We start from the raw sequence: 57,671 nt of genomic DNA on the forward strand, positions 1-57,671 counted from the left end.
GACCTGCACGAGCACGGCTTCGTCGTCGAGGAGGTACGCGACGCACCCGACCGGCCGGGTAAGGAGTTCGTGTTCGTGGCGCGGCGCGATACCGCGGGGCCCGTCACTCCTCAAGGACCTGCGCACCACGCATGGCCGGTCGAAGGCACTCCCTAGACCGGTCGCCCGTTCTCCGGTGCCGGTGGTGCGACACACTCGTGACCGCCCGCGCCCCGGTCGAGGATGTCCTCGTACACCCCGACCTTGTAGCCGATCAGGTCCAGGCAGCGGGTGAGCTGCCCGATCTGGGCGGTCACCCGCTCCCGGTGCTGGCGCAGGAGGGCGAGCCGCTCCTCCTCGTTGCCGTCTCCCCGCCTGACCATGTCCGTGTACTGGCGGATCGCGGGCAGGGGCATGCCGGAGGCGCGGAGCACGACGCAGAGGGTCACCCACTCCACGTCGTCCTCGCCGTAGACGCGGCGCCCGCCGGAGTCACGCCGTACGGGGTTGGCCAGGATGCCCTCGCGCTCGTAGAAGCGCAGCGCGTGAACGCTCAACCCCGTGCGCTCGGCGACCTGCCCGATGCTCAGACCCGTTGTGCCCATGCCGCCCAGGATACGGACTTGACCTAGAGCCGACTCTAGCTCCTACGCTGCGGGACGTCGCGACATCACGTCCGGAACGACCAGCAAGGGAGTACGGCCCATGCGTTACCGCGTCCTCGGCGGCACCGGCATCGAGGTGAGCGTCCACTGCCTCGGAGCCATGATGTTCGGCGCCGTCGGCAACCCCGACCACGACGACTGCGTCCGCATCATCCACACCGCCCTCGACCGGGGCGTCAACTTCGTCGACACCGCGGACATGTACTCCGCCGGTGAGTCGGAGGAGATCGTGGGAAAGGCGCTCAAGGGGCGTCGCGACGACGTCGTGCTCGCCACCAAGGTGCACTTCAGGATGGGGGAGGGCCCCAACCGGAGCGGCAACTCGCGGCGCTGGATCCTCAAGGAGGTCGAGGAGAGCCTCCGGCGCCTGGGGACCGACTGGATCGACCTCTACCAGATCCACCGCCCCGACCACTCGACCGACATCGAGGAGACGCTCTCCGTGCTGAGCGACCTCGTCCGTCAGGGGAAGATCCGCGCCTTCGGCTGCTCGACCTTCCCCGCCGAGGAGATCGTCGAGGCGCACAACGTCGCCGAGCGCCGCGGACTCCAGCGCTTCAGGACCGAGCAGCCGCCCTACTCGCTGGTCGCCCGGGGAATCGAGGCCGCCGTGCTCCCGGTCTGCCAGCGGTACGGGATGGGGGTGCTGACCTGGAGCCCGCTCGCCTCGGGGTTCCTCACCGGCAGGTACCGGAAGGGGCGGCCCATCGACCTGTCCACCGGCCGCGCCGCGCTCACACCGGCGCGTTTCGATCCCTCGATTCCCGAGAACGCCGCCAAGCTCGACGTCGTCGAGAAACTCGTCGAACTCGCGACGGACATCGGCTGCTCGCTCCCCGAGCTCGCGGTGGCCTTCGCCGCGGCGCATCCCGGCGTCACCTCGGTGATCACCGGGCCGCGGACCATGGACCAGCTGGAGGGGCTGCTGAAGGGTGCCTCGCTCATCCTCGACGACGCGGCCCTCGACCGGATCGACGAGATCGTGCCGCCCGGCACCAACCTGTACCACCCCGACGGCGCCTGGCGTCCGCCCTCGCTCACCGACACCGCGCGGCGGCGGCGCCCGCTCGCGGAACGCGCCGCAGGCTAGCCCCGATCTCCCGCGACGTCCGTCGTGGGCGCCGGTAGGGGGCGGCGCCGTGATCGACGAACGCCGGAAGCGGACGCGCACCTCCCGGATATGTCCGGGAGGTGCCCGGGGTGTGCCGCTATTGACACGGCAATGGCGGGGTAGCAAGCTGAACCGATATGTACAAATCGATTTGCGATACCGATGTGCCCTTTCCGCCGCAGGTGGTGACGCATGAGTGACGTTCCCGGGCGGGTCCTGGTGACCGGGGCCGCGGGCAGGCTGGGGCGTCTGATGCTCGACCTGCTCGCGCACCAGGGCGTGGCCGTCACCGCCCTCGACCTCCGGGACCCGGGCGGGCCGGTGGCGGGCCGGGTGATCGTCGGGGACGTGGGAGACCCGGCGACGGTGCGCGACGCGCTCGACGGCGTGGACGCCGTCGCGCACTTCGCCGCGATCCCGGCCCCGGTTCTCGGCACACCGGAGGAGGTCTTCTGCGGCAACACCCGGGCGACCTTCGTGGTCCTGGAGGAGGCGGGCCAGGCGGGGGTGCGCCGGGCCGCCATCGCGAGCAGTTACTCCGTGCTCGGCTTCCCCTGGGCCTCGCGCCTGCTGCACCCGGCCTACCTGCCGATCGACGAGGCGCTGCCCCTGCAGGTCGAGGACCCGTACGGACTGTCGAAGCAGGCGGACGAGGCGACCGGCGCGATGATGGCGCGCCGCTACGGCATGACGGTCGTCGCGCTGCGCTTCCCCCTGCTCGGCGGGCCGGGGGACAAACTCGACAAGCGCGCGGAGGAGTACGCGGAGGATCCCGGCTCCGGCGCCGCCGAGCTGTGGACCTACCTTGACGGCAGGGACGCCGCCCTCGCCACCTGGCAGGCGCTCACCCGGCCGATCGAGGGTTACCGCGCGATCTTCGTGACGGCCGAGGACACGCTGGCCCCGCAGCCCACCGAGGAGTTGCTCGACCGCTTCCACCCCGGAGTCGAGCGGCGGGCGCCGCTGCCGGGCAGGGCCGTCCCGATCGACCTGGGAGAGGCCCGCCGCCTGCTCGGCCTCACCGTCCGGTATCCCTTCCCCGTGCCGGACGCGGCGGACGTGCCAGAGACCGCGTGACCCCTCTTCCCGTACCGGAGGCCGTATGACATCCCTTCCCATACCCGAGACCCAGGCCCCCTGGCCCGCCAGGGACGCGCTCCGCGTCACGGGGGTGCGGCCGATCGTCACCGCCCCCGAGGGCGTGCCCCTCGTGGTCGTCCGCGTCGACACCAGCGATCCCGGCCTGTACGGCCTGGGCTGCGCGACCTTCACCCAGCGCTTCCACGCCGTGGCCGCCGCGGTGGAACACCACGTCGGCCCCCTCCTGATCGGCCGCCACCCCGCCGACATCGAGGACATCACCAGGATGGTGCACTTCTCCTCCTACTGGAGGAGCGGCCCGGTCCTGAACAGCGCGCTCTCGGGAGTGGACCAGGCGCTCTGGGACATCGCGGGCAAGCGCGCGGGCATGCCCGTGTACGAGCTCCTCGGCGGGCGGGTGCGCGCCGCGGCCGACACCTACCTGCACGCGGGCGCGGCCACCGTGGAGGAGACGATCGAGGAGGCCCAGGCGATCCTGGCGTCCGGATACCGCCACGTGCGGCTCCAGTCGGGGGCGCCGGGGCTCGGCCACTACGGCTCGCCGGGCTCGCCGGGCGGCTATCCCGGCTCCCCGTACCCCGACGGGTGGGACGTGCAGCGCTACCTGCGCGACACCCCGAAGCTGTTCGAGCGGGCCCGCAGGGAGCTGGGGGAGGAGCCGGGCCTGATGCACGACGTGCACTCGCGGCTCACTCCCAAGCAGGCGATCGCCCTCGCGCGGGCGCTCGAACCGTACCGGCTCTTCTTCCTGGAGGATCCGATCGCGCCGGAGTTCTACGACCGCCTGCCCGAGGTCCGCGAGGCCGCCCCGATGCCCATCGCGGCGGGCGAGCAGCTCGGCTCCGTCGCCGACGCGGCCAGGATCGTCCGCGAGGGCGGCGTCGACCTGCTGCGGCTGCACGTCTCGTCGGTGGGCGGGCTCACCCCCGCCCGCAAGCTGGTCGCGCTCTGCGAACTGACCGGCGTGGGCACCGCCTGGCACGCGCCCGCGGACGTCTCACCGGTGGGCGCCGCCGCCAACGTGGCGCTCGACGTGACCACCCCCGCCTTCCAGATCCAGGAGGGGCACCTCTATCCGGAGGCCGTCCACGAGGTCTTCCCCGGCACGATCGGCCCCGTCAACGGATACCTCTACCCGAACGACGCGCCCGGCTGGGGGATCGACCTGGACGAGACGCTGGCGGCCAAGTATCCGCCGCTGGAGCACCTCCACGAGCGCTGGTCGGCCCGGGTGCGGCGGCCCGACGGCGGCATCGAGCCGCCCTGAGAAACTTATAGTGGGTGTAAGGAGTGTGTCGATGTAAGATCTGCCCATGGTCCCGGCACCCTCCGAGGAGCGACCCCCCACGCGGCGTGAGCGGAGGAAAGGGGAGATGCGGCGTGCCATCGCGGGCACGGCCCGCCGCCTGTTCGCCGAGCGCGGCTTCGAGAGCGTGACGGTGGCCGAGATCGCGGCGGTGGCCGACGTCTCGGCCAAGACCGTCTTCAACCACTTCCCGGTCAAGGAGCAGATCTTCTTCGAGGCCGACCCGCTCGGGTGGCCCGCCCCCGAGCGGGCCCTGCGGGAGCGCGTGGCGGGGGAGGGGCCCGTCGACGCGATCCGCCGCGTCATGTCCCGGCCCGCGGCGGACGCCGGGGAGGGCGTGGCGAGCGCCGGGTCGGTCGCCGTCCACGCGCGGGTCTACCGCGACAGCCCGGCGCTGCGCTCGTACTCCCGGGAGATGTTCGCGGAACAGGAGCGCGCGCTGCGCGAGGCGATCGAGTCCGGTGCCGGTGCGGCCGGTACGGAGGAACCCGGCGCGGGAGGAGGGCTCGGGGCCGGGGTGGTGGCCGCGCTCGTCCTGGCGGCCGTCCGCGAGGTCTGGGAGTCCACCCTGCTCAGGATCGCCGCCGGTGCCGCCGTCGAGGACGCGGCGGCCCTCGGGCGCCGAGAGCTGGGCGCGGCCCTCGACCTCCTCTCCCACGACCGGCCGGACCACGCCTCACCGGACCGCGACCGGCCCGACCGTGACCGGCCCGAACGCGACTCGCCGGACCGCGACCGGACGGGCTGCGATCGGCCCGGCCGGGGCTCGCCGGATCGTGGCTCATCCGATGCCCCGCCCGACCAGGCCCCGCCCGGCCAGATCCCGCCTGATCAGATCCCGTCCGACCACGCCCTGTCCGCCCACGGCTCGCTGGGGGAGGCGGGGAGACCGGGGGGACGAACTCCGGCGGGAGGCGGGGAGAGCGGCGCCGGAGGGCGGGACGTCCCCGTGCCGATCCGCGGCGATCGCCCCAGCATCACCAGGGTCGCGCAGCTCGCGGGGGTGAGCGCGACGACGGTGTCGCACGCGCTGAACGGCCGCAGGCCGGTGGCCCAGGAGACGCGGCGGCGGGTGCTGGAGGCGATCGACCAGCTGGGATACCGGCCCAACGTCCTCGCCCGGGGACTGCGCACGAGCAGGAGCCAGACGATCGGGTTGATCATCCCGGACATCACCAACCCCTTCTACCCGGCGCTGGCGCGCGGGCTCCAGGACGTGCTGGGACCGGCGGGCTACGACGAGATCATCAGCAACACCGACGGCGACCGGAAGATGGAACGCACCGCCATCGAGCAGATGATCGCCCGGCAGGTGGACGGCCTCGCCTTCGCGGTCTTCCACACGCACGCCGAGGACCTGCTGCCCGTCATCGGGGCGGGCATCCCCGTCGTGCGGCTCGGGGGCCGCCTGGTCCAGGCGGGTGTCGACGTCGTGCACAGCGACGACGAGGGCGGGGCCGCCGAGGCCACCCGCTACCTGCTGGAACGCGGCTACCGCAGGATCGGCTTCGTCTGCGGCCCGTACGCGGAGGGGCCCGCGGCCGAACGCGTCGCGGGCTACCGTTCCGCGCTGCTGGCCGCCGGAGCGGACGCCGATCCCCGGCTCGTGGCGCACACGCACTTCAGCCGGGCGGGCGGCTCCTCGGGCACCGCCCGGCTGCTCGACCTGCCGGACCCCCCGGACGCCGTGCTGTGCGCCAACGACATCATGGCCATCGGCGCGCTCGACAGGGCCGAGGAACGGGGGCTGCACGTGCCCTCGGACCTGGCCGTCATGGGGTTCGACGACATCGAGGCGGCGAGCCTCGTCTCGCCGGGGCTGACCACCATGGCCAACCCGGCCAGGGAGATCGGCCAGGCCTGTGCCCGCCGCCTGCTGGAGCGGCTGCGGGGCGGGACGGCGGAGCCCTCCGCCGAGACGGTCATCCCGGCCCGGCTGGTCCGCCGCCGGTCGGCCTGAGCAGGCCGTCGTGCCGACCTGAGCAGGCCGCCGTACCGGCGGACACCTTCGCCGCGCGTGCCGCCGGGGCGCGTTCACGTGCTCACCGGACCCGCGCCGGGGTGTGGCGGCGTTGTCCTCGTCCGGACCGCCCCGGTTTCACCGTGCCCCGCTGTATCCCGCTACACCCGGCTGTATCCCTCCTTATCCCCCTCCGCTCCAGAGTGACCCTTGACACGCGCTGTGTTGCGTGTAAGTTTCGGAACCAATCTTAACGATTTGCGCGGACGTCGCCCCGTGATCCGGATCTCCGCCGGGGCACGGGCGAGAGCCCGGACTCATCACCCGCGACCCCCCGAGGAAGTGACGATGCCGATGCCAACCGGCCCATCCCGATCACCCCACCGCGCCCGCAGGGTGCCGGAGCCCGACAGACGCGGGAGTTCAGGACCGTCGTGCACGGCCCGCGCCGCACGTACCACACCGGTGGGGAAGGAAGCGACATGAGAGCAGGCAAGCGGGTCCTCGCCGCCGGTCTGGCGCTCGCGGTGGGACTCACCGCGGCCGCCTGCGCGGGCGGGGGACAGAGCGGTGAGCAGGGCGGCGGGCAGGCGGCCGGGCAGACGCTGAAGATGTGGACGTTCAAGCGGACCCACGCCGACGCCCTGACCAAGGCGGCCGAGCAGTTCAAGACCGAGACGGGCATCGCGGTCACCATCGAGGCGGTCACCCCCGACGACGTGTTCGTCAGCAAGGTGCAGAGCGCCGCGCAGACCGGCGACCTGCCGGACGTGCTGGAGATGCACGCGGGCGGCGAGGACCTCGAGATGGGCTCATCGGGGCTCCTGGTCGACCTGGCCGCCGACGTCTCCGACGCCTGGAAGCAGCGGCTGTTGCCGACCACCCGCGAGGCCGGGCTGATGACCCAGCAGCGGATCGACCTCGCGGCCAACGACTCGCCGTACAAGCAGGTCAAGGCGGGCACCCTGTTCAGCGTGCCGTTCACGGCCGGTGCGTTCGGCATCGTCTACGCGAACAAGGAGAAGCTGAAGGCCGCCGGGCTCGACCCCGACACGCCGCCGAAGACGTGGGAGGACTTCCTCGCCGCGCTCAAGGCGACCACGGACAAGGACCCGAAGCAGGGCGGTCTCTCCCTGGGGCTGAAGGTCACCCAGACCGGCTACAACTGGGCCTACCAGCCGCTGGCCTTCTCCTACCTGGGCAAGGAGAAATTCCAGGCGCTGTTCGCCAAGGGCGCCGCGCAGGGTTTCGCCTCGCCCGACGGGGTCAAGACGCTGGACCTGTACAGCAAGCTCACCCCGTACTGGATGCCCGGTACGACGTCGCTCGGCATCGACGAGGCGGACATCGCCTTCGCGCAGGGCAAGTCCGCCTTCAACGTCGGCGGCACCTTCACCCTGGCGTTCCTCGCGCAGAACGGGATGACCCCCGACAAGGTGCTCGCCTTCCCGATCCCGCCGTCGACCGAGGGGGTGAACAAGGAGATCGTGATGTCGCCGCTGGCGCTCACCTCCCTCGGCGTCACCGCCACCAGCAAGAACCGGGAGGCGGCGGTCAAGTGGCTGGACTTCGTGACCTCGCCCAAGGGTGCGGGCGTCGTCGCCAAGACCTCGCTCGACCTGCCCGCGACCGACCTGGGCGCGGAGGCGGAGACCCTGCTCGGGCCCGACCTCGCGTCGCTGCAGAAGTACTTCACCGGCGCCCCGGAGGCCAGCTACGACGCCGGTGACACCACCTTCTTCCCCTCCGACTACGACCAGGTCAAGCCCGGGAACCTGATGGTCAGGCTGACGCCGCTCAAGGAGGTCACCCCGCAGCAGGCCGGGCCGGAGATGGACAAGATCATGGGCTCCATGTGGAAGTCCACCCAGTGAGCACCCTCACCACCGAGGATCGTGCCGGGCGGCTCCCCGCGGAGTCGCCCGGTCGCGGCCCCGGTCGCGGCCGGGGCCGCTGGGGGCGGTGGCTGACCGGGTGGGCCTTCGTCCTGCCCGCGGTGGCGCTGTTCCTGCTGATGGGGGTCTACACCATCGGCACCGGTCTGGCGCTGAGCTTCGCCAAGTGGAACGGGCTCACCCCCGAGTGGATATGGGTCGGCTTCCAGAACTACCTCGACCTGCTGTACGCCGACCCGGTGCTCGCCCCCGAGCTGCGCCGGGCCGCCTGGAACACCTTCCAGGTCATGGTGGCCGTCCCGGCGCTCACGGTGGCCATCTCGCTCCCGCTCGCGGTCGCGCTGAACTCCGTCCGGCGGCTGCGCGGGGTGCTCCGCTCGGTGTACTTCCTGCCCTACGTCACCACCGGCATCGCGGTCTACTACGCCTGGCGCTACGTGCTGGAACCCGACGGGGCGATCAACGTGCTCCTGGGGTCCGTCGGCCTGGGCAGCCTGTCGCAGCCGCAGGGCTTCCTCGGCAATCCGGACACCGCGCTTCCCACGCTGATCCTGGTCCTGGTCTGGTCGAGCGTTCCCGTCGCCACCCTGCTCTACCTCAGCGGGCTGCAGGCCATCGACCCCAACGTGATCGAGGCCGCCCACATCGACGGGGCCGCGCCGCGCCAGGTGCTGCGCCGCATCGTCTGGCCGCTGCTGACGCCCCTCACCGCGGCCATCGTGCTGCTCGGGGTGCGGGACGCGCTGCACGGCTTCCAGATCTTCCTGATCATGACGAACGGCGGGCCCGGCGGGCACACCGACGTGCTCGGCCTGCAGGTCTACCGGCTCTCGTTCATGAAGGAACTCGCCCAGACCCTGGGGCTGGCCAGCGCGCTGGGCTGGATGCTCTTCGCCGGGGCCCTGCTGCTCACCCTGGTCAACGCGCGGCTGCTCAGGAGGATTCGATGATCGGGTCGCGCGTCGTGCGGACCATCGCCCGCACCGCCCTGGTGGCGTACGCGCTCATCAGCCTGTACCCCTTCCTGTGGATGCTGTCGGGTGCCTTCAAGACCAGGGAGGAGATCCTGCGGAGCGGCAGCCTCATCCCGGAGAACCCCACCTTCGACACCCTGCTGTCCACGTGGAGCCGTCTGCACTTCTTCGAGTACTTCCTCAACAGCCTCCAGGTCACCGCGCTGACCGTCGCCGGGGTCCTGGTGGTCTACAGCCTCGCCTCGTACGCCTTCGCGGTGCTGGACTTCCCCGGCAGGAAGGTGCTCTTCTGGTTCTTCGTCTCACTACTGTTCGTCCCGGGCATCACGGTGCTGCTCCCCGTGGTGATCCTGGAGAAGGACCTCGGCATCCTGGGCTCGCACCTGGGACTGGTCCTGCCGTTCGTCAACGGCACCGCCCCGTTGACGGTGCTGCTGCTCACCAACGGGTTCAGCTCGATCCCCCGGGAGTTGCGCGAGGCCGCCCGCGCGGACGGGGCGCGAGAGTTCCGGATCTTCTGGTCGGTCTACCTGCCGCTCGCCCGTCCCACCCTCATCACGGTCGCGGTGCTGACCGCGGTGCCGACCTGGAACGAGTACGTCCTCACGCGGGTGTCCCTCAACGATCCCTCCCTCTACACCCTGCCGATCGGCCTGGAGACCCTGCTGTCGTCCGACGTCCCGCACTACAACGAGGTCATGGCCGCGTCCCTGATCATCGTCATCCCGGTCATCGCGCTCTTCCTCCTGCTGCAGCGCTACTTCGTCAACGGCCTCGTGGGAGCCGTCAAGGGCTGATCCCCCGGGCGGGGCGGCCCGCCTCCGGCGGGGTGGGGCGGGCCGCCCGGCCGCCCGGGGAGCTCAGCGACCTCGGCCGCACGCCCGGCGCGCCCTGGCTGGGCCGCCCGGGGATTTCAGAGCCGGGTGAGGCGTACGGCGTCGGCGACGACGAGTCCGGTGCCGGAGGTCCACCGGCTCACGCCGACGGCGTTGTACGTCCCGGCCCTCAGGGCGAATGTCCCGATACTTCGCCAGGCGCCGCCACCGGCGCGCTGGTCGACGTACACCGTCCTGCTCCCGGCGGAGGTGGCGACGATGTACGGGGCGGAGCCGTTGTGGCCGGGGGCTGCCGGGTACCAGACCTCGACCTGGTAGGTGGCGGCGGAGGGGACGGCGAACCGGTACCAGGCGACGTCGCTCGCGGTCACCGGCCTGGCCTGGCGGTGGTCGGGGCCGTGGCGCCCGGCGGCGGCGGTGGAGGCGGTCCAGTTCGCGCTCGCGGTGAACGCGCCGGAGGTGGAGTTGTCGACGGTCGCCGACCAGGGGGCGGTGTTCCCGGTGACGTAGCGCATGTACTTGGCCCAGTCCCAGTGGGAGCCCGGGTCGGTGTGCGTGGCGCCGGGGACCTGGTTGTGCCCGATGATGTGCGCGCGGTCCTTGGGGATGCCGTATTTGTCGCAGAGGGCGCGGGTGAGGGCCGCCGAGGCGCGGTACATCGCGTCGGTGAACCAGGAGGCGTTGCTGACGAACCCCTCGTGTTCGATCCCGATCGACCTGGTGTTGTAGGACCGGTTCCCGGCGTGCCAGGCGACGTCCTTGTCACGGACCATCTGGGTGACGTCGCCGTCGGAGGAGCGGACGACGTAGTGCGCGGAGACCTTCGCGGCGGGGTTCTGGAACCAGGAGATCGTGCCCGCGTACGCCCCCTGGGTGACGTGGACGACGATCCGGTCGATCTTGGAGCTTCCCGGCCTGCTCGCGGTGGCCCGGTTGCCGGAGTGGGCGGCCACCCAGCTCGCGGCCGGGTAGTCCGGGCTCGGGGCCTTGGCGGCCAGTTCCCTTACGCCCTCGTAGACGCCGCGGTCCGCCTGCAGTTCCACGGCCGCGACGGTGACGACCTCGCCGCCCGCGACGGTGGCCCGGACGCCCCTGCCGAGGAGGTCGTAGACGGTGTCGGCGTACAGCCTGGCCGTCTCGGAGCTGGAGGCGTTGCCGTATTTGGCCACGGCCGGGTACCACCGCCCGGCGTCCTTCCTGGCGGCGGCGTCGAGGCCGAGCGCGTCGGCGTGGGAGCGCAGCACCGCGGCGCCGCCGAGGATGTTGGCCGCGTCGTCGGTCCTCAGCGTCGCCGAGGGCGTGCCGGTGAGCTCGGCCGCGCGTTCCAGGGCGCGCACGGCGGGGTTGCTGACCAGGTGCATGACCCCGTACCCGCCGCTCGCGCTCGGCTCGCCGTCGTGCCCGTCGAGGTGCGTCTCCGCGTACGCGAGCGCCACGAGCAGGTCGCGCGGCACGTCGTACGCGGCGGAGGCGCGAGCGAAGGCGTCCGCCAGGGGGCCCGCCGACCGGGCGCCCGCCACCTGGACGGGCGCGAGGAGCAGGACGGCGAGAACGGCGGACAGGATCGCGGCTGACCGGCGGTACGAGCGCGGCCGGGCGTTCTGCACGGAGCCTCCTCGGGGAATCGGGGGTCCGGGTCCCGTCCGGACACCGGCTGATTCGGCACCGTAAAGCAGAAACACGACAAGTGTAAATAATTAACACTTCTTTGTTTGTTTCCGGCAAATCCCTTCTTTAATCTGATAGGCCGATATATGCGCAGGTAGGTGGGGGTGTCAGCGGACCGACAGCCGGTTCGCCTCGTCCTTGGAGACGGTGTACGAGGCCCCGCAGAAGGTGCACTGCATCTCGTGTCTCGTCCGTACCGGGAACAGCGGGACGAAGAACAGGCTGAACTTGGTGACCCGCCGTGACAGCACCTGCGCCGCCGCGTTGCCGCAGTTGCGGCAGACCAGGGTCACCACGCCGAGCCGATGGGCCACCGTACGCAAACCGAAGATGAGCATTACCCACACCTACCCGATACGGGCCCGCTACCCCTTGTCCGCGCCCTCGTTGGCGCCGCGGATGAAGTAGCGCTGGAAGATCACGAAGATGATCGCGACCGGGATGGTCGCGAGCACCGCCGCGCCGAGCTTGAGCGGATACTGGCTGCCGAGCCCGAGGGAGCCGCTGACCAGGTCGGCCAGGCCGCGCGGCAGGGTGAAGAGGCTGGGATCCTGGACGGCCACCAGGGTGTGCGGGAACTCGTTCCAGCTGCTCTGGAAGGAGATGATCGTCAGGGTGATGACTGCGGGGCGCCCCATCGGCAGCACCACCGACCAGAAGACGCGGAAACGGCCCGCCCCGTCGATCCGCGCCGCCTCCTCCACGCTCACCGGGATCGACTCGAAGAACTGCTTCATGATGAACACCCCGGCCGCGTCCGCGATGATCGGCAGGATCAGCGCGGTGTAGCTGTCGTAGATGCCGAGCTGGTTCAGCACCAGGAACTTCGGGATGAACAGCACCACCCCCGGGACCGCGATGATCGCGACGATCGCGGTGAAGAGCGCCTTGCGCCCCCGGAAGCGCAGCCGGGCGAGCGCGTATCCGGCCAGCGAGTCGAGGAACACCCGGCCGACGGTGATGACGACGGTGACCAGCAGCGAGTTGCCCAGCCACAGCGGCATGCCGGTGTCGGCGAACACGCGCTCGAAACCGGCCATCGTCACCGGGTCGGGGATCGGCGAGAGCGGGTTGGCCGCGGCGTCGGGCTCGGTCTTGAACGAGTTGGCGACCTGGATGACGAACGGGTAGAGGAAGACCAGCGAGAAGAAGACCAGGACGGCGTACCCGCCGAAGCTGGAGAGCAGTGAGCCGATCCCCCCGCCCGCCCCCTCCGGACGGGCGGGGGCGGAACGGGTCTTGACCGCGGACATCATGCCCTCCTCTGGCGCGGCGCGCGGCGTTTCGCGCTCCCGCCGTCCTTGGCGTCCCGGTCGCGCATGACCCACCGCTGGAACGCCGCCAGCACCACGATGAGCACGAACAGGACGAACGAGATGGCGGCGCCGGAGCCGTAGTCCAGCTCCTTGAAGGCCGTCTGGTACGACAGGAAGGCCGGGGTCAGGGTGGTCTTCGCGGGTTTGCCCTGGCTCATCACGTACACCTGGTCGAAGACCTGCCAGGTGGCGATGAGGCCGAGGGTGAGGACGAGGAACAGGGTCGGCTTGAGCATCGGCAGCGTCACGTAGCGCAGGCGCTGGCGGGAGGTGGCGCCGTCGAGCATGCTCGCCTCCTCCAGGGTGACCGGGATGTCCTGGAGCGCGGCGAGGAACATCAGCATGAACGTGCCCGAGGTGGTCCAGACGACCAGGATGATGATCGTGCACATCGCCACGCTGGGACCCGACAGCCAGTCCCACCACGACAGCCCGAACGGGCCGCCGCCGGTCAGCGCCTCGGGGGGCGCCTCGGGATCGACCAGGCCGACGGAGCCCAGCAGCAGGTGCAGCACGCCCCGCGCGTCGGAGAACCACGGGGGCCCGTCGACGCCGACCATGGCGAGCAGCCTGTTGACCGCGCCGGAGTTGCTGAAGATGAACAGGAACAGGACGCTGATCGCCACCGAGCTGGTCACCGAGGGGAAGAAGAAGGCGGTGCGGAAGAAGGTCTTGCCCTTCAGCATCCGGCGGTTGACGATCAGCGCCAGGCCGAGTGCCAGGATCGTCTGGGCGGGCACCACGACCAGCACGTAGTAGAAGTTGTTGCGCAGGCTCGTCATGAAGTTCAGGCGGCTCAGGTTGTCCTGGGTGAACAGCTCGGTGTAGTTGTCCACGCCGACGAACGGCACCTGCGCGCGGAACGGGCTGCCCTGCCCGTTCCAGTCGGTGAGGCTCACCCACAGCGCCATCAGGATCGGCAGCAGCATGAACAGGGTGAGGATCACCACCACCGGCGCCACGAAGAGCCAGCCCGCGATGTTCTCCCTGGCCCTGTCGCCAAGGCGGCGCGCGGGGCGCCGCGCCGCGGTCGTCGTTTCGGCCACGTCAGTCTCCCTTACGTCCGGTACGCGGCCCCTGGAACGTTTCAGGGGCCGCGTACCGGCCTGACTCAGTTGCCGAGCGCGGCCTGGGTGTTCTTCTGCAGGTTCGCCAGGATTTTCTTGGGGTCACCCGCGGGCAACTGCTGGATCGCGGTGTCGAAGTCGGCCAGCACGCTGTCCATCTTGGGGGCGTTGACCGGCCCCTGGGCGTACTCGGCGCTGTCGACGAACGGCGCGTCCTCGGGGAAGGCCTGGGTGAAGGCGTCCTTGGCCGACTGGCGCGAGGGCATCACGCCGAACGCCTTGGCGAAGGCCATCTGCTGGTCGGCCTTGGTCATCGCCTCGACGAAGGCGATCGCCTGCTCCTTGTGCTTGCTCTTGGCGGCGATGCCCCAGCAGGTGGTGAAGGACAGGGTGCCCTTGCCCTTGGGACCGGCCGGCAGCTCGTGGGCGCTGTACTTGACGTCCGGGTAGTCGGCCTTCATCGCGCCCTTGATCCAGTTGCCCTCGATGGTCATCACGGCCTTGGCCTTGCCGAAGGCCTCACCACCCCAGCCCGCGTCCACCTGCTTGGGGAACTGGGCGAGCTTCTCCTTCAGCAGGCCCTGCACGTAGCTCAGGCCCGCGACGTTCTCCGGGGTGTCGGCGGTCGCCTGCTTGCCGTCGGGGCTCACGATCCAGCCACCGGCCTCCACCATGAACGCGCCGACCCGGTCGCGGGTGTCGCCGATGACCAGCGGGGTGACGTCCGGCACCTTCTCCTTGAGCGTCTTGGAGACCGCGGTGAGCTGCTCCCAGGTGGTCGGCACGTCGGCGTCGGTGAGCCCGGCCTTCTTCCACAGGTCGTCGTTGACGATCAGCGCCAGCGTGGAGAAGTCCTTGGGCACGCAGTAGAAGGTGCCGTCGTGGGTGAACGTCTCGCGCAGGCCGGGGTAGAAGTCGGCGGCGTCGGAGATCTTGTCCGCGTACGGCTCCAGCGCCCCGACGCTCGCGTAGTCGGCGAAGCGCGCGGCGTCGACGTAGAACACGTCCGGCGGGTTGCTTCCGGCGAAGGCCTGGCCGAGCTGCTGGGTCAGGTCCTGGGCGGGGGTGATCGTCGCGGTGCTGCCCGAGGACGCCGACCACGTCTGGGCGGCGGCGCGCAGCGCGTTCGTCTCCGCGTCGCCGGAGGAGCCGATGAGCACCTGAAGGCTGGCGGGCCCGCTGCTCTGCGGGGCGCTGCTCTGACCGGCGGAGTCGTCGAAACCGCTGCCGCAGGCGGCCGAGGTCGCCAGGGTGCCCGCGGCGAGCGCGGCGAGTGCCGCCGTACGGAGGCCGTGCTGCTTGATCGGCTGTTTCATCGTGCTTTTCCAATCTTCCTGGGGGGTGATCTGAAGGAGAGGTCAGGTGGTCATGCGGTCATGACGGGTGCCGGGTCATGACGACTGCCGGAGGACCAGGGACGGCCGGAGCAGCAGGTGCGTGCGAGACCCGTCGGCCCCGGGGTCGTCTGGAGCGCCGGGGTCACCGGGGGAGGGCGGGTCGAACAGCCGGGTGAGCAGGCCGACGCAGCCGGCCGCGGCCTCGGCCAGTGGCTGGCTGACGCTGCTGAGCCCCACCGCCTTCGCCACCGGGGTGTCGTCGAAACCGATCACGCTGACCGGGAGGCCCTCCTCACCCCCGGCCTGTCCCGCGATCGTGAGACGTCCCTCGGCCGTCAGGCGTCCCGAGGCGGTCAGCTGTCCCGAGGCCGTCAGGGAGCGGACGGCGTGCAGCGCGCCGAGGGCGAGCGAGTCGCTGGCGCAGACCAGCGCGGTGATCGGCCGCTCGGCGCGCAGCAGTTCGCGGGCCGCCTTCTCGCCGTCGGCCACCCCGTCGTCGGTGGCCTGGTTCAGGCCGTCCGGGTCGATCCCCTCGGCGACGAGGGTCCTGGCCCAGCCGGACCTGCGGTCGTCGCCCACGCCGGAGCCGGTCGGCCAGCCGAGGAACCCGATCCGCCGGTGACCCGCGTCGAGCAGGTGGCGGGTGGCCGCCGCGGTGCCCGCCGCACCGTCCACGTCGACCCAGGCGTGCCCCGGATCGCCGGTCGCCTGCCCGCCCGCGTTTCCCCAGGGCCGCCCGAACGTGACGAACGGCAGCCGCCGCTCGCGCAGCCACGCGGGGCGGCCGTCGCCGTAGTAGGTGCTGGCGAGCACGAAGGCGTCCGGCTCGTGGCTCCCGACCAGCTCTTCGAAGGTGTCGATCTCCGCACGCTCGTCGCCCGCCGCGTAGAGCAGGATCCGGTATCCGGCCTGGGCGGCCGAGGCGGTCAGCCCGTGCAGGAACCGGTCCAGGACCGAGCCGTTGATCCCGTCCCGGTCCGGCTGGATACGCGTGGCGATCAGCCGCGAGCGGCCGGTCCGCATCTGCCGCGCGGCCTGGCTGGCCCGGTAGCCGAGTGCCCCGATGGCCTCCCGCACCCGGTCGCGGGTCTCCTCGCGGACCAGCTCGGGGCTGTTGAGCACGTTCGACACCGTCTGGCGCGACACCCCGGCACGGCGTGCGACGTCAGTGATCGTCACCTTCGTGGCCATTTGCACCTTTCTGAGGGTTTGAACGTTCAAAGGGGCATGGTGCATGATTGGATCGTTCAAGTAAACGGAGCGTAATGGTTGGATCGTTCAAGTAAAGAGAGTGTTTCGCAATGTGCACCCCCCGGCCGTCGTCTGTCAAGGCGTCACCGGCTCGACACGATCTCAGGGAGTCAGTCGTGCTCGACGACGCCTCATCCCCCACCCCCCAGGCGGTCACGGTGGCCGCTTCCACCGCGGCTCACCGCCTGCAGCCCCTGCTGCACGACCTCGTCAGCACCGTGCGGGCGCCGACCGTCGCGCTGAGCGGCGGCGACGGGCAGATCCGCCCGGCCGGTGTGCAGGGCGTGTTCCACGCGGACTCCCGCGCCCTGTCGCAGGCCACCCTGACGATCGACGGCCGGGAGCCCGAGGCCGTCGGCCACGCCCCGCAGGGGCCGGGCGCCACCCGGTTCGTCACACTGGCCCGCTGGCTGGGTGATCCCGTCCCCGATCCCACTGTACGGATCGAACGGTTCCGGCAGGTGACACCGGGGGGCATGGAGGAGCGTGTCGAGATCGTCTCCAGCGCGAGCGTCCCCGTCGCCGCCGTCGTGAGCCTGGAGCTGGGCTGCGACTTCGCCCCCATCGAGGTGGTGAAGTCCGGAGGCGACACCGTCGAGGCCGCCGCCGAGCGCACCGCGCCCGGTGAGATCTCCTGGACCTCCGGCGGCGTCCGGGTCGTGGTGACCGGCACGGGGGCGCGGGCCGAGTTCGCTGAGTACGCGCGCACGGGTTTCCTGCGCTGGCCGGTCGAACTCGCGCCCCGAGGCCGGGTCACCCTGTCCTGGAGGGTCGAGGTGCGCGACCCCCAGGCCGTGGTGACCGCGCCCGACCGCCCCGCCGAGTGGGCCGAAGGGGAGGGGGCACCCCGGGTCGTCGCCGCCGACCACCGGCTGAGCAGGCTCTTCGAGCAGTCCATGGACGACCTGCGCTCGCTGCGGCTGGCCGAGACCGCCACCCCCGGCGACACCTTCCTCGGCGCGGGAGTGCCCTGGTTCCTCACCCTCTTCGGCCGCGACAGCATCTGGGCCGCCCGCATGCTGCTGCCGCTCGGCACGGAGCTGGCGATGGGCACCCTCAGGACGCTCGCCCGCAGGCAGGGAACCAGGATCGACCCCGGCTCCGGCGAGGCCCCCGGGAAGATCATGCACGAGCTGCGCCGGCACGAGTTCGCGGTCGAGGGCAACGGCCTGCACCTGCCCGCCGCCTACTACGGCACGATCGACGCCACCCCGCTGTGGATCAGCCTGCTGCACGACGCCTGGCGCTGGGGCGCCCCCGCCACGGAGATCGCCGCGCTGCTGCCCCACCTGGAGGCCGCCCTCGGCTGGCTCGGCGGGCACGCCGACCCCGACGGGGACGGTTTCATCGAGTACGTCGACACCAGCGGTAAGGGCCTGGCCAACCAGGGCTGGAAGGACTCCGGCGACGCGCTGCGCTTCCACGACGGCCGCCAGGCCCAGCCGCCGATCGCCCTGGTCGAGGTGCAGGGCTACGCCCACCAGGCGGCCCGGCAGGGGGCCGACCTGCTGGAGGCGTTCGGCCGCCCCGGCGCGGCCCGCTGGCGCGAGCACGCCTCGGCGCTGGCCGAGCGCTTCCGGGCCCGCTTCTGGGTGGACGGGCCCAGAGGGAGGTTCCCCGCCCTGGCCCTGGACCGGGACAAGCGCCCGGTCGACGCGCTGACCAGCAACATCGGGCACCTGCTCGGCACCGGCCTGCTCACCGAGGCCGAGGAGGCCGGGATCGCCGACCTCCTCGTCTCCCCGGAGATGGCCGGCGGCTTCGGCCTGCGGACGATGTCGGCGGACGCGGGCGGCTTCAGCCCGCTGTCCTACCACTGCGGGTCGATCTGGGCGCACGACACGGCGATTGTGGTCGCCGGGCTGGCCCGCGCCGGATTCGCCACCCACGCGGCGACGCTCGCCGAGGGACTGCTCGTGGCCGGTGAGACGTTCGGCTACCGGCTGCCGGAGCTGTTCGGCGGCGACGACCGCTCGGCGCTCGGGCGCCCGGTGCCCTACCCCGCCGCCTGCCGCCCGCAGGCGTGGTCCGCCGCCGCCGCGGTGACCGTCGTGCACGCGGCCCTCGGCCTCTACCCCGACGTGCCCGAGGGCCGGATGCTGCTGCGCCCGCTCGCCGGAGCCCCCCTGGGCGCGGTCTCCGCACACGGCCTGCGGGTCGCCGGGACGGAGGTGAGCGCGTCCGTCGACCGGGAGGGCGAGGCCGTCGTGACCGGCCTGCCCGGGGGGATCTCCACCGAGCGGGCCCGTACATCCCGTCCGTGAATCGGCGGGCGACGGGTGGGTGAGGGGACGCTCGGGCCGGGGGAGGTCTCCGGGAGCGGGTGACCGCCGACACCACGGCGCGCGCCGCCGATGGGCGAGCGGGACGCTTTACCCCAGGTGGCGGCCGAACCAGTCCAGGAGGCGCCGGTACGCCCCGGCGGCGGCACCGGCGTCGTACCGAGGGCCGGTGTCGTTGAAGAAGGCGTGGTTGACGCCGGGAAACGTGACGATCTCGTGCTCCAGGCCCGCCCGCTCCAGGGCGGTCCTGGCCTCGTCGCGGGTGGCGTTGACCCGCTCGTCCAGCTCTGCGTAGATCGCGAGGACGGCGGCTCTCGACCCGGAGAGGTCGGCGTCGTCGGGGAGCGGGCCGTAGAACGGGACGGCCGCCGACAGGCGCGGCTCGTCGGAGGAGAGCAGCAGCCAGGTCATGGCGCCGCCGAAGCAGAAACCGGTGACGCCGAGCCCCTTGCCGGGGGCGCCCCGCTCCAGCTCGCCCAGGGCGGCCTTCATGTCCGAGACGAAGCGCTCGGGGGAGAGGCGTCCCAGTGTCGCGTTGGCCTGCGCCGGGTCCTCGAAGGAGGCGGTCCCGCCCTCCCGGGAGAGCAGGTCGACGGCGAGCGCGCAGTAGCCCTCGGCCGCCAGGCGCCCGGCCACCGAGCGGATGTGGTCGGTGAGCCCTCGGTTCTCGTGGATGACCAGCACCGCGCCCCGGGGGTCCGAGGGCGCCGCCCAGGCGCCCCGCAGGGTGACACCGCTCTCGGCGCCGGAAAAGATGATCTCCTCGGTCGGCAGGGGTACCGGACCCGAGGGCGGGGCCCCGTCCGATGACGCACCGGATGCCGCCGTACCGGAGGCCGCGCCGGACGTCGCCGAGGCGGACGGCGTACCGGGGCCCGGACCGGCTGTGTTTCCTCGGTTGTTCCCCCGGCCGGTTCCCCGGGCCGCGAGCAGCGCGCCGGCGGCGGGTGCCGTCAGCCCGAGGAGGGTCAGGCGATGCAGCGCCTCGCGCCGGGGGATGAGCCCCTCGGCGTGGTCGACCGCGACCTCCTCCGCGAGATACCGGTGAAAAGACGTCACCAGCACACGGTAGGACCGGCCGGTGAAAGCCACGGCAAAGCCGGGCCACACGCCGTCACCCGATGGCGCTCGCGGGTGATTGGAGCAGGTGGGAAGGGGTAGGGCCGGGGTGTGACACGGGGGAGGGGGATCTCCCGCTGGCCGGTGATCCGGCAGCTCATGGGAGAGGACGCCAGGGGCGACGCCGCGCGGTCGGCGCGCACCGACGCCCTGCGGCCCCGCACCGAGGAGGCCGACAGCGTCGCGCGGTCGATCTGCCCGTACTGCGCGGTCGGCTGCGGCCAGTTGGTCTACGTCAAGGACGGCCGGGTCACCCAGATCGAGGGCGACCCCGACTCGCCCATCTCGCGCGGGCGCCTCTGCCCCAAGGGGTCGGCGAGCAAGCAACTCGTCACCCACCCCGGCCGGCAGACGCGCGTCCTGTACCGGCGCCCGCACGGCACCGATTGGGAGCCGCTCGACCTGGAGACGGCGATGGACATGATCGCCGACCGGGTGGTGCGGACCCGGCGGGAGACCTGGCAGCAGGAATACGAGGGCAAGACGGTCCGGCGCACCATGGGCATCGCGAGCCTGGGCGGGGCGACGCTGGACAACGAAGAGAACTACCTGATGAAGAAGCTCTACACCGCCCTCGGCGCGATCCAGGTGGAGAACCAGGCCCGTATTTGACACTCCTCCACCGTCCCCGGTCTGGGGACCAGCTTTGGGCGTGGCGGCGCCACGGACTTCCAGCAGGACCTGGCCGAGTCCGACTGCATCGTCATCCAGGGCTCCAACATGGCCGAATGCCACCCGGTGGGATTCCAGTGGGTGGTGGAGGCCAGGGCGCGCGGCGCCAAGGTGTTCCACATCGACCCGCGCTTCACCCGCACCAGCGCGATCGCCGACCGCCACCTGCCGATCCGCGCCGGAAGCGACATCGTCCTGCTCGGCGCGCTCATCAACCACGTGCTCGCCAACGAGCTGGACTTCCGCGAGTACGTGCTCGCCTACACCAACGCCTCAGCGATCGTCTCCGAGGACTTCAGGGACACCGAGGACCTGGACGGGCTGTTCTCCGGCTTCGACCCGGAGCGGCGCGCGTACGACCCGTCGAGCTGGGCGTACGAGGGAACGGAGCACGCGGCGTACGAGGAGACGGAGCGTGCGGAGGGCGAGGGAACGGAGCGTGCGGCGGGGGAGGAGAGGGGGCGCGCGGCGGGCGAGCAGCTGGAGGGCGGGCCCCGGCACGCCGAGGCGGCGGGCCCCGAGCAGTACGGCTCCGGTGGCGCCGCCGCGCCGTCGAGGCCGCCCACCGACCCGACGCTGCGCCACCCGCGCTGCGTCTACCAGATCCTGCGGCGGCACTTCGCCCGCTACACCCCGGATATGGTGGCGGAACTGTGCGGCATCCCCCCGGAGGACTTCGCCGAACTGGCCGAGGCGATCACCGCGAACTCGGGCAGGGAACGCACCACCGCCTGGGCGTACGCGGTCGGCTGGACCCAGCACACCGTGGGCGCGCAGTACATCCGCACGGCCTCGATCCTGCAGCTGCTGCTGGGCAACATCGGCCGCCCCGGCGGCGGCATCCTCGCGCTGCGCGGCCACGCCAGCATCCAGGGCTCCACCGACATCCCCACCCTGTTCAACCTCCTGCCGGGATACCTGCCGATGCCGCACGCCCACCGGCACGAGGGACTGGACGACTACCTGGCCAAGGCGGGGGCCGACACCGGCTTCTGGGGCAGGAAGCGCTGCTACATGGTGAGCCTGCTCAAGGCGTGGTGGGGCGACGCCGCCACCGAGGAGAACGACTTCCGCTTCGACCACCTGCCCCGCCTGACCGGCGACCACGGCCACTTCACCACCGTGATGGGGCAGATCGACGGCACCGTCAAGGGCTACTTCGTGGTGGGGGAGAACCCGGCGGTCGGCTCCTCGGGCGGCCGGGCGCAGCGCCTGGGCCTGGCCAACCTCGACTGGCTGGTGGTGCGTGACCTGACGCTGGTGGAGACGGCCACGTTCTGGAAGGACGGCCCCGAGCTGGAGACCGGGGAGACGCGCACCGAGGACATCGCCACCGAGGTGTTCTTCCTGCCCGCCGCGAGCCACGTGGAGAAGGACGGCACCTTCACCAACACCCAGCGGCTGCTGCAGTGGCGGGAGAAGGCGCTGGAGCCGCCGGGCGACTGCCGCAGCGACCTGGCGTTCTACTACCACCTGGGCAAGCGGATCAGGGAGCGGATGACCGGCGACGAGATCGACCGGCCGGTCCGCGAGCTGACCTGGGACTACCCCGAGGAGGGCGAGTACGCCGACCCGTCGGCGCAGGCTGTGCTGCGCGAGATCAACGGCACCGGCCCCGACGGGCGGGCCCTGTCGGCGTACACCGAGCTCGAATCCGACGGCTCCACCCGGTGCGGCTGCTGGATCTACTGCGGGGTGTACGCCGACGAGGTCAACCAGGCGGCCCGGCGCAGGCCCGGGGGTGAGCAGAGCAGGGTCGCGCCCGAGTGGGGCTGGGCCTGGCCCGCGAACCGGCGCATCCTCTACAACCGGGCCTCCGCCGACCCCGAGGGCCGCCCGTGGAGCGAGCGCAAGGCCTACGTGTGGTGGGACGAGGAGAAAAGGGAGTGGACCGGTCTCGACGTGCCGGACTTCGAGAGGGACAAACCGCCCGGCTACCTGCCGCCGGAGGGCGCCCTGGCCGAGGCCGCGCTGGCCGGGACCGACCCGTTCATCATGCAGCCCGACGGCAAGGGCTGGCTGTTCGCCCCGGCGGGCCTGGCGGACGGGCCGCTGCCCACCCACTACGAGCCGCACGAGTCGCCGGTGCGCAACCCGCTGTACGGGCGGCAGGCCAACCCGGCGCGCCGGATCTACCGGCGCCCCGAGAGCCCCTACAACCCGCCGGGCTCACCGCGCTTCCCGTACGTGCTCACGACCTACCGGCTCACCGAGCACCACACCGCCGGAGGCATGAGCCGCCCGCTGGCCTACCTCGCCGAGCTGCAGCCGGAGCTGTTCTGCGAGGTGTCCACGGAGCTCGCCGCCGAGCTGGGACTCGTCAACGGGGGCTGGGCGACGATCGTGACGTCCCGCACCGCGATCGAGGCCCGCGTCCTGGTGACCGGGCGCGTCCGCCCGCTGCGCCTGCAGGGCGGGACGATCCACCAGGTCGGCCTTCCCTACCACTGGGGCTGGGGCAGCGGCGGCCTGGTGACCGGCGACGTCGTCAACGACCTGATGCCCCTCGTGCTCGACCCGAACGTCTACATTCAGGAGAGCAAGGCCATGACCTGCGACCTGCGCCCCGGCAGACGCCCCACGGGCAGGGCACTGCTCGACCTGATCGAGGAGTACCGCGATGGCTGAGCGGTTCGCGCGTATGTACGCGTCGGGGAGCACCGTGGAATTCATCTCGGTCAAGCAGCGGTCCGGGCTGCTCAAGGACGCGCGAGATCCTGTGCGCCGTGGACGAATCGCGGGCCCTCATCGAGCAGGCGCGCGACTTTCCGCAATCTCGTGAAATCCCCTAGCCCTCTGTGCCAGGCCCTCGCCACGCTGAGGTCATGACCTCCGTGGCCGCCGGTGCCCGTGAGATCACCGCCGACACCGCCCGGTTCCACGAGCGGAGCCCGCGAGGGGTGGTCTCGCACCTCGTCGCGTCATCCGTCCGATCGAAGATGACCCGGGGCGGCCCCACCCTGGAGACTGTCTCATCGCGGACGAGGGGTATCGGGTGGTCCCGCCCCGGGGAACCGTCTCTGTGCACGACCCGAACGAGAAGGGACGACATGACTCCTCGCTGGACCACCCTCGCCGCCACCGTCGCCACCGTGGCGGGCGCCGTCAGCGCTCTCTACCAGAAGGCGGCCGAGCGTGCCGACATCCGGCGCTTCCCGCCCCCCGGCCGCCTCGTCACCGTCCGGGGCCGCCGCCTGCACGTGCGGGCCGAAGGCGAAGGCGGCCCGACCGTCGTCATCCTGCCCGGCATGACCGACAACGGGCTGAACTGGGTCGACGTCCGGCGGGGGCTGGTGCCCGGCCTGCGGGTGTGGCAGTACGACCGGGCGGGCCTCGGCTGGAGCGAGGCCGCCCCCTGGTGGGAATGGCGCGGCGCCTCGGCGCTCGCCGACGAACTGCACGAGGTCCTGGAGGCGTCCGGAGAGCCCGGCCCCTACCTGATCGTCGGCCACTCGATGGGCGGGGAGATCGCCCGTTTCTACGCTGCCCGCCACCGCGACCGGGTCGCGGGGATGGTGCTGGTCGACGCGCCTTCCGAGCGTATGACCTGGATGGCCGAGGAGTTCGGCCGGTGGCGGTACGGACCCATGCGGCACTGGCGGCAGGCCCTCACCTACGCCCTGACGCCGTGCGGCCTGGTCCGCGCCCGGCTGCGGCTGGCGATCCGGAACGGCCGGGAACCGGACCTGCTGCGCCGGATCCGGCAGCGCGTCCCGGCCGAACTGGTCGAGCTGGCCCTGGCGCTGGAGCTGACCAGCGGGCAGCGCCGCGCGGAGGTCCAGGAGGACCTCGGCCGGACAGGAGTCGTCACGGCACTGGAGGCCGAGCGCACGCACTTCGGCGACATGCCGCTCACGGTCATCTCCAAGGCCCCGCACCCGGCCCCCGGCACCTACTACTACGAGTACTTCGCCGGCCGGTCGCCGGACGTGGCCGAGCGCTACAACCGCGTCTGGGCACGCATCCAAGCCGACCTGGCCGGACTGTCCGACGACGGCACGCTGATCGTCGCCGAGCGGGCCGCGCACAACATCCAGATCGACGAGCCCGAGTTGATCGTGAAGGCCGTCACCGACATGTGCCACAAGATCCGCGAGCACCGGCACCCGTGAACGGGAAGGGGTTCGCGATGTCCCGGACCATGATCGAGCAGACCTGATCACCCGTTTCCCGGACGGCGAGTCGCGCGGCTGATCCTCCAGGGGGGATCAGGGCCCTGAGCAGGTGTTCCAGCACCGGCTCGGGGCCGTTCGCGATGTTCAGGGGGATGTGCGACCCGGTCCGTCACGACGGCTCGCCGAAAGGTTTGTCCCGCTCCGACCCGGGCAAGCCGCTCAGAGACGCCTCGGCGTTTTCCCAGGTCAGAGCAGCAACCTGGACACTCACCATTCGAGGGCTTCCCGTGACGGACGTGGCACCACACAGGTACGGCTTCTTCACCGACACGAGCATCTGCATCGGGTGCAAGGCCTGTGAGGTCGCCTGCAAGGAGTGGAACGACGTGCCCGACGACGGGTTCGTCTTCCGGGCCACCTCGTACGACAACACGGGGAGCCTGGGGGCCGACACCTGGCGCCACGTGGCCTTCATCGAGCAGCCGGGCGGCGCGAACGGTCAGGAGGGCGTCGAGGGGTGGCTGATGTCGTCGGACGTGTGCAAGCACTGCACGCACGCCGCCTGCCTGGACGTCTGCCCGACCGGGGCGCTGTTCCGCACCGAGTTCGACACGGTGGTGGTGCAGGCCGACGTCTGCAACGGCTGCGGCTACTGCGTGCCCGCCTGCCCGTACGGCGTGATCGACCGCAGGGAGCGCGACGGCCGGGCGTTCAAGTGCACGATGTGCTACGACCGGCTGCGCGGCGGTCTGGAACCGGCCTGCGCCAAGGCATGTCCCACCGACTCCATCCAGTTCGGGCCGCTGGACGAGCTGCGGGACCGCGCCCGGGAACGGGTGGAGCTGCTGCACGGCGAGGGCAGGCCGGAGGCCCGCCTGTACGGGGCGGACCCCGGCGACGGCGTGGGCGGCGACGGGGCCTTCTTCCTGCTGCTCGACGAGCCCGAGGTGTACGGCCTGCCGCCCGACCCGGTGGTCACCACCAGGGACCTGCCCGCCATGTGGCGCTGGGCGGCGGGGGCGGCGCTCTCCATGGCCGGGGTGGTGGCGGTGTCCTTCCTGGGCGGGGGGAGGGGGCGATGAGGCGTTCGTCCGGGTTCCCTCCCGTGAGGGGTGTTCTCAGCGGTGCGGGAGGGGAGTCGGTGACGCGTTCTTACGTGTTTCCTCCTGTCAAGGGTGTTCTCGGCGGTGCCGGAGGGGGGTCGGTGAGGCGTTCGTACGGGTTCCCTCCCGTTCCCGCCCGGGACGGGGAGATATCGGTGGCGCGCCCGGCCGGGGATCGCGTGGACGGCTGCGGGCAGTGGCAGTGGCAGTGGCAGTGGCAGGGACAGGGGCGGGGGTGGCGGAGGTGAGGCGCGGTGAGGAGACGATGGTGCCCGAGGCCGAGTTCCGCTCCTACTACGGGCAGCCGGTCATCAAGTCCCCGGTGTGGCACGAACCCCACATGCCGCTCTATCTATACCTGGGCGGAACGTCCGGTGCCGCGTCGATGATCTCCGCCGTGGCGACGCTCGCCGGGCGTGACCGGCTCGCGCTCACCGCCAGGGTCACCGCGGCCGTCGGTGCCACGGCCGGTGCCGGTTTCCTGGTCGCCGAACTCGGCAGGCCGGAGCGGTTCCTCAACATGCTGCGCGTGTTCAAGCCCACCTCGCCGATGAGCGTCGGCTCCTGGCTCCTCGCCGCCCACAGCGGTCTGACGGCCCTCGCGGCCGTCTCCGCCGTCGCCGTCCCGTACGGCCCGGGGATCACCGGCGTTCCACCCGCGAGGATCGCGGCCTCATCCGCGGCCTCGTTCACGGCCCGGGTAACCGGGCGCGCCTCGCGAATCGCCCCCGTCCCGTACGCCAAGGTCGCCTATGTCGCCCGAGTCGCCAAGATTGCCCATGTCGCCCGGATTCTGCCCGTCGCCGGTGACGCGGCCGCCCTGGCGGCCATGGTGACCGGACCGCTGATGTCGACCTACACCGCCGTGCTCGTCGCCGACACCGCCGTGCCCGCCTGGCACGAGGCCCACCGCGAGCTGCCGTTCCTGTTCGCCGGGAGCGCGCTGGCGAGCGCGGGCGCCATGGCCATGCTGGTCACCCCGCGCCGCGAGGCGGGCCCGGCCCGCGCCGCCGCCGTGCTGGGCGCCGCCGTCGAGACGGCCGCGGGCACGGTGATGGAGCACCGGCTCGGCCTGGTCGGCGAGCCGTACCGGCTGGGCAGGCCGGGCCGCCTGATGCGGACGGCCCGCGCCCTCACGGTGGGCGGCGCCCTGCTCGCCACGGTCGCCGGGCGCGGCCGTACCCTCACCGCGCTGTCCGGTCTCGCCCTCACCGCCGGTGCCCTCTGCACTCGCTTCGGCATCCTCGCCGCGGGCAAGGCCTCGGCCGCCGACCCGAAGTACACGGTGGTGCCGCAGCGGGAGCGCCTGGACGCCGCCGCCGAGTCCCGCACGAGGGAACGGGTGACCTAGGGCCTGTTTTGTGGATCTTTTCGCCTACTGCGGTCGCCCAGGCGGCGCCCCGCGGCGTTGTCGTCGTCGCCCATAACTCCGTTATGAACTCCTCCTCCGCCTTGCGGGACATCCACCTGGACGATCCTCGCTACGGCGAAGATCCACAAAACAGGCCCCAGCACGCGATGACGAGGAGGATCGGGCCGGAGACGGGGCGACCGGCGATCCCTCGCGGGCCGGTGAGATCGGCGATCACCGCGGATCCCTTCCGTTCGGCCTCGGCCCGCCCTGACCGGCGCCGTGATGCGCCTGGAGCCGGGCTATCGCGCTGTCCACGAGCCTGCTGAGTTCTCTCAGGTCGCGTGCCTGACGTGCTCGCTCCCTGGTCTCCCAGTCCTCGATGGCCGCGTAGATGCTGGGGAAGTTTCCGGTCGTGACCCTGATGTCCTGCCCGTTGGCCTCGCGGGTGGCCATGTCGCCGAAGATGTGCCAGTCACGTACGGCCACGGTCGTCTCCTCGTGCCGCCGCGAGAACCAGATCCACCACCGCGTGCGGCTGATCGGCGTTCACCGTCTGGGCCGCGACACCTGTCGCGGGCAGGCGGACCAGGTAGCAGCCGGAGCGCGGCCCCATGGTCACCGTCGCGACCATCCGTCCGCCGTCGCCGTACGCGACCAGCTCCGGCGCGTGGCGCCGACGCTCCGCCAGGGGCACTGGCCTGCCGCTTTCGGACAACTTCAGGACGATCGTGTGAACGGTGTGGGAGCGGACTCTCTCCGCCTTCAGCAGTCGCTGCACGACCGCCAAGGCCCTGTCGTGCTTCTCCGCCGTCGCACCCGTCACCGGTTCGTCTGAGCGTTCCCCGGTGAAGTGCGCTGTCGTTTGTCCGAGGGTCATGTCCATGACGGTAAGTAGCGAACGTCAGGGAGACCAAGGAGTTTTCTTGGGTTTGCTTACTCTGAGGACTCATTGGCCAGCCGAGAGGCTTCCTTGGCGATCAGGGACCTTGCCTCACCACCGTAGACGGCAGATCTGGCAAATGCCTCAAATGACTTTATGTACAGCTCTATCTCGCGTGGCTGTGTTATTTTCAGCTCGGCTGAATGGGTCTCAACCAACACCATTCGTTCATCGAAAATCCAATACCCGTGCAGTGGTGTGACCTCAAGTTCCGCGCGGGCGGGAATGATACCGAGCCGAAGCCTCGGCAGGGTCATGAGGGTCAGCAGGCGCTCAAGCTGACCAATCATCATCTCGCGCTCTGCGCCGTGGGTCTGCAGAGCCGCATGACTGACGACCATATGGAAGCGCCGGTCTCCTCGATAGAGGACCTTCTGACGCTCCATGCGTGCCTGGATTCCGCTATCCAGATCGTCCGGAATGTTGTAAAAATCTATTACTTTAGAAAAAATTATCCGAGCATATTCTTCCGTCTGAAGCAAGCCGGGAATCATGATGGGTTGGAAGACCCGGAACAGATACGTTTCCTCCTCCCAGGCGATCTGGCTTGCTTGGCGATGCTTGGTTCCGGACCTGAACTGGCGTCGCCATTCAACATACTGAGTCTCAATGGTCCGTACTGCGGCTATCAGGTCTGGAACGTGATGTTCAAAGCCGGTATGCAGGCACCATGCGCGAATGTCCGCCTCACTTGGCGCCTGCTTTCCGTATTCTATCTTCGATATCTTGCTGGATTGCCATCCCGCAAGAGACGCCAGCTCGCGACCAGTCAGTTCTGCGTCTTTCCTTAAGTCACGGAGGCGCGCTCCAAGGGCTTCGCGGGCCTGGTTGGCATTACCGGTCAAGATTGCCGCTCACGCTCGGTTCAGGGATTCGATAAATTCTTGGCGGGTGAGGGAGTTTCGCCAAGCGATTTCGCGCCAGACCTCGTATTCGTTCACCTTGGCGGGGTCCGTGACGAGTTCCGCCCCGAGCAGACAGTCATCGCCGTCGAAATGAAGTAATGCTATCCGGCTTGAATCGAATATCCATGCATCGTGTTGCGGCAAGCCGAGATCCATCGCTTGGTCGCGGGCCAGGTATCGGATCTCCTCTCCGGCGGCCAGGTTTCCTTGGACGCTCCACAGTGCGTAACGTGAGTAATCCTTCAGAGGAACGGTCACGATCCGCACCCTTTGGAACCGCTTACCTTCCGAGGTCTTTGCCCTGATGGATTCGAGCCATGGACGGGATCGGATGTACTCCAGGTCGGGATCCCCGTCCATAAACCTTTTTATGGCCTCCTTCTCGTCGGGTGAGTTGTAGCGATCTCGCGACTCCTGGCGATACGCGGTATGCGTAAACGAGTCGAACAGGTCTTGAAAACCCTGTCCAACCACAAGGTTTGCCATTGGTCACTCCGTGAAGTACTTGATCAATTCCTTGGGAATCTCTACTGCGGTTTCATCCGAGGCCAGGTCTCGGAGACCGCCCAGTGCCTCGGAGTCAGAGACAATCGTGCCCTGCACGACATAGGTCCCCCGGTCGGTCGCGTAGACGGTGGGGCACCCGCCGTTGTCCGAGGTCGTGCCCAGGAAGCGTATCTTCATGATCGTCCCTTCGGGTAGGGTTGCCGAGGTTTTCTCGGTTTCTGTGATCCTCGGTTGCGAGCCCCGCAGCGTCAAGCTCTTTCCCAGTATTTGCTAGGAGGATCGACGCGACGTCGAGACTGGTGCTGACGACAGTCCGGACAAAAGCTGTAATTACGGAAACTGGCCGGTCAACCGCCTACTGAATGGTGATTTCGATGGTTGTTCGATGAGATCGGGATCCGTCTACCATCGGGGCCATGAAGTACATGCTGCTGATCTGCGGTGACGAGACCGCGGAGGCCCACGCCATGGACGGTTGCGGCGGGTGGAGCGAGGAGATGGAACGTCGCGGGGTGCTGCGGGGTGGCGCCGGGCTGCGGCCACCGGCCGACGCCACGACCGTGCGGGTACGCGACGACGCGGTTCTGCTCTCCGACGGCCCGTTCGCCGAGACCAGGGAGCAGGTGGGCGGGTTCTGCATGATCGAGTGCGCTGACCTCGACGAGGCCATCGAGATCGCCTCGAAGCACCCGGCCTCCGGCTACGGCTCGATCGAGATCCGGCCGCTCCTGCCGTCGTGACCGGGGAGGAGCAGGCCGGTACAACGGACCCGTCCGGTACAACCGGCCCGGACGGTACAACGGCCTCGGAAGGTACGACCGGCCCGGACGGTATGACGACTGAGGTCGAGGCGGCGGTCGCCCAGGCGTTCCGGGACGAGTGGGGCCAGGTCGTGGCGACCCTGATCCGGATCACCGCCGACTGGGACCTCGCCGAGGAGTGCGCGCAGGACGCCTTCGCGCTGGCCCTGCGGAGCTGGGCCGAGGACGGGATCCCGCGCAGGCCCGGCGCGTGGCTCACCACGGTCGCGCGCAACCGCGCCGTCGACAGGCTGCGCCGCGAAGCGGTCGGCGCCGCCAAGCTGCGGGAGGTGGCCGCCATGTCGTACGAACCCGAACCGGAGGACGGCGACGGCGGCGTGCCGGACGACCGGCTGCGGCTGATGTTCACCTGCTGCCATCCGGCGCTGGCCCTGGAGGCCCGGGTCGCGCTCACCCTGCGCACCCTGGCGGGCCTGACCACCGCGGAGATCGCCAGGGCGTTCCTGGTCGGTGAGCAGACGATGTCCAAGCGCCTGCTCCGGGCCAAGCTGAAGATCCGGCACGCCGGGATCCCGTACCGGGTGCCGCCTGCGCACCTGCTGCCGGAACGCGTGCCCGCCGTGCTGGCCGTGCTGTACCTGCTGTTCAGCGAGGGATACTCGGCCACGGCGGGCGCCGACCTGCTGCGGCCCGACCTCAGCGCCGAGGCGATCCGGCTGGCCCGCGTCCTGACCCGGCTGATGCCCGACGAACCCGAGGCGGCGGGGCTGCTGGCGCTGATGCTGCTGCACGACGCCCGCCGCGCCACCCGGCTCGACGCGGCCGGTGACCTGGTGACCCTGGAGGAGCAGGACCGAGGCCGGTGGGACACCGCCGCGATCACCGAGGGGGAGGCGCTGCTCGGCCGCGCCCTGCGGCGCGGCAGGCCCGGCCCGTACCAGGTGCAGGCCGCCATCGCCGCCTGCCACGCCACCGCGACCGACGCGTCCGGCACCGACTGGGCGCAGATCGCCGCGCTGTACGGGCAACTCGCGCGGTTCACGCCGTCCCCGGTGGTGGAGCTGAACCGGGCGGTGGCGGTGGGGATGGCCGCGGGCCCGGCCGCGGGACTGGAACTGGTGGAGGCGTTGCGGGAGTCGGGGGCGCTGGCCGGGTACCACCTGCTGCCCGCGACCCGGGCCGACCTGCTGCGCCGCCTGGGCCGCGTCGCGGAGGCCGAGGCCGCCTACCGCGAGGCGTTGCGGCTGGCGACGACCGACACCGAACGCCGCTACCTCGGCCGCCGGATCGCCGAGGTGACCGGTTCGTAGTCCCCGGGTGTCCGTTGGCGCCAGGCCCGTTCGTCGGTAGGGCGAACACCTTCCCGGACTTCCCGGGAACCTGGAAAAGAGGACACCGATGGACATACCAAGAGATACGACTCTGCCCGACGCCGCAGGGCTCACGCGATCGGGGGAGCGGCGATGACGCAGACCCCGGAGGCCGAGGTCAGGAGGGCGATCGCCGCCGAGCGCCGCGACCTGGCGGACGTGCTCACCGGTCTGCCGGAGCGGAGGTGGGACGAGCCGACCCTGTGCGCCGGGTGGCGGGTACGGGAGGTCGTGGCCCACATGACGATGCCGTTCCACTACTCGACCGCGCGCTTCATGATCGGAATGCTCAGAGCGCGGGGGAACTTCAACAGGATGGCCGACCGGAGCGCCCGGCGCGACGCGGCCTCCCTGTCGTCCGGCGAACTCGCCGCGCTGCTCAGGGACAACGCGGACTTCGCGTGGAAGCCGCCGGGGGGCGGGTTCGAGGGCGCGCTGACCCACGAGGTGATCCACGGCCTGGACTTCACCGTGCCCCTGGGCCTCGACCGGCACGTCCCCGAGGATCGGCTGCGCATCGTCCTGGGGGGCTTCGAGGCGTCGAAGAGCCTCAGGTACTTCGGGGTCGACATCCGGGGAATCGAACTGCGCGCCGACGACCTCGACTGGTCCATCGGGGACGGGACGCCGATGTACGGGGCCGCGCAGGATCTCATCCTGGTCCTGTGCGGCCGGAAGCTGCCGGAGGGGCGGTTGCGCGGCGAGCCGAGTCACCGGTTCGTCGCGTAGCGGCCACTTCGTCGCCCGGACCGGCCTGCCCGGACCGGGATCGGCTCGGTCCGGGCTGGTCCGGGCTGGTCTGGGTTGGTCTGGGTTGGTCCTGGGTCTGGCTCGGGTCCGGCCTGTCCGGGGCTGACCTGCCCTGGTTCGGCTCAGCCCTGGCCAGACCCGGCCCCAGCCGAGCCCCGGCCTGCCCGTCCCGGTCTGCCCTGTCTTGAGCTGGGCCGGGCCGGGTGGGTCAGCGCAGCCGCAGGGGCGGGCCCTCGCGGGGGACGAGCTCGCCGACGACCGGTGCGCCGGGGATCTCGCCCGCCACGAGCAGGCCGCCGGAGGTCTGGGCGTCGGCGAGCAGCAGCAGGTCCTCCTCGCCGAAACGGCCCGGGTCCAGGTGCGGCACCACCCACGCCAGGTTGCGGCCGGTGCCGCCGCTGACGTAGCCGTCCCGCACGGCCTCGCGGGCCCCGGCCAGATACGGTACGGCCGCCACGTCGACCACCGCCGTGACGCCGCTCGCCCTGGCCAGCTTGTAGAGGTGACCGAGCAGGCCGAACCCGGTCACGTCCGTGGCGCACCCGGCGCCCGCGGCCAGCGCCGCCCGGGAGGCGTCGCGGTTCAGCGTGGTCATCGCGGCCACCGCCTGCGGGAAGACCTCACCGGTCGCCTTGTGCCGGGTGTTGAGCACGCCGACGCCGAGCGGCTTGGTCAGGGAGATCGGCAGGCCCGCCCGGCCGCCGTCGATGCGCAGCAGCCGCCCGGGATCGGCGAGCCCGGTGACGGCCATCCCGTACTTCGGCTCGGGATCGTCGACGCTGTGGCCGCCCGCGACGTGGCAGCCCGCCGCCCGCGCCACCTCCAGGCCGCCGCGCAGCACCTCCCCGGCCAGCTCCATCGGCAGCACGTCCCGGGGCCAGCCGAGCAGGTTCACCGCCACCAGGGGCTCCCCGCCCACCGCGTACACGTCCGACAGGGCGTTGGCCGCCGCGATCCGCCCCCAGTCAAAGGGGTCGTCCACCACGGGGGTGAAGAAGTCCGCGGTGGCCACGATCGCCCGGCCGTCCTCGACGCGGACCACGGCGGCGTCGTCGCCGTCGTCCAACCCGATGACCAGCTCGCCGTTGAGGCGCGGGCGCGGCCCGTCCGCCTTCTCCAGCAGTCCCGCGACGACGGCCTCCAGCTCACCGGGCGGGATCTTGCAGGCGCAGCCGCCCCCGTGCGCGTACCGGGTCAGCCGCACCGCGCCCGGCCCCTGAGGAGCGGCGCCCCGCTCCGCGGTGGTCTCCGCCATGCCGCATCCCCCCCGATTTCCCCTGGTAGATCCGCATGCGCCGTCCGGCATGCCGTCCCAGTGCACGTACCCGCTCGCGGGTATGTTCTCCCTCGGAGGCGTATGGGCGCCTGGTGGCCCCCGCGGTCTTCAAAACCGTTGAGACCGAGGTTCTCGGCCTGGCGGGTTCGATTCCCGTCCGCCTCCGCCAAACGGCGAACACCAGGGCCGGGAGGGACGATCCGGGCCCCGGATCAGGCAGGGAGCGGGCGGGACGACGGTGGCGCCGGGACCCCCCGCGCGACGTACTATCTCGCATGTGACAAGCAGATTCGTCCCGGCGCGGCGCCTGAGCGACCTCGCGCGGCTGCGCCGGGTCCGTGACCGGATCGACCGGGAGTACGCGCAGCCGCTGGACGTCGAGGCGCTCGCCCGCGGCGAGCACATGTCGGCCGGGCATCTCAGCCGCGAGTTCCGGCTCGCCTACGGTGAGTCACCGTACGGCTACCTGATGACACGGCGTGTTGAGCGCGCGATGGCGTTGCTGCGTCGTGGCGACCTCAGCGTGACCGAGGTGTGCTTCGCGGTCGGCTGCTCGTCACTGGGCACCTTCAGCACCCGCTTCACCGAGCTGGTCGGGGTGCCGCCCAGCGTCTACCGGCGCCGGGCGGCGGGCGCGACGGCGGGGATGCCGTCGTGCGTGGTGAGACAGGTGACCAGACCGGTCAGGAATCGAGAAGCGCCGGTTATCGGGTCACGCCTAGCGTGACTGCCATGGACATCACCATTCACGCGAGTTTCCTTCCCCATGACGACCCGGACGCCTCCCTGGCCTTCTACCGCGACGTCCTCGGCTTCGAGGTCCGCAACGACGTCGGATACGAGGGGATGCGCTGGATCACGGTCGGCCCCGCCGGTCAGCCCAGTACGTCCATCGTCCTGCAGCCGCCGGTCGTCGACCCCGGCGTCACCGACGACGAGCACCGCACCATCGTCGAGATGATGGCCAAGGGCACCTACGCCGGCATCGTCCTGGCCACCGCCGACCTCGACGGCGCCTTCGAGCGGGCGCGGGCCGGCGGCGCCGAGATCGTCCAGGAGCCGATCGAGCAGCCGTACGGCGTCCGCGACTGCGCCGTCCGCGATCCCGCGGGCAACCTGATCCGCATCCAGGAACTGCGCTGAGCCGTCCGGCCGCCTCGGCCACGACCCGCGTACGGGCGGCACCGTGAGGGAGCCCGCGCACGACGCCGACCGGGACCGCGAAAGCGGTCCCGCCCAACAGATGCCCCGCCCGACAGATGGAGAGACGATGAGCACGGACACGGCGAGCACGGACACGAGCACGGACACGCGGTCGCCCGCGCCGCACGTCGCCGACAGCCACGACCTGATCCGCGTGTACGGGGCGCGCGTGAACAACCTCAAGGACGTCAGCGTCGAGATCCCGAAGCGCCGGTTGACGGTGTTCACCGGCGTCTCCGGCTCGGGCAAGAGCTCCCTGGTGTTCGGCACGATCGCCGCCGAGTCACAGCGGATGATCAACGAGACCTACAGCGCCTTCGTGCAGGGCTTCATGCCGACGTTGGGACGGCCGGAGGTCGACGTCCTGGAGGGGCTGACGACCGCGATCATCGTCGACCAGCAGCGGATGGGCGCCGACCCCCGCTCCACGGTCGGCACGGCCACCGACGCCAACGCGATGCTGCGCATCGTCTTCAGCCGCCTCGGGCAGCCGCACATCGGCTCGCCCCAGGCCTTCTCCTTCAACGTCGCCACCGTCCGGGCGAGCGGTGCGATCACCGTCGAACGCGGTGACCGCAAGACCGAGAAGGCGACCTTCACCCGCGTCGGCGGCATGTGCACGCGCTGCGAGGGCCGGGGCGCGGTCACCGACATCGACCTCACCCAGCTCTACGACGACTCCAAGTCGCTCGCCGAGGGCGCCTTCACCATCCCCGGCTGGAAGTCGGACAACTTCTGGACCGTACGGGTCTACGCCGAGTCGGGCTTCGTCGACCCGAACAAGCCGATCCGCGAGTACACCCGGAAGGAGCTCCGCGACTTCCTCCACAAAGAGCCGGTTAAGGTGAAGGTCGACGGCGTCAACCTCACCTACGAGGGGCTGATCCCGAAGATCCAGAAGTCGTTCCTGTCCAAGGACCGGGAGGCGATGCAGCCGCACATCCGGGCGTTCGTGGACCGGGCGGTCACCTTCACCACCTGTCCCGAGTGCGACGGCACCCGGCTCAGCGAGGCGGCCCGCTCCTCGCGGATCGGCGGGATCAACATCGCCGACGCGTGCGCGATGCAGATCAGCGACCTGGCCGGATGGGTCCGCGGCCTCGACGAGCCGTCGGTGGCGCCGCTGCTCGCCACGCTGGCGCGGACCCTCGACTCGTTCGTGGAGATCGGGCTGGGCTACCTCTCGCTCGACCGGCCGGCGGGCACGCTGTCGGGCGGCGAGGCGCAGCGCGTCAAGATGATCCGCCACCTCGGCTCCTCGCTCACCGACGTCACCTACGTCTTCGACGAGCCCACCGTCGGCCTGCACCCCCATGACATCCAGCGGATGAACGACCTGCTGCTGCGGCTGCGGGACAAGGGCAACACGGTGCTCGTCGTGGAGCACAAGCCGGAGACGATCGCGATCGCCGACCACGTCGTCGACCTCGGTCCCGGCGCCGGTACGGCGGGCGGCGCCGTCTGCTTCGAGGGCACCGTCGAGGGGCTGCGGGCCGCCGGTACGATCACCGGCCGCCATTTCGACGACCGGGCCGCCCTCAAGGAGACGGTGCGCAAGCCCACCGGGGCGCTGGAGATCCGCGGCGCGACGGCGCACAACCTGCGTGACGTCGACGTCGACATCCCGCTCGGGGTGCTCGTCGTCGTCACCGGCGTCGCGGGCTCCGGCAAGAGCTCGCTCGTGCACGGGTCGATCCCGGCGGGCGAGGGGGTGGTCTCGATCGACCAGGGCGCGATCCGCGGCTCGCGACGGAGCAACCCGGCGACGTACACCGGGCTGCTCGACCCGATCCGCAAAGCGTTCGCGAAGGCCAACGGCGTGAAGCCCGCGCTGTTCAGCGCCAACTCCGAGGGCGCCTGCCCCGGCTGCAACGGCGCCGGTGTCGTCTACACCGACCTGGCGATGATGGCCGGGGTCACCACCACCTGCGAGGAGTGCGAGGGGAGGCGGTTCCAGGCGTCGGTGCTGGACCACCACCTCGGCGGACGCGACATCAGCGAGGTGCTCGCGATGTCGGTGACCGAGGCCGGGGAGTTCTTCGGCGCCGGGGAGGCGCGCACCCCGGCCGCGCACGCCATCCTCACCCGGCTCGCCGACGTCGGGCTCGGCTACCTCAGCCTCGGCCAGCCGCTCACCACGCTGTCCGGCGGCGAGCGGCAGCGGCTCAAGCTGGCCACCCACATGTCCGAGAAGGGCGGCGTCTACGTTCTCGACGAGCCGACCGCCGGTCTCCACCTCGCCGACGTCGAGCAGTTGCTCGGCCTGCTCGACCGGCTCGTCGACTCCGGGAAGTCGGTCATCGTCGTCGAGCACCACCAGGCGGTGATGGCGCACGCCGACTGGATCATCGACCTCGGTCCCGGCGCCGGTCACGACGGCGGCCGGATCGTCTTCGAGGGCACCCCCGCCGACCTCGTCGCCGCCCGCTCCACCCTCACCGGCGAGCACCTGGCGGCCTACGTCGGCACCTGACCCGCCTGACCCGTCTGACCTGCCCGAACCGGCCGGGATCCTCGGCCCGGCGGGTTCGATTCCCGCCCGTCTCGGCCTATGTTCGAAGGGTGGATCCACGCAGGCTCGTGCCGCGCACCGACGCCGTCCTCGCCGACCCTCGGCTGGTCGCGGCGGCGGGGCGGCTCGGGCGTGCGGTCGTCAAGGACGCCGTGGTACGGGCACAGCGGCGCGCGCGGCAGGGCGGGCTCGATCCCGGGGAGGTCGCGGACGCGGCCGTGGCGGCGCTCCCGCCGTACCCGGCGAGCCTGCGGCCGGTGATCAACATGACCGGGGTGCTGGTGCACACCAACCTGGGCCGCGCGCCGCTGTCGGCGGCGGCGGTGGAGGCCACGGCCGCCGCGGCGGGTTACACCGACGTGGAGTTCGACCTGGCCACCGGAGCCCGCGCCCGCCGGGGACGGGGCGCGATGGACGCGCTCGCGCGGGCCGTACCCGCCGCGGGAGACGTGCACGTGGTCAACAACAACGCCGCCGCGCTCGTGCTCGTGGCCACCGCGCTCGCCGCCGGGCGGGAGATCGTGATCAGCCGTGGCGAGCTGGTGGAGATCGGCGACGGGTTCCGCATCCCCGACCTGCTCGTCTCCACCGGCGCCAGGCTGCGCGAGGTGGGCACCACCAACCGCACCTCGTACGCCGACTACCGGGCGGCCGTGGGGCCGGAGACGGGGTTCGTCCTCAAGATCCACCCGTCGAACTTCCTGATCGAGGGCTTCACCGGCTCGGTCGAGGTCGCCGAGTTGTCCGCGCTCGGTGTGCCCGTGGTGGCCGACATCGGTTCCGGCCTGCTCGTACGGGAGCCGCTGCTGCCCGGCGAGCCCGACGCGGCGAGTGCTCTGGAGGCCGGGGCCGACCTGGTCACCGCCAGTGGCGACAAGCTGCTCGGCGGCCCGCAGGCCGGGCTGCTGCTGGGCCGCCGCGACCTGGTCGAACGGTGCGGGAGACACCCGCTGGCCCGCGCGCTCCGGGTGGACAAGCTGACGCTGGCCGCGCTGGAGGCCACCCTGCGCGGCCCCGCCACCCCCGTCCACCAGGCCCTGCACGCCGATGCCGGGCTGCTGGGCGAGCGCGCCGCCGCGCTCGCGGGCAGGCTGGCCGAGGCCGGGGTCGACGCGAGGGCCGTACCGGGCGAGGCGGCGGTGGGCGGCGGCGGGGCGCCGGGCGTGACGCTGCCGAGCGCCGCGATCAGCCTGCCCGAGCGGTACGCCGTGCCGCTGCGGACCGGGGAGCCCCCGGTCGTCGGCCGCGTGGAGGGCGGCCGTCTCCTGCTCGACCTACGCGCCGTGCCCGCCGACCGGGACGGCGAGGTGCTGCGAGCCGTTCTCGGGGTGGGGGGCTGAGGTGTGCGGCGCGGATGGTGGCGGCGGGGGGACCGGTTGCCACGTGGTGCGAACGGTGGTGCGGACGGTGGTGGGGGTGGTTGGTTGCTGTGTGGTGCGGACGGTCGGCCCGGACGGCCGGATGACGCGTGTGCCTTGTGTGATGCATGTGACGTGGGGTGACGGTTGATGCACGTCGTCGCCACGGCGGGCCATGTCGATCACGGTAAGTCCACCCTGGTGCGGGCGCTCACCGGGATGGAGCCCGACCGGCTGGCCGAGGAGCGGCGGCGGGGGCTGACGATCGAACTCGGCTATGCCTGGACGGAGCTGCCCTCGGGGGAGCGGCTGGCCTTCGTCGACGTACCCGGCCACGAGCGCTTTCTCGCCACCATGCTGGCCGGGGTCGGCCCCGCGCCCGCCGTCGTGTTCGTGGTGGCGGCCGACGAGGGCTGGATGCCGCAGTCCGAGGAGCACCTGGTGGCGCTGGAGACCCTGGGGGTGCGGCACGGTTTGCTCGTGGTGACCCGCGCCGATCTCGCCGACCCTACGCAGGCCATGGAGCGGGCACGGGCCCGTCTGGCGGCGGGCGCCCTGGGCGGGGCCGAGGCGCTGGCCGTGAGCGGGCGCACCGGGCAGGGCCTCGACGAGCTGCGGCGGGCCCTGGACCGGCTGGTGGCCGGGCTGCCCGCCCCCGACCCCTCGGGGCCGGTGCGGCTGTGGATCGACCGGGCGTTCACCGTACGCGGCAGCGGAACGGTCGTGACCGGGACGCTGCCCTCGGGCACGATCACCGCCGGGGACGAGCTGGATCTCGACGGCGTGCCCGCGCGGGTACGGGCGCTGGAGTGCCTGAAGGAGCCGGTGACCTCGGTGACCGGTGTGGCCAGGGTCGCGCTCAACCTGCGCGGCGAGGGCGAACCCGGGCGTGGCCTGGCGTTGGTCACCCCGGGCGGGTGGACGTACACCGACCTGGTCGACGTGCGCCTGAGCCCGTCAGGAGCCGGGGGCGGTGACCCGTGGCGGCCCGGCGGACCCGGGGCGGACGGGGACGAAGGCGGTGACCCGTGGCGGCCGGGCGGTTCCCCGGAGGGGCCCGGCGGGCAGGTCCGGACGGGGGGATCCCGGGAGCGGAACCCTCCGCCGCCCGGTGGCGTGGGGCACGCCGGGGGCTGGGACGCCGGTGATCTTCCGGGGCGGCTGACCGCGCACATCGGCTCCGCGGCGGTGGTGTGCGCGGTACGGCCGCTCGGCGGGCGGATCGCCCGATTGCGCCTGGCCGGGCGGCTCCCCCTGCACGCGGGCGACGTGCTGCTGCTGCGCGATCCCGGGCGCGACCGGGGTGAGGTGCGGGTTCTCGCGCGGGCGATCGTGCTCGACCCGCGCCCGCCGGGACTGCGCCGCCGGGGCGCGGCACGCGAGCGGGCGGCCGAGCTGGCGACGGCCCCGCCGGACGCGGCGTCCCTGCTCAGGACCCATCTGCTGCTGCGTACCGGTGACCTGGTCGCGATGGGATGTGTCCCGGGCAGGCCGGTGTGCGGCGACTGGCACGCCGATCCCGTGCACTGGTCGCGGCTGGGGGAGCGTCTCCCCGAGGTGGTGCGGCGCCACGCCTCGGCGCATCCGCTGGAGCCGGGCATTCCGGTGGAGGCGGCCCGTCACGAGCTCGCCCTGCCCGAGCGGCGGCTGGTCGTGGCGCTCGTACGCCCTCCGCTCGCCCTCGACGCCGGGCGGATCGTGAGCGGCCCCGCCGACCGCGCGGTGCTGCCCGCGCCGGTCGTCCGGGCCGTCGAGCGGCTCGGCGCCGAGTTGTCCGCGCGCCCCTTCCAGGCGCCGGAGGCGGGCAGGCTGGCCGAGCTGGGGCTGGGGCCCCGCGAGCTGGCGGCCGCCGTACGGGCGGGGACGCTGCTTCGGGTGGCCGATGGGATCGTGCTGCTGCCCGGCGCGGACGTGCTGGCCGGGCGGGTGCTCGCCCGGCTGCCGCAGCCGTTCACGGTCAGCCAGGCCAGGCGGGCCCTCGGCACCAGCCGCAGGGTCGCGGTGCCGCTCCTGGAACACCTCGACCGCAGGGGGCTCACCGAGCGGGTCGACGAGGTCCACCGCCGCTGCCGTCCTCCCGCCGGATAGGGGAATCCCCGGTCCCGGCGGGAGGGCGGGGGGACGGATTCTGGTGGGTACGGCTCTCCGGTGCCGCTGTGATCGGCGGGTATGGATGGGCGTGGTTCCCTGATGCCCGGTGACCGGTACGCATGCGCGGGTGTGGTTCCCCGATATCGCTGTGACCAGCAGGTATATGGTGAAAAAGAGTGAAAAATCATCTTCGGGTTGGACCTGGCCGTCGCCGTCCCCCTCACCTCCCCTCGCGGGCGGCGACCGGCCACTCCGCCGGCGTCACGCGGAAGGGCACCACGAGGAAGGGAGGACGTCATGCCGAGCAACAGGGCCGTCTCGTACCAGGGGCCGGGCAGGGTGGAGGTCCAGGAGATCGGCTATCCCGGGTTCGAGCTCAAGGACGGGCCCGGGGTGAACCCGGCCAACGTGGGCCGCAAGGTACCGCACGGAGCGATCGTCAAGACCGTCGCGACGAACATCTGCGGCAGCGACCAGCACATGGTCCGTGGCCGCACCACCGCGCCCACCGGCCTCGTCCTCGGCCACGAGATCACCGGTGAGGTCGTCGAGCTCGGCCCGGACGTGGAGTTCGTCAAGGTGGGCGACCTCGTCTCCGTCCCCTTCAACATCGCCTGCGGCCGCTGCCGCAACTGCAAGGAGGGCAAGACCGGGGTCTGCGAGAACGTCAACCCCGACCGGCCCGGTTCGGCGTACGGCTACGTCGACATGGGCGGCTGGGTCGGCGGGCAGGCACAGTACGTCCTGGTGCCCTACGCCGACTGGAACCTGCTCACGTTCCCCGACAGGGACCAGGCGATGGAGAAGATCCTCGACCTGGCCATGCTCACCGACATCTTCCCGACCGGCTTCCACGGCTGCGTCACCGCCGGGGTGAGGCCCGGATCGACCGTCTACATCGCGGGCGCGGGACCGGTCGGGCTCGCCGCGGGCGTCTCGGCGTTCCTCCTCGGGGCGGCCGTGGTCATCGTCGGCGACCTGAACAAGGAACGCCTGGAGCAGGCCCGCAGCTTCGGCTGTGAGACCGTCGACGTGTCGCGGGGCGAGCCGAAGGACCAGATCGAGCAGATCCTCGGCGAGCCCGAGGTCGACTGCGGCGTCGACGCCGTGGGCTTCGAGGCGCACGGCCACGGTATCGACTCCGGCGAGGAGCGGCCCGCCACCGTGCTCAACTCGCTCATGGAGATCACCCGCGCCGGCGGCGCGCTCGGCATTCCCGGCCTGTACGTGACCGGTGACCCGGGTGCCCGGGACGAGGCGGCGAAGCAGGGGTCGCTCTCCATCCGGCTCGGCCTCGGCTGGGCCAAGTCGCTGAGCTTCGGCACGGGCCAGTGCCCCGTCATGCGCTACAACCGCTACCTGATGCAGGCGATCCTGCACGACAGGGTGCGGATCGCCAAGGCGGTCAACGCCGTGCCGATCCCGCTGGACCGGGCACCGCAGGGGTACGAGGAGTTCGACCAGGGCGCCGCGTCCAAGTTCGTGCTCGACCCGAACGGCGTGCTCGGGACATCGGGCTAAGCGTCTTTCGTACGGGCCATTGGTGTGGACCGCCACCCGCGGCGCGGACGGGCCCGTGAGGTGGCCCGGCCGGGACGCGCCACCCTCACGTTTCACGCCTCCACGGGGAGGGGTCGTCGAAGAAGGGCTGGTCGTTTCCGGCGCCCGCGGTGACGGGCGCCTCCTCGGCGAACTCCAGGTCGGGCGGGGGCAGCCGGAACATGCGGGTGAGGTAGGCGAGGTAGATCACCCCCAGGCCGAGCCAGATCAGGCCGAGGGTGACGGCGTGAGCGTCGAGCTGGCTGAGCAGCCACAGGTTGACCGCCGCCCCGATCGCCGGGGCCAGGACGTACGACACCATCCCCAGGGGCCGGCCCGCGCGGCGTTCCCTGAAGTAGAGGGCGATGACGCTGAAGTTGACGAAGGCGAAGGTGGTGAAGGCGCCGAAGTTGATGAACGACGTGGAGGTGGCCATGTCCAGCCGCAGCGCGATCAGGCCGGTGGCGCCGGTGATCACCAGGCCGAACACGGGCGTGCGGCATCTGGGGTAGAGGTAGCCGAACACCTTGCGGGGCAGCACCCCGTCGCGCCCCATCGCGTACAGCAACCGCGAGGTGCTGGCCTGCGCGGCGAGGCCGGAGGCGAACTGGGCGACGACCAGGCCGGCCAGGAAGACCGCGCCGAACAGGCTGCTGCCGATCATCCTGGCGATCTCGAAGGCCGCCGACGAGGAGTTCTCGAAGATGCCGCCGGGATGCACGAGCTGCGTGAAGTACGCGACCACGATGAAGATCATGCCGCCGAGGAACGCGGTCAGCAGGATCGCCCGGGGAATCGTCCTCTCCGGCGCGATGGTCTCCTCCGCGAGGGTGGTGACGGCCTCGAAGCCCAGGAAGGCGTAGGCGGCGATGGCGGCCCCGGCCGCGACGTTGGAGAGCGTGGTGGCCCGGTTGGCGAACGGCGCCGTGTCGAACACCGCTTCGGGCCCCCACGAGCCGGCCACGTAGCCGATCGACAGCAGCACGAAGAAGAGCAGGACCGCGATCTGGAAGGTCATCAGCAGGAGGTTCACCCTGGCCGCGAGCTTGATGCCTATCACGTTGAGCGTGGTCGTCACGGTGATGAACGCGACGATCCACACCCACGACGGGACGCCGGGAAACTGCGCCGACAGATAGGCGCCGCCGATCAGCCAGATGACCATGGGCAGGAAGAAGTAGTCGAGCAGCACCGCCCAGCCCACCAGGAAGCCCGCCCGCGCGTCGATGGTCCGCCGCACGTAGGTGTAGGCGGATCCGGCGATCGGGTAGACCGCGGCCATCTTGCCGTAGCTGAAGGCCGTGAACAGCATGGCCACCAGCGCGAGCGCGTACGCGATGGCGGTCGCGCCGCCGGTGGTCTCGGACACGATGCCGAAGATGCCCAGGACGATCAGCGGCGTCATGTAGGCCAGGCCGAACATCACGACCTCGCCGAGCGTCAGAGCGCGCCTCAGGGTCGGTTCGTTGGGTCGCATGGTCAGCCTCCCGCTGGAGTCCAGCGGGAAGGATCGATTCGTCCCTGGTAGAGAGGGAGGCCGATCGGCTGGTCGGCCTCGGTGAACTGGTCCCACACGCGGTTGAGGCCGGAGGTGCCGTACCTGCGGACCCGGGTGACGTCGTCGAGGTCGAGGACGTCGGTGAGCACGGTGGCGGCCTCGCCCGCCTCGGTCCTGACCCGGCCCTCGGGGTCGGCGACCAGGCTGTGCCCGGTGCCCACCGGGGCGGCCGTGTTGACGCCGACGACGTACACCTGGTTCGCGATCGCGGCGGCGCGTGCCAGTACCAGCTCCTGGGGGCGGTCGCAGGTCGTCGTCATGGCCGGGTTGACGATGACCTCCGCGCCCAGCCACGCGAGATGGCGGGCGACCTCGGGAAACCAGATGTCGTAGCAGATCGCGAAGCCGAACCGGCCCGCCTCCGGGACGTCGAACACCACGAAGCGGTCACCGGGCCGGTGTGACTCGTACGGCCGCCAGGGGAAGATCTTCCGGTACCAGGCGGCGAGACGGCCCTCGGGGGAGAAGGCCAGGGCCGTGTTGTAGAACGCGCCGTCGGGACCGCGCTCGCACACGCTGCCGGGCACCAGCCAGATCCCCAGATCCCCGGCGAGCTCGGCCAGGGCCTTCGAGCGCGGCCCGTCCAGGGGTTCCGCGGACGCCTCCAGCTCGGCGGCCCGCTCGCTCGCCGGGCCGGACGTGCCGTGCAGGTGGAACTCGGGGAAGACCGCGAGGCGCACTCCGGGAAAGCTCCGGGCGAGCTCCTCGACCTCTCGGGCGAAGGCCGCGATCGGCTCCCCGGCCCGCCGGGGAGCCGCCTGCGCGAGCGCTATGGAGAGGGGACGTGACATGGCGTACCTACTTCCCGGCCTTCCCGGCTGCGAAATAAAAAAATATCTCATTATGAGCATTTAAAGCAATTTTGATCACTATGATCTATTTTTCGGCGAGTACGGTGGTGACATGTCCTCCGGCAGCCCCCTCGTCATGCTCAAAGCCCCCGCCCTGGTCGGCATCCGGCGGCTCAACGCGCTCGACACGGTCCGTGCCCGCATCGCGATGGCCGTCGAGCTGGGCCTGCTGAGACCGGGGGAGCGGCTGCCGTCCGTCGGCGAGATCGCCCGCGCCCTCGGCGTCGGTGAGATCACTGTACGGAGGGCACTCGTCTCACTCTGTGACCAGGGTGTCCTGAAGCGGCGGCGCGGGCGCGGCGGCGGCACCATGGTGTCCGAACGGCCCGAGACCGGCGGGGTGCGCGAGATCGAGACCTACCGGTCGGCCGCCGCCGACGTCCACCGGCTGATCGACCAGCGGCTGCTCCTGGAGTGCGGCATCGCGCACCTGGCCGCGACGAACCCGGGCCCTCGGCGGCCGGAGGAGCTGGAGGAGCTTGAGGGGCTGGTGGCGTGCATGGACCGCGCCTCCAGCTGGGCCGAGTTCCGCCCCTGCGACGAGCGCTTCCACATGGCGGTGGCCGCGGCCACCGGCCTGCCACCCGCGGCGGAGCAGTACGGCTCGATCGTGCGGGAGCTCTACCGCTACTACCTGCCCTTCCCCCTCGACTATCTGCGCGAGTCCAACCGGGGACACGCCGAGCTCGTCGCCTCCCTGGCCGAGGGCGACCCGCTGAAGGCGGTCGAGGTCACCCGCCGCCACGTCGAGGTGCTGCACCGGACCATGTTCGTCGGCCTCGGGGACCACCCGGCCAGGCCGGGCTGAGAGCTCCGGGGGGCCGGGGAATTCCGGGACGGCCCGGAAGGGGACGGGGAACCGTGTTCAGGTCCGGCCCGCCGGAGCGGGCCTGAACGCACACAGGACGGCGCCTGGAGCTTCGGCACGATGATGAGCCCGCCCCTCGTGCGGTGACGCCCCCACCGGCGTTCTGGGGGTCGCGACGGCTACTTCCGACGCGATCCTCGGAACCTTTTGCATGAGCCTCGACATAAGCCCTGGATCGCCGCACGACGGGATCGGAGTGGCCGGGCGCCGTGTCCGGCCCCCGCGAGTCCTCGGCATCCCCGCGCTGTCCGCCCGAGGGCCGGGGTGCGTGGGGCGCGGCCGGTAGGCGTGCCGGTGGCGGGGTGCGGCGGGGGACGAGTCGATGACCGGCGCGGATAGGGGCGGGCCGTCGGCGGGAGGGCCGCCGGGAGGCGGCGGCGGGACGGCGGCGTGTGGCCGAGCCGGTGCGGGTGTGGGGGGATTCACTGTGCGTATTCACCATGCGGATCGCCGGAAGGGCGGCGACAGGTTGTGGGGCGGGGGGTGGACATGGGGGGGTGCAGGGAAATTCGATCTTGGGTCACCGTAACAGCCCGCATCCACTTTTGGCTAGACATAAGCGGAAGTTCTGACTCTTGTGGCGCTACTTCTTGACATTTCGCCGAAAATAGCGCGTACTTCGATCGGATGTCGATCTCACTACCCCCTGCAGCATCACCGATCACGACGCGACCGGTCCAGGCCTAGACCCATGTCGCGCGCGAAAGCGGTGTCCGAGCACCCGCAACTCACCCTCACACAAGCATCACCGATTGGGGAACCATGACCGAGGTAGGCAGAGGCATGGCGAAAAGCCTGCTCTCCCGGCGTGCCTTCACCACGTCCGCGGCGGCTGCCGCGCTGGCACCATTGGTCACAGCGAATCCGACCGCGGCGTCGACCCAGGCCGATACGGCCGGCACGAGCGCGGGCGCGGTCCGCCGCATCACCCTGTACGCCGAGCGGCTGGAGAACGGCCAGCTGGGCTACGGCCTGGAGCCCGGCAAGGCCACGATTCCCGGGCCGCTCATCGAGATGGTCGAGGGCGACACGCTTGAGATCGAGATGGTCAACAACCTGACCGTGACGGCGAGCCTGCACGTCCACGGGGTGGACTACGACGTGGCCAGCGACGGTACGAGACTGAACGAAAGCGTGGTCGAGCCCGGGGGCCGGCGCACCTACATCTGGCGCACCCACGCACAGGGCAAGCGCGGTGGCGGTACCGGCATCGAGCCCGGCAGTGCGGGCTACTGGCACTACCACGACCACGTGGTGGGAACCGATCACGGCACGGGCGGCATCCGGCAGGGGCTGTACGGCCCGCTGGTGGTCCGGCGCAAGAAGGACGTCAAGCCGGACAAGACGTTCACCGTCGTCTTCAACGACATGATGATCAACAATCGCCCCGCGCACCAGGCGCCGGAGTTCGTCGCCAAGGTCGGCGAGCGGGTGGAGTGGATCGTGATCACCCACGGCGAGCTCTACCACACGTTCCACATCCACGGGCACCGCTGGGCCGACAACCGCACCGGCATGCTGGAGAGCCTCGAGGATCCGAGCCGGATCATCGACACCAAGATCACCGGGCCCGCCGAGTCGTTCGGCTTCCAGCTGATCGCGGGCGAGCGCGTCGGCCCGGGGGCGTGGATGTACCACTGCCACGTCCAGAGCCACTCCGACATGGGGATGGCCGGAATCTTCACGGTGACGGACGCGGACGGGAACGTGCCGGGTCAGCCGGGCGGTCAACCGGGCGGCGGTCACTCGGGCGGTGACCACACGGGCCACTGACGGCCACGCACGCCCGGCCCGGCCTCCGGGCCACCCCCCCCGCGACCGGATCCGGTCGCCCCGTGCCGTACGAGCACGGCCCTAAGCAGACATCGACACCCGGACCGCGGCCGATTCCTGAGCTCGTCCGCACATGGTCTCGAACCCCCCTCCCAAGGAGCAATGATGGGTCGAACAGGCTATTCACCGCCCCGACCACCCGCCTGGCGACGCGCACTGATCACGATGTCGAGTGCCGCCCTGGTGCTCGGACTGGCGGCCCCGACCGCCGTGCCGGCCCAGGCGCAGACCGGGTCACAGGCACAGGCCCCCGCCCCGGCCGCCAAGAAGCCCGCCGTCAACGTGCTGGTCTTCAGCGGCCAGGCCGCGCAGCAGGACGACCCGGTGCGGGCGGCCGCGACGGCGATCAGGGAACTGAGCGCGAAGAACGGGTTCTCCGTCGAGGAGGCCCAGGATCCGGCGGTCTTCACCGCCGGTAACCTGGCGCGGTTCCGCGGCGTGGTCTTCCTGTCCGCCAACGGCGTGAACCTGGACGAATCACAGCTCGCCGCCTTCCAGGCGTACATCAGGGGCGGCGGCGGGTTCGTCGGCATCCGCGACGCCGCCCGCGCGCAGGTGGACTCGACCTGGTTCACCGAACTGATCGGCACCCGTCCCGTCGGCGCCCTCCCCATCGCGGAGAAGGTGACGGAGACCGCGGCGAGCGCGGAGAACCCGCCGAACGAGACCAAGGACAAGCTTTTCGACGGGGACAACGACACCAAGTGGCTGGCCCGGACGCCGACCGGGTGGGTGCAGGGCAAGCTGGAGAAGTCCGTCGCGGTGGCGCACTACGCGCTGACGTCGGCCAACGACTCCGCCGGCCGGGACCCGAAGGACTGGACCCTCCAGGGCTCGCAGAACGGGACGACCTGGACGGATCTCGACAAGCGCAGCGGGGAGACCTTCCCCCAGCGGTTCCAGAGCAAGGAATACAAGTTCGAGAACACCACGGCGTACCAGTACTACCGGCTCAACATCACCGCGAACGGCGGTGAGCCCCTGACCCAGCTCGCCGAGCTGCGGCTGTTCGGGCCCGACTCCGCGCCTCCCCCCGTGGCGAAGGAGCAGAAGGCCGTCGTGGACATCCTCGACCGCCGGCATCCGGCGAACGAGGGACTTCCGCTCACCCTGTCGCGGACCGACAAGTGGCTGAGCTGGAACCCCAACCCGGTGGGCAAGGTCCACACGATCGCGCAGGTCGAGGAGTGGACCTACAACCCGAGCATGAACGGCAACGGCCCGTTCCACCCGGTCTCCTGGTGCCGTGACTACGACGGCGGCCGGTCCTTCTACACCGGCATGGGCGGCACCGCGGCGAGCTACACCACCGACAAGCAGTTCCGTACGCACCTCACCGGCGCCATCCGGTGGGCGACCGGCATCGTCCGGGGCGACTGCCAGGCGACCATCGCGGCCAACTACACCACGGAACGGCTGACCACGCCGAACACGCAGGGCCAGCTCGACCAGATCGGCGAGCCGCACGGCCTGACCATCGCGCCGAACGGCAAGGTGTTCTACATCGGCAAGGCGGCGTGCGCCACCGGCCCGATCGCCGACTGGAACGACCCGAAGGTGGGCCTCGGCTGCGGCACCATCCACCAGTGGGACCCGAGGACCAAGCAGGTCAAGCTGCTGACCACGCTGCCCGTGATGGGCAACCGCGGCAGCGGCGACGAGCTGGTCAAGAACGAGGAGGGCCTGGTCGGCATCACCCTCGACCCGGACTTCGCGGAGAACGGCTGGATCTACGCGTACTGGATGCCGCACGCGTCGATCGACCGGGACAGGCGCATCGGCAAGCGGACGGTCTCCCGGTTCGACTACGACTCGCGGACCCAGACGATCGACCAGAGCAGCCGCAAGGACCTCCTGCAGTGGGACACCCAGATCCACAGCTGCTGCCACGCGGGCGGAGGCATGACCTTCGACGAGGACGGCAACCTCTACATCGGCACCGGTGACAGCAACTCCTCCGGCGGATCCGGCGGTTACTCCGGGAACAACTGGACCCAGGACTACAAGGGCACCTCGTTCCAGGACGCCCGCCGTACCTCCGGCAACACCAACGACCTCAACGGCAAGATCCTCCGCATCCACCCGGAGCCCGACGGCACCTACACGGTCCCCAAGGGCAACCTGTTCACCGGCGAGGAAGAGGGCGGCGGCAAGACCCGCGCGGAGATCTGGGTGATGGGCGTCCGCAACATCGCGCGGCTGCAGTGGGACAAGAAGAACGACTGGATCACGGCCGGCTGGGTCGGTCCGGACGCCAGCGGCCCGAGCGAGACGTGGGGACCGGCGAAGTACGAGACCGTGACGGTTCTCACCTCCGCCGGCAACCAGGGCTGGCCGTACTGCATGGGCAACAAGCAGCCCTATCGCGACCGCAGCAACAGCAACGCCACCCAGCCCGCCGAGTGGTACGACTGCGACAACCTGAAGAACACCTCGCCGCGCAACACCGGCCTCGTCGACATCCCGCCGGCGCGTAACAACATGATCTGGTACTCGCCGCAGGGCGGCGGCCCGGTCTACCCCAAGCGGCAGGACGGCAGCGGTCTCCCGACGTACAAGCAGGGCGAGGAGACCCTCACCATGCCCTACCTCAAGGGCGGCGGCCAGGCGGTCATGTCGGGCCCGACCTACCAGCGCTCCCAGACCGACACCGGCAGCGGGGTCGCGTGGCCGGAGTACTGGGACAACAAGTGGTTCATCGGTGACCAGTCCAACGGCAACAACCGCATCGCCGTGACCGTGAACCCGGAGACCGCCCGTGAGGCGGGCCGGCCGGCGTTCGCCGAGGACCTGCGGAGCATCATCCCGACCGGCGGCGCCGCCAACCAGCTCCAGTCGTGGATGGACGCGAAGTTCGGTCCCGACGGCGCGCTCTACATGCTCGACTACGGCAGCGGCTTCTTCAGCCTGCACGCGAACCAGAAGCTGGTCCGCGTCACCTACAAGGGCGGCCCGGCGACGCCGAACCCGGAGGCCGCCGTGGCGCGTCCCGTCCGGCAGAACGCCGATCCCAGGACGATGACGTTCTCCAGCGCCAGGGCTGGCGGCGTGGCGTGGGAGTGGAACTTCGGCGACGGCAGCGCGCCGTCGAAGGAGGCCGACCCAACGCACACCTACGCGGGCTTCGGCACCTTCGAGGCGACGCTGAAGGTCACCTACGCCGACGGCGAGCAGGCCACCGGGAAGATCGCTGTCACGGTCGGCTGCGCCGCGCCCGACGCCCGGCCGACGGTGCAGCTGCTCGACGCCCTCACCGGCGTGCGCAACAAGGTGGCCGGCGGCGGCTGCACGATCAACGACCTGATCGACGACGAGGGCGACTGGAAGAACCGCAACCAGTTCGTCCAGCACCTCGACACCGTCGTGAAGCAGCTCCTCAAGGACGGCGTCATCACCGCCCAGGAGGCGGAGGCGCTGCGCGCCGCCGGCGCCAAGTCGGAGGTCGGCAGGGTGAGCGGGTACCAGCCCATCTTCGACGGCACGGCGTCGTCGCTGCTGGGCTGGAGCCAGGCCCCGTCCGGGCGGTTCGCCCTCCAGACGGACGGCACGATCCGCAGCTCCGGCGGTCTGGGCATGCTGTGGTACTCCGACAAGGCGTACGCGGACTTCTCGGTCCGGATGCAGTTCCGTGACAGCTCGCCCGACCCGTACCGCGCCAACAGCGGCGTCTTCGTCCGGTTCCCGGACCCGAGGACCCCGCTGGAGCAGCGTCCCGCCGGAAGCTGCGGCACGGTCGGCTCGGCGCGCACGTCACCCGCGTGGGTCGCGATCTTCTGCGGCCACGAGATCCAGATCTACGACGGCGACACGGGCGAGCCGCAGAAGACGGGTTCCGTCTACAACTTCTCGCCCAACGCCCTGAACCGGGCCGGGGTGACCCCGAAGGGCCGGTGGAACGACTACGAGGTCCGGGCGGTCGGCCAGCACTACACGATCATCCGCAACGGCACGGTGATCAGCGAGTTCGACAACACGCCGGGCAAGGCGTCGTCCCGTGCCGGTGACCCGCCCACGGACCTGCGCCAGTTCATCAGCGGGTTCATCGGGTTGCAGAACCACGGCAACAACGACGTGATCGACTTCCGCAACATCCGCGTGCGCGAACTCTAGGACGGTACGCCGGCCGGGTGCCGGGCACGGGGAGCGTTCCCCGTGCCCGGCACCCCACCCCAGCTTGGAAAGGTGCATCGACACATGCATGTCGGATCTCTACCCTCCCTCGTGGTCAGAGCCCTGCGGCGGGCGTCCGGAGCGGTGACGGCGCCGCGCCTCGCCGTGGCGCTGCTCGCCGTGGCGCTTCCCGCGCTCTTCCTGTCGTCGGTCCAGGCCGCCGCGAAGCCCCGTGCGCAGCTCACCGCCGCGCAGGCGGCGGACCAGGTGCTCACCTGGACCGCCGACAACAGCATGACCGCGTACAAGTCGACGCCGGAATCGGCGACGGCGGGCCCCGCCACCATCGTCTTCGAGAACAGCGCGGCCACCGGCAACACCACCGGTATGACGCACACGCTGACGTTCGACACCTCCACCCCCGGCTACAACCACGACGTCAGCCTCAACATCATCGCCAGCCCCTTCGACGCCGACGGCGGCCGGCACACCGCCCAGGTGAACCTCACCCCCGGCAAGTACCGCTTCTACTGCGTCATCCCCGGTCACGGCCAGATGACCGGCGAACTCGTCGTCACCGAAGGCGGGGGCGAGGACACGACCGCACCGCAGGTCTCCGCGCAGGTGGCGGGCGACCAGGACGCGAACGGCGACTACGTGGGCGCGGCGACGGTCACGGTCTCGGCGAGCGACACCGAGTCCGGTGTGGACACCGTGGAGTACGCGCTCGACGGCGGGCAGTTCGCGCCCTACTCGGCCCCGGTGTCGGTCAACCAGGTGGGCGCGCACACGGTGACCTTCCGGGCCACCGACAAGGCGGGCAACACCTCGGCGGTGGGCTCGGTGGCGTTCAAGGTGGTGGCCCCGCAGGGGGAGGACACCACCGCGCCCACGGTCACCGGCAAGGTGACCGGTGACCAGAACGCGGGCGGCGACTACGTGGGCACGGCGACGGTCACCGTCACGGCGAGCGACACCGGCTCCGGTGTGGACACCGTGGAGTACTCGATCGACGGCCAGCCGTTCGCGGCGTACACGCAGCCGCTGCCGGTCAACCAGCCCGGCGCGCACACGGTGACCTTCCGGGCCACCGACAAGGCGGGCAACACCTCGGCGGTGGGCTCGGTGGCGTTCAAGGTGGCGGCCCCGCCGGGGGAGGACACCACCCCCCCGCAGGTCTCGGCGCAGCTGTCGGGCGACCAGGACTCGGCGGGCAACTACGTCGGCGCGGCGACCGTGATGATCTCGGTGAGCGACACCGGGTCGGGGGTCGCCACGGTGGAGTACTCGCTCGACGGCGGGCCCTACATCGAGTACCCGTCCCCGGTGTCGGTCAACAAGGCGGGCGCGCACACCCTGTCGTACCGGGCCACCGACAAGGCCGGGAACACCTCGCCGGTGGCGACGCTGAGGTTCACCGTGGTGGCTCCGGAGAACGACACCACGCTGCCGCAGGTGTCGGCCGCGATCACCGGCACCCAGGACTGGGCCTGGAACTACGTCGGCTCGGCGACGGTGAAGCTGACGGCGAGCGATGTCGGCTCCGGGCTGGACACCGTGCAGTACTCGCTCGACGGTCAGCCGTTCGCGGCGTACACGCAGCCGCTGTCGGTCAACCAGCCCGGCGCGCACACCCTGTCGTACCGGGCCACCGACAAGGCCGGGAACATGGCGGTGGGCACGGCCAAGTTCATGATCGTGGAAGTCGGCGGCAAGTAGCGCCCGCCGCCGGGCAGGGGTGACGGCCACCCCTGCCCGGCGAGTTCGTCAGCCGGTGAGCGGCCCCCGTCCAAGGACGGGGGCCGCTCACGCGTCAGATCGTCGACAGGGTTTCGACGAACAGCGCGGCCTCGCGTTCCCCCATGCCGGTCTCGCCGCGTACCAGGTGGATCGCCTGCTCGGCGCGACCTGCGACCTTGAGCTCGCGCACGCGGGTGGCCAGGTCGGGGCCGGAGACCCCGGCGCCCGGGGAGACCGTGGGGTGGGAGGGCCGGAAGCGGGCCATGAGGTGGTGGCTCCACAGGTCGTGCCCCAGGGCCACGGCGTCGACGACCGTCTTGGACTCCCTCAGGCCGAGCCCGGTGTACTGGCGCAGCTCCTTGATCGCCTCGATCTTGCGCCCCTGGCGCGTCAGCCCGGTGACGGTCTCGTACACCCCCTGGGGCGTCGGCGGCATGACGGGCGCCCGGGTGCCCCTCCTGACGGCCATGACGACATCGGCGACGATCACCAGGATCACCAGGATCACCACGAGCAGCGCGGCGAGGATGAGCAGCTCCATGGGCCCGGCGTTCGGCATGCCCGCATCGTACGCCGGATCCGCACGGGTCGTGCGGGGAGTGCCTGGGAGTGCCAGGGGGAGTGCCGGGGGGTTCCGGCTCGTCCGGCGGGCGGTGGACACGACGAGCGGCGGCGGCTGTTAAATGGCAGCGTCCCAACCTGTCCACGACCACCCCGTCCCCCCTGCCGGCGACCAGGGTCCCTTCCCCGCTCACATCCCGTGGGCGGCGCGTGCGCATCAGATCGAGAGGATCGTCATGGCCGCATACCATCGAACGGGCCGGGTCACGGCCGCGCTGACCGCATGTCTCGCCACGGTGGCGCTCGCCGGGTGCGCGAGCGGCGACGCCACGGCGCCCCGGGCCGCCTCCCCCGCCCCGGCCGGTACGGGGGCGAAGACGGACGGCGGCACCGTGCCCGAGGGCCAGCCGGACGTCAACGGCGACGGCAAGGTCGTCATCGGGGTGCTGAGCCCCGGTGACATCAACGACAAGGGCTACTACCAGAGCTTCGTGGACACGGCGGAGCGGTTCGCCACCTCGAAGGGCTGGACGATCATCAAGCGCGGCGGCGTCAACACCAGCGAGGCGCTCAGCGCCGCGCGGGCGCTCTGCGGGCAGAAGGTCGACATGGTGGCCCTCGGCGCCGCGGACCTCAGGGACGCGATCCCCGCCTCCGAGGAGCCGGTGTGCGCGGACACCGCCTGGTACGTGCCCTCGTCCGACAACATCCCGCAGACCCCGAGGATCATGCTCTCCACCGACGAGGCGGACCAGAGCCTGCTGGCCGCCGGATACGCGGCGGGCCTGCTCATGAAGGAGAAGGGCGAGACCAAGGCCGGGTTCGTGACCGGCCCCGAGGTCGACTTCACCACCACGGCGGCCAGGGCCTTCAGGGCGGGCATCCGGCTGGTGGTCCCCGAGGCCACGCTGACGGTCACCTACAGCGGCGACCTCAACGACTCGGCCAAGGCCAAGGAGGCCACCCAGGCCCAGATCAGCCAGGGCGTCAAGGTCGTCTACCCCTACCTGGGCGGCGCCACCGACGCGTCGGCGGAGCTGGCCAACGCCAACGGCGTGCTCACCCTCACCCCGGGCACCGACCGGTGCGCCTCCACCCGGCCCACCTTCGACGTCTCGGTGCTCTTCAGCCCCGGAGACTACTTCGGGGCCGCGCTGGAGGAATTCGCCGAGGCGAAGCTGCGGATGGGCGTGGAGAAGGTCTGGAGGCTCGGCGTCGATCCGTTCCCCACCGTGAGGATCTGCGAACCCACCCCCGAGCAGGAGAAGAGGCTGGAGACGTTCATCGCCGACGTCGGCAGCGGGAGGATCGACCCCAAGGCGGAAGTGAAGAGGCTCGGTTCCTGAGATGGCGGAAGACGGACGGGCGAGGGAGCTCACCCCGCCACCGGTGCCCGCGCTCCGGCTGCGGGGAGTCAGCAAGAGCTACGGTCCGGTCGTCGCCTGCGACGCCGTGGACCTCGACGTGTACCGGGGCGAGATCCACGGCCTGCTCGGCGAGAACGGGGCCGGCAAGTCGACGCTCATGAAGATCCTGCTGGGACTCGTCCGGCGGGACGCCGGAACCGTCCTGCGCCACGGCGAGCCCGTCGACATCGGCAGCCCGAGGGAGGCCGCGGCGCTCGGCATCGGCATGGTGCACCAGCACTTCAGCCTGATCGACCCGCTGACGGTCTGGGAGAACGTCATCCTGGGCGACACCGGGAAGATCGACAGGGCCGCCGCCCGCGACCAGGTGCTGGAGATCTCCCGGCGCTACGGCCTGCCGGTCGACCCGCTGGCCAGGGTCGCGCGGCTCTCCGCGGGCGAGCGGCAGCGGGTCGAGCTGATCAAGTGCCTGCGCGCGGACCCGTCGGTGCTCATCCTCGACGAGCCGACGTCCGTGCTGACCCGGGCGGAGTCGGCCGAGCTGTTCGGCGTGCTGCGCCGCGTGGTCCGCTCGGAGAACCGCGCGGTCATCCTGATCAGCCACCGGCTGGACGAGATCATCGCGGCCACCGGCCGGGTGACCGTACTGCGCGGGGGGAGGGTCGTCTTCCGGAGCGCGACCGCGGAGACGGGCCCGAGGGAACTGGCCCGTCAGATGGTCGGCAGGGAGATCTCCCCGGCCACCGAGGCCGCCGCCCTCGGCCTGCCACCGGTCGAACCCTCCGGGACGTCCGGACCCCCGACCGGTGAGGCGGGATCCGGGAAAGCCGTGACGGCCGAGAGGGGGACCGAGGCCGAAACCGGGGAGTTCGGGGCGGGTGAGTTCGGGGCCGGGGAGGCGGGCGCGGAAAGGGCGGGCATCCCGGAATCCGCGACACCTACGGCACCCGCGACGTTCAGGGAATCCGCGACACCCGCGACACCCACGGGAGCCACGCCACCCACGACGCCCGCGGAAGCCACGGAAGCGGAACACACGGCACAGGCACCCGCGCTGCGGCTGCGCGGCCTCACCCTCACCGTCGACGGCGTGCCCGTCCTGTCCGATCTCGGGCTGGACGTCGCCCCCGGCGAGATCGTCGGCCTGTACGGGGTCGAGGGCAACGGCCAGTCGGACCTGGGCGACCTGCTGTCCGGGCTCGTCGTACCGGACTCCGGGTCGGTCGAGATCTCCGGCAGGCCGGTCGACCTGAACCGCTCGGGCGCGCTGCACGCCGCCGGACTCGGCATCGTGCCCGAGGACCGGCACGGCTCCGGACTGGTGCTGGACATGAGCGTCGCCGAGAACCTGGTCATGAAGTCGCTGGGCGCCGTGAGCGGCCGGGTGTTCCTCAACCGGCGGAAGACGCACGCCGTGGCCCGGCGCCTGGTGGCCGAATTCGGCATCGTCACCCCGTCGATGGACACCCCGGTACGCGACCTGTCCGGAGGCAACCGGCAGCGGGTCGTGCTCGCCCGCGAGCTCTCGGCCCGCCCGGCCGTCCTGGTCGTGGCCCAGCCCTCGTACGGGCTGGACGTGGGCGCCATCGAGGACACGTACCGGCGGCTGCGCGACGTCGCGGCCGGAGGGGTGGCGGTGCTGCTGATCTCCACCGAGCTGGGGGAGGTCATGACGCTGGCCTCCAGGATCGCGGTGATCTCGTCGGGAAGGATCACCGGCGTCCTCCCCACGGGGGAGGCCACGGCCGAGCGGCTCGGAATGCTGGTGGGCGGGATGGCCGCGTGAACGAAACCCCCCGGAACCCCGCCGGGGATCCTGCCCGGAGCTCCGCCCAGACCTCCGCCCGGAACGCGGCCGTGAATTCCGCCGGGGATCCCGCTCGGAACTCCGCCCAGACTTCCACCCGGGACGCGGCCGTGGACTCCCCCCGGAACCCCGACCGGAACTCCGACCGGGACCCGTCCGGTCGTCGCCTGCTCGCCCTCCTCGCCCGGAACCCCGGCGGGTCGGGCTGGAAGACCGGCCTGGCGACCGTCGTGGGCGTGGCCGTGGCGCTCGCCCTGTCGTCGCTGCTGATCGCCGTGACCGGCGGATCCCCCCTCGCGTCGGTGCGGGCCCTCTTCCAGGGCAGCGTGGCCGACTGGACGGCCTGGACCTCCACCCTGCTGTACGCGGCGCCGCTGCTGCTCGTCGCCGTGGGCGCGTGCGTCAGCGCCAGGTCCGGCGTGTTCAACATCGGGCAGGAGGGCCAGGTGCTCGTGGGTGCCCTCTTCGCCGCCTGGGTGGGACTGCGCCTGGCGGTCACCGGCCCGGCGCTGCTGGTGGTCGTGCTGACGGTCGCCGCGCTGGCCGGTGGCGCGTGGGCCGGTCTCAGCTCGCTGATGTACCGGCTGCGCGGCGTCAACGTCGTGGTCAGCACGCTGCTGATGACCTTCGTCGCCCAGCAACTCGTCGCGTTC

At 71.2% G+C, this 57,671-nt stretch carries 46 protein-coding genes and 1 tRNA gene (2 of these 47 cut by a window edge); 30 read left to right on the top strand and 17 right to left on the bottom strand.

Features of this window, described 5'->3' with window-relative positions; all coding sequences use genetic code 11:
* On the top strand, positions 1-156 hold the 3' portion of the coding sequence (locus tag ABD817_RS17295) for a class I SAM-dependent methyltransferase (RefSeq protein WP_344918970.1). Its footprint begins 642 nt before the window's first position; 156 of the gene's 798 nt are visible here — the last part of the coding sequence; its start codon lies off the left edge, out of view; its stop codon occupies positions 154-156.
* On the opposite strand, the gene ABD817_RS17300 is transcribed toward ABD817_RS17295, so the two are convergent.
* Entirely contained in the window at positions 153-584 is a 432-nt protein-coding gene (locus ABD817_RS17300) for a MerR family transcriptional regulator (protein ID WP_344918971.1), read from the bottom strand. The two genes, ABD817_RS17295 and ABD817_RS17300, sit on opposite strands and share 4 nt — an antisense overlap.
* Before the next feature lie 100 nt (positions 585-684).
* Here ABD817_RS17300 and ABD817_RS17305 point away from each other — a divergent pair, with 100 nt between their 5' ends.
* The 7 genes from ABD817_RS17305 to ABD817_RS17335 all read left to right on the top strand — a co-directional run bounded on the left by ABD817_RS17305 (position 685) and on the right by ABD817_RS17335 (position 9,788).
* Positions 685-1,734: an aldo/keto reductase gene (locus tag ABD817_RS17305; RefSeq protein ID WP_344918972.1), complete on the top strand. Its 1,050-nt coding sequence runs from the start codon at positions 685-687 to the stop codon at positions 1,732-1,734.
* A gap of 213 nt (positions 1,735-1,947) precedes the next feature.
* On the top strand, positions 1,948-2,832 hold the full coding sequence (locus tag ABD817_RS17310) for an NAD-dependent epimerase/dehydratase family protein (RefSeq protein ID WP_344918973.1): 885 nt from the start codon (positions 1,948-1,950) through the stop codon (positions 2,830-2,832).
* A gap of 25 nt (positions 2,833-2,857) precedes the next feature.
* On the top strand, positions 2,858-4,123 hold the full coding sequence (locus ABD817_RS17315) for an enolase C-terminal domain-like protein (RefSeq protein ID WP_344918974.1): 1,266 nt from the start codon (positions 2,858-2,860) through the stop codon (positions 4,121-4,123).
* 106 nt (positions 4,124-4,229) lie between these two features.
* Positions 4,230-6,122, top strand: coding sequence for a substrate-binding domain-containing protein (locus ABD817_RS17320; protein WP_344918975.1), 1,893 nt, complete (start codon positions 4,230-4,232; stop codon positions 6,120-6,122).
* A 482-nt stretch (positions 6,123-6,604) separates the two neighbouring features.
* The gene (locus tag ABD817_RS17325) at positions 6,605-7,996 is read left to right on the top strand and encodes an ABC transporter substrate-binding protein (RefSeq protein ID WP_344918976.1); all 1,392 of its coding nucleotides are present in this window, start codon (positions 6,605-6,607) and stop codon (positions 7,994-7,996) included.
* On the top strand, positions 7,993-8,967 hold the full coding sequence (locus tag ABD817_RS17330) for a carbohydrate ABC transporter permease (RefSeq protein ID WP_344918977.1): 975 nt from the start codon (positions 7,993-7,995) through the stop codon (positions 8,965-8,967). Before ABD817_RS17325 ends, ABD817_RS17330 begins: the two co-directional genes overlap by 4 nt.
* Entirely contained in the window at positions 8,964-9,788 is an 825-nt protein-coding gene (locus ABD817_RS17335; RefSeq protein ID WP_344918978.1) for a carbohydrate ABC transporter permease, read from the top strand. The genes ABD817_RS17330 and ABD817_RS17335 overlap by 4 nt, the downstream gene beginning before the upstream one ends.
* A gap of 116 nt (positions 9,789-9,904) precedes the next feature.
* On the opposite strand, the gene ABD817_RS17340 is transcribed toward ABD817_RS17335, so the two are convergent.
* From ABD817_RS17340 to ABD817_RS17365, 6 genes are all read right to left on the bottom strand, one after another.
* Positions 9,905-11,434, bottom strand: a complete 1,530-nt coding sequence (locus ABD817_RS17340) for a golvesin C-terminal-like domain-containing protein (protein WP_344918979.1) — start codon at positions 11,432-11,434, stop codon at positions 9,905-9,907.
* 168 nt (positions 11,435-11,602) lie between these two features.
* On the bottom strand, positions 11,603-11,833 hold the full coding sequence (locus ABD817_RS17345; protein ID WP_344918980.1) for a zinc-ribbon domain-containing protein: 231 nt from the start codon (positions 11,831-11,833) through the stop codon (positions 11,603-11,605).
* Positions 11,834-11,860: 27 nt separating this feature from the next.
* Positions 11,861-12,748 carry a carbohydrate ABC transporter permease gene (locus ABD817_RS17350; protein ID WP_344918981.1) on the bottom strand — a complete coding sequence of 296 codons (888 nt, stop codon included), beginning with the start codon at positions 12,746-12,748 and terminating at the stop codon, positions 11,861-11,863.
* Positions 12,748-13,857, bottom strand: coding sequence for a carbohydrate ABC transporter permease (locus ABD817_RS17355; protein WP_344918982.1), 1,110 nt, complete (start codon positions 13,855-13,857; stop codon positions 12,748-12,750). Before ABD817_RS17355 ends, ABD817_RS17350 begins: the two co-directional genes overlap by 1 nt.
* Before the next feature lie 65 nt (positions 13,858-13,922).
* Positions 13,923-15,194: a sugar ABC transporter substrate-binding protein gene (locus ABD817_RS17360; RefSeq protein ID WP_344918983.1), complete on the bottom strand. Its 1,272-nt coding sequence runs from the start codon at positions 15,192-15,194 to the stop codon at positions 13,923-13,925.
* Between the two features lie 75 nt (positions 15,195-15,269).
* Positions 15,270-16,406 (bottom strand): LacI family DNA-binding transcriptional regulator, encoded by a 1,137-nt coding sequence (locus ABD817_RS17365; RefSeq protein ID WP_344918984.1) that lies wholly within the window; start codon positions 16,404-16,406, stop codon positions 15,270-15,272.
* A gap of 176 nt (positions 16,407-16,582) precedes the next feature.
* Between ABD817_RS17365 and ABD817_RS17370 the strand changes: the two genes are divergently transcribed.
* On the top strand, positions 16,583-18,730 hold the full coding sequence (locus ABD817_RS17370) for an amylo-alpha-1,6-glucosidase (protein ID WP_344918985.1): 2,148 nt from the start codon (positions 16,583-16,585) through the stop codon (positions 18,728-18,730).
* A gap of 108 nt (positions 18,731-18,838) precedes the next feature.
* Here ABD817_RS17370 and ABD817_RS17375 read toward each other — a convergent pair whose 3' ends face one another.
* Entirely contained in the window at positions 18,839-19,807 is a 969-nt protein-coding gene (locus tag ABD817_RS17375; protein ID WP_344918986.1) for a dienelactone hydrolase family protein, read from the bottom strand.
* A 159-nt stretch (positions 19,808-19,966) separates the two neighbouring features.
* Between ABD817_RS17375 and fdh the strand changes: the two genes are divergently transcribed.
* The 4 genes from fdh to nrfD all read left to right on the top strand — a co-directional run bounded on the left by fdh (position 19,967) and on the right by nrfD (position 27,108).
* Entirely contained in the window at positions 19,967-23,167 is a 3,201-nt protein-coding gene (gene fdh / locus ABD817_RS17380; RefSeq protein ID WP_344919042.1) for a formate dehydrogenase, read from the top strand.
* A 422-nt stretch (positions 23,168-23,589) separates the two neighbouring features.
* Positions 23,590-24,651, top strand: a complete 1,062-nt coding sequence (locus ABD817_RS17385) for an alpha/beta fold hydrolase (protein WP_344918987.1) — start codon at positions 23,590-23,592, stop codon at positions 24,649-24,651.
* Between the two features lie 290 nt (positions 24,652-24,941).
* A complete protein-coding gene (locus ABD817_RS17390; protein WP_425583375.1) occupies positions 24,942-25,736 on the top strand; it encodes a 4Fe-4S dicluster domain-containing protein in 795 nt (264 codons plus the stop codon).
* Positions 25,737-26,001: 265 nt separating this feature from the next.
* Entirely contained in the window at positions 26,002-27,108 is a 1,107-nt protein-coding gene (gene nrfD / locus ABD817_RS17395; protein WP_344918989.1) for an NrfD/PsrC family molybdoenzyme membrane anchor subunit, read from the top strand.
* Between the two features lie 234 nt (positions 27,109-27,342).
* Here nrfD and ABD817_RS17400 read toward each other — a convergent pair whose 3' ends face one another.
* From ABD817_RS17400 to ABD817_RS17420, 5 genes are read right to left on the bottom strand one after another with little or no spacing between them, the layout of a single operon-like run.
* Entirely contained in the window at positions 27,343-27,597 is a 255-nt protein-coding gene (locus tag ABD817_RS17400; RefSeq protein ID WP_344918991.1) for a hypothetical protein, read from the bottom strand.
* Positions 27,584-27,988: a hypothetical protein gene (locus ABD817_RS17405; RefSeq protein ID WP_344918992.1), complete on the bottom strand. Its 405-nt coding sequence runs from the start codon at positions 27,986-27,988 to the stop codon at positions 27,584-27,586. The genes ABD817_RS17400 and ABD817_RS17405 overlap by 14 nt, the downstream gene beginning before the upstream one ends.
* Before the next feature lie 56 nt (positions 27,989-28,044).
* Positions 28,045-28,896 carry a helix-turn-helix domain-containing protein gene (locus ABD817_RS17410; RefSeq protein ID WP_344918993.1) on the bottom strand — a complete coding sequence of 284 codons (852 nt, stop codon included), beginning with the start codon at positions 28,894-28,896 and terminating at the stop codon, positions 28,045-28,047.
* Positions 28,897-28,905: 9 nt separating this feature from the next.
* Positions 28,906-29,442: a DUF6879 family protein gene (locus ABD817_RS17415; RefSeq protein WP_344918994.1), complete on the bottom strand. Its 537-nt coding sequence runs from the start codon at positions 29,440-29,442 to the stop codon at positions 28,906-28,908.
* A 3-nt stretch (positions 29,443-29,445) separates the two neighbouring features.
* Positions 29,446-29,640: a hypothetical protein gene (locus ABD817_RS17420; protein WP_344918995.1), complete on the bottom strand. Its 195-nt coding sequence runs from the start codon at positions 29,638-29,640 to the stop codon at positions 29,446-29,448.
* Between the two features lie 239 nt (positions 29,641-29,879).
* Here ABD817_RS17420 and ABD817_RS17425 point away from each other — a divergent pair, with 239 nt between their 5' ends.
* The 3 genes from ABD817_RS17425 to ABD817_RS17435 all read left to right on the top strand — a co-directional run bounded on the left by ABD817_RS17425 (position 29,880) and on the right by ABD817_RS17435 (position 32,323).
* Positions 29,880-30,203, top strand: a complete 324-nt coding sequence (locus ABD817_RS17425; protein ID WP_344918996.1) for a YciI family protein — start codon at positions 29,880-29,882, stop codon at positions 30,201-30,203.
* A 92-nt stretch (positions 30,204-30,295) separates the two neighbouring features.
* Positions 30,296-31,534, top strand: coding sequence for an RNA polymerase sigma factor (locus ABD817_RS17430; RefSeq protein ID WP_344918997.1), 1,239 nt, complete (start codon positions 30,296-30,298; stop codon positions 31,532-31,534).
* Between the two features lie 153 nt (positions 31,535-31,687).
* A complete protein-coding gene (locus ABD817_RS17435; protein WP_344918998.1) occupies positions 31,688-32,323 on the top strand; it encodes a maleylpyruvate isomerase family mycothiol-dependent enzyme in 636 nt (211 codons plus the stop codon).
* 229 nt (positions 32,324-32,552) lie between these two features.
* Here ABD817_RS17435 and selD read toward each other — a convergent pair whose 3' ends face one another.
* On the bottom strand, positions 32,553-33,599 hold the full coding sequence (gene selD, locus ABD817_RS17440) for a selenide, water dikinase SelD (protein WP_344918999.1): 1,047 nt from the start codon (positions 33,597-33,599) through the stop codon (positions 32,553-32,555).
* 94 nt (positions 33,600-33,693) lie between these two features.
* Between selD and ABD817_RS17445 the strand changes: the two genes are divergently transcribed.
* The 7 genes from ABD817_RS17445 (at position 33,694) to fdhA (ending at position 42,305) form a co-directional block, all read left to right on the top strand.
* Positions 33,694-33,789: transfer RNA gene (locus ABD817_RS17445), tRNA-Sec, on the top strand.
* Positions 33,790-33,888: 99 nt separating this feature from the next.
* Positions 33,889-34,347, top strand: coding sequence for a helix-turn-helix transcriptional regulator (locus ABD817_RS17450; protein ID WP_425583381.1), 459 nt, complete (start codon positions 33,889-33,891; stop codon positions 34,345-34,347).
* A 5-nt stretch (positions 34,348-34,352) separates the two neighbouring features.
* The gene (locus ABD817_RS17455; protein WP_344919001.1) at positions 34,353-34,763 is read left to right on the top strand and encodes a VOC family protein; all 411 of its coding nucleotides are present in this window, start codon (positions 34,353-34,355) and stop codon (positions 34,761-34,763) included.
* 127 nt (positions 34,764-34,890) lie between these two features.
* Positions 34,891-37,296, top strand: a complete 2,406-nt coding sequence (locus ABD817_RS17460; RefSeq protein ID WP_344919002.1) for an ATP-binding cassette domain-containing protein — start codon at positions 34,891-34,893, stop codon at positions 37,294-37,296.
* Positions 37,297-37,385: 89 nt separating this feature from the next.
* On the top strand, positions 37,386-38,675 hold the full coding sequence (gene selA, locus ABD817_RS17465; RefSeq protein ID WP_344919003.1) for an L-seryl-tRNA(Sec) selenium transferase: 1,290 nt from the start codon (positions 37,386-37,388) through the stop codon (positions 38,673-38,675).
* Positions 38,676-38,843: 168 nt separating this feature from the next.
* Entirely contained in the window at positions 38,844-40,781 is a 1,938-nt protein-coding gene (locus ABD817_RS17470; protein ID WP_344919004.1) for a SelB domain-containing protein, read from the top strand.
* A gap of 300 nt (positions 40,782-41,081) precedes the next feature.
* Complete coding sequence (fdhA, locus tag ABD817_RS17475) at positions 41,082-42,305, top strand: formaldehyde dehydrogenase, glutathione-independent (RefSeq protein WP_344919005.1); 1,224 nt, start codon at positions 41,082-41,084, stop codon at positions 42,303-42,305.
* Between the two features lie 85 nt (positions 42,306-42,390).
* Here the strand turns inward: fdhA and ABD817_RS17480 are convergent, their stop codons facing one another.
* Positions 42,391-43,800 carry an APC family permease gene (locus tag ABD817_RS17480; RefSeq protein WP_344919006.1) on the bottom strand — a complete coding sequence of 470 codons (1,410 nt, stop codon included), beginning with the start codon at positions 43,798-43,800 and terminating at the stop codon, positions 42,391-42,393.
* 2 nt (positions 43,801-43,802) lie between these two features.
* Positions 43,803-44,672 (bottom strand): carbon-nitrogen hydrolase family protein, encoded by an 870-nt coding sequence (locus ABD817_RS17485; RefSeq protein WP_344919007.1) that lies wholly within the window; start codon positions 44,670-44,672, stop codon positions 43,803-43,805.
* A 112-nt stretch (positions 44,673-44,784) separates the two neighbouring features.
* Here ABD817_RS17485 and ABD817_RS17490 point away from each other — a divergent pair, with 112 nt between their 5' ends.
* From ABD817_RS17490 to ABD817_RS17505, 4 genes are all read left to right on the top strand, one after another.
* Positions 44,785-45,540 (top strand): FadR/GntR family transcriptional regulator, encoded by a 756-nt coding sequence (locus ABD817_RS17490; protein WP_344919008.1) that lies wholly within the window; start codon positions 44,785-44,787, stop codon positions 45,538-45,540.
* Positions 45,541-46,383: 843 nt separating this feature from the next.
* On the top strand, positions 46,384-47,373 hold the full coding sequence (locus ABD817_RS17495) for a multicopper oxidase domain-containing protein (protein WP_344919009.1): 990 nt from the start codon (positions 46,384-46,386) through the stop codon (positions 47,371-47,373).
* Between the two features lie 225 nt (positions 47,374-47,598).
* Complete coding sequence (locus tag ABD817_RS17500; RefSeq protein ID WP_344919010.1) at positions 47,599-51,543, top strand: ThuA domain-containing protein; 3,945 nt, start codon at positions 47,599-47,601, stop codon at positions 51,541-51,543.
* Positions 51,544-51,627: 84 nt separating this feature from the next.
* Complete coding sequence (locus tag ABD817_RS17505) at positions 51,628-53,262, top strand: OmpL47-type beta-barrel domain-containing protein (RefSeq protein ID WP_344919011.1); 1,635 nt, start codon at positions 51,628-51,630, stop codon at positions 53,260-53,262.
* Between the two features lie 94 nt (positions 53,263-53,356).
* Here the strand turns inward: ABD817_RS17505 and ABD817_RS17510 are convergent, their stop codons facing one another.
* Complete coding sequence (locus ABD817_RS17510) at positions 53,357-53,842, bottom strand: ribosomal protein L7/L12 (protein WP_344919012.1); 486 nt, start codon at positions 53,840-53,842, stop codon at positions 53,357-53,359.
* Between the two features lie 238 nt (positions 53,843-54,080).
* Between ABD817_RS17510 and ABD817_RS17515 the strand changes: the two genes are divergently transcribed.
* The 3 genes from ABD817_RS17515 to ABD817_RS17525 all read left to right on the top strand — a co-directional run.
* Positions 54,081-55,190, top strand: coding sequence for a BMP family ABC transporter substrate-binding protein (locus ABD817_RS17515; protein ID WP_344919013.1), 1,110 nt, complete (start codon positions 54,081-54,083; stop codon positions 55,188-55,190).
* A gap of 1 nt (position 55,191) precedes the next feature.
* Positions 55,192-56,997 (top strand): ABC transporter ATP-binding protein, encoded by a 1,806-nt coding sequence (locus ABD817_RS17520; protein ID WP_344919014.1) that lies wholly within the window; start codon positions 55,192-55,194, stop codon positions 56,995-56,997.
* 131 nt (positions 56,998-57,128) lie between these two features.
* Positions 57,129-57,671, top strand: partial view of an ABC transporter permease gene (locus tag ABD817_RS17525; protein WP_344919015.1) — the start only. The gene runs 654 nt beyond the window's last position; the window shows 543 of its 1,197 coding nt (coding positions 1-543); it begins with the start codon at positions 57,129-57,131; its stop codon lies beyond the right edge, outside the window.

The sequence above is a fragment of the Streptosporangium oxazolinicum genome (assembly GCF_039537505.1).
GTDB classification, from domain to species: Bacteria; Actinomycetota; Actinomycetes; order Streptosporangiales; family Streptosporangiaceae; genus Streptosporangium; species Streptosporangium oxazolinicum.

Excerpts from the sequence above, each read along its gene's own strand:
- ABD817_RS17405 (WP_344918992.1), bottom strand. The coding sequence starts at position 27,988 with ATGACCCTCGGACAAACGACAGCGCACTTCACCGGGGAACGCTCAGAC.
- ABD817_RS17490 (WP_344919008.1), top strand. The coding sequence starts at position 44,785 with ATGTCCTCCGGCAGCCCCCTCGTCATGCTCAAAGCCCCCGCCCTGGTC.
- ABD817_RS17485 (WP_344919007.1), bottom strand. The coding sequence starts at position 44,672 with ATGTCACGTCCCCTCTCCATAGCGCTCGCGCAGGCGGCTCCCCGGCGG.
- ABD817_RS17425 (WP_344918996.1), top strand. The coding sequence starts at position 29,880 with ATGAAGTACATGCTGCTGATCTGCGGTGACGAGACCGCGGAGGCCCAC.
- ABD817_RS17315 (WP_344918974.1), top strand. The coding sequence starts at position 2,858 with ATGACATCCCTTCCCATACCCGAGACCCAGGCCCCCTGGCCCGCCAGG.
- selD (WP_344918999.1), bottom strand. The coding sequence starts at position 33,599 with ATGGCGGAGACCACCGCGGAGCGGGGCGCCGCTCCTCAGGGGCCGGGC.
- ABD817_RS17300 (WP_344918971.1), bottom strand. The coding sequence starts at position 584 with ATGGGCACAACGGGTCTGAGCATCGGGCAGGTCGCCGAGCGCACGGGG.
- ABD817_RS17470 (WP_344919004.1), top strand. The coding sequence starts at position 38,844 with ATGCACGTCGTCGCCACGGCGGGCCATGTCGATCACGGTAAGTCCACC.
- ABD817_RS17480 (WP_344919006.1), bottom strand. The coding sequence starts at position 43,800 with ATGCGACCCAACGAACCGACCCTGAGGCGCGCTCTGACGCTCGGCGAG.
- ABD817_RS17455 (WP_344919001.1), top strand. The coding sequence starts at position 34,353 with ATGGACATCACCATTCACGCGAGTTTCCTTCCCCATGACGACCCGGAC.
- fdhA (WP_344919005.1), top strand. The coding sequence starts at position 41,082 with ATGCCGAGCAACAGGGCCGTCTCGTACCAGGGGCCGGGCAGGGTGGAG.
- ABD817_RS17415 (WP_344918994.1), bottom strand. The coding sequence starts at position 29,442 with ATGGCAAACCTTGTGGTTGGACAGGGTTTTCAAGACCTGTTCGACTCG.
- ABD817_RS17515 (WP_344919013.1), top strand. The coding sequence starts at position 54,081 with ATGGCCGCATACCATCGAACGGGCCGGGTCACGGCCGCGCTGACCGCA.
- ABD817_RS17305 (WP_344918972.1), top strand. The coding sequence starts at position 685 with ATGCGTTACCGCGTCCTCGGCGGCACCGGCATCGAGGTGAGCGTCCAC.
- ABD817_RS17460 (WP_344919002.1), top strand. The coding sequence starts at position 34,891 with ATGAGCACGGACACGGCGAGCACGGACACGAGCACGGACACGCGGTCG.
- ABD817_RS17435 (WP_344918998.1), top strand. The coding sequence starts at position 31,688 with ATGACGCAGACCCCGGAGGCCGAGGTCAGGAGGGCGATCGCCGCCGAG.
- ABD817_RS17520 (WP_344919014.1), top strand. The coding sequence starts at position 55,192 with ATGGCGGAAGACGGACGGGCGAGGGAGCTCACCCCGCCACCGGTGCCC.
- ABD817_RS17420 (WP_344918995.1), bottom strand. The coding sequence starts at position 29,640 with ATGAAGATACGCTTCCTGGGCACGACCTCGGACAACGGCGGGTGCCCC.
- ABD817_RS17325 (WP_344918976.1), top strand. The coding sequence starts at position 6,605 with ATGAGAGCAGGCAAGCGGGTCCTCGCCGCCGGTCTGGCGCTCGCGGTG.
- ABD817_RS17345 (WP_344918980.1), bottom strand. The coding sequence starts at position 11,833 with ATGCTCATCTTCGGTTTGCGTACGGTGGCCCATCGGCTCGGCGTGGTG.
- ABD817_RS17510 (WP_344919012.1), bottom strand. The coding sequence starts at position 53,842 with ATGCCGAACGCCGGGCCCATGGAGCTGCTCATCCTCGCCGCGCTGCTC.
- ABD817_RS17385 (WP_344918987.1), top strand. The coding sequence starts at position 23,590 with ATGACTCCTCGCTGGACCACCCTCGCCGCCACCGTCGCCACCGTGGCG.
- ABD817_RS17335 (WP_344918978.1), top strand. The coding sequence starts at position 8,964 with ATGATCGGGTCGCGCGTCGTGCGGACCATCGCCCGCACCGCCCTGGTG.
- ABD817_RS17500 (WP_344919010.1), top strand. The coding sequence starts at position 47,599 with ATGTCGAGTGCCGCCCTGGTGCTCGGACTGGCGGCCCCGACCGCCGTG.
- ABD817_RS17505 (WP_344919011.1), top strand. The coding sequence starts at position 51,628 with ATGCATGTCGGATCTCTACCCTCCCTCGTGGTCAGAGCCCTGCGGCGG.
- ABD817_RS17350 (WP_344918981.1), bottom strand. The coding sequence starts at position 12,748 with ATGTCCGCGGTCAAGACCCGTTCCGCCCCCGCCCGTCCGGAGGGGGCG.
- ABD817_RS17310 (WP_344918973.1), top strand. The coding sequence starts at position 1,948 with ATGAGTGACGTTCCCGGGCGGGTCCTGGTGACCGGGGCCGCGGGCAGG.
- ABD817_RS17430 (WP_344918997.1), top strand. The coding sequence starts at position 30,296 with ATGACGACTGAGGTCGAGGCGGCGGTCGCCCAGGCGTTCCGGGACGAG.
- ABD817_RS17495 (WP_344919009.1), top strand. The coding sequence starts at position 46,384 with ATGGCGAAAAGCCTGCTCTCCCGGCGTGCCTTCACCACGTCCGCGGCG.
- ABD817_RS17360 (WP_344918983.1), bottom strand. The coding sequence starts at position 15,194 with ATGAAACAGCCGATCAAGCAGCACGGCCTCCGTACGGCGGCACTCGCC.
- ABD817_RS17320 (WP_344918975.1), top strand. The coding sequence starts at position 4,230 with ATGCGGCGTGCCATCGCGGGCACGGCCCGCCGCCTGTTCGCCGAGCGC.
- ABD817_RS17365 (WP_344918984.1), bottom strand. The coding sequence starts at position 16,406 with ATGGCCACGAAGGTGACGATCACTGACGTCGCACGCCGTGCCGGGGTG.